Annotated in this window: 50 protein-coding genes and 1 riboswitch; of the genes, 29 read left to right on the top strand and 21 right to left on the bottom strand. The window is 61.6% G+C overall.

The features are described 5' to 3' along the window. Positions 1–63: 63 nt before the first annotated feature. On the bottom strand, positions 64–960 hold the full coding sequence (gene yedA, locus AC07O2_RS15620) for a drug/metabolite exporter YedA (RefSeq protein ID WP_495076665.1): 897 nt from the start codon (positions 958–960) through the stop codon (positions 64–66). Positions 961–1,049: 89 nt separating this feature from the next. Between yedA and AC07O2_RS15615 the strand changes: the two genes are divergently transcribed. After that, on the top strand, positions 1,050–1,544 hold the full coding sequence (locus AC07O2_RS15615) for an Lrp/AsnC family transcriptional regulator (RefSeq protein WP_495076664.1): 495 nt from the start codon (positions 1,050–1,052) through the stop codon (positions 1,542–1,544). Then, complete coding sequence (gene rraA / locus AC07O2_RS15610; RefSeq protein ID WP_495076663.1) at positions 1,541–2,038, top strand: ribonuclease E activity regulator RraA; 498 nt, start codon at positions 1,541–1,543, stop codon at positions 2,036–2,038. Before AC07O2_RS15615 ends, rraA begins: the two co-directional genes overlap by 4 nt. Here rraA and AC07O2_RS15605 read toward each other — a convergent pair. Further along, a complete protein-coding gene (locus tag AC07O2_RS15605) occupies positions 2,035–2,949 on the bottom strand; it encodes a LysR family transcriptional regulator (protein WP_495076662.1) in 915 nt (304 codons plus the stop codon). The genes rraA and AC07O2_RS15605 overlap by 4 nt on opposite strands. A 114-nt stretch (positions 2,950–3,063) precedes the next feature. Between AC07O2_RS15605 and AC07O2_RS15600 the strand changes: the two genes are divergently transcribed. Beyond that, complete coding sequence (locus AC07O2_RS15600; protein ID WP_495076661.1) at positions 3,064–3,714, top strand: glutathione S-transferase family protein; 651 nt, start codon at positions 3,064–3,066, stop codon at positions 3,712–3,714. Continuing rightward, positions 3,711–4,667 (top strand): pyridoxamine 5'-phosphate oxidase family protein, encoded by a 957-nt coding sequence (locus AC07O2_RS15595; protein ID WP_495076660.1) that lies wholly within the window; start codon positions 3,711–3,713, stop codon positions 4,665–4,667. Before AC07O2_RS15600 ends, AC07O2_RS15595 begins: the two co-directional genes overlap by 4 nt. 6 nt (positions 4,668–4,673) lie before the next feature. On the opposite strand, the gene AC07O2_RS15590 is transcribed toward AC07O2_RS15595, so the two are convergent. Both AC07O2_RS15590 and AC07O2_RS15585 read right to left on the bottom strand, forming a co-directional pair. Further along, on the bottom strand, positions 4,674–5,405 hold the full coding sequence (locus tag AC07O2_RS15590; protein ID WP_495076659.1) for an aspartate/glutamate racemase family protein: 732 nt from the start codon (positions 5,403–5,405) through the stop codon (positions 4,674–4,676). Between the two features lie 2 nt (positions 5,406–5,407). Next, positions 5,408–6,298 carry a transporter substrate-binding domain-containing protein gene (locus AC07O2_RS15585; protein WP_495076658.1) on the bottom strand — a complete coding sequence of 297 codons (891 nt, stop codon included), beginning with the start codon at positions 6,296–6,298 and terminating at the stop codon, positions 5,408–5,410. 215 nt (positions 6,299–6,513) lie between these two features. Between AC07O2_RS15585 and AC07O2_RS15580 the strand changes: the two genes are divergently transcribed. After that, positions 6,514–7,728 carry a D-amino acid dehydrogenase gene (locus tag AC07O2_RS15580; RefSeq protein WP_495076657.1) on the top strand — a complete coding sequence of 405 codons (1,215 nt, stop codon included), beginning with the start codon at positions 6,514–6,516 and terminating at the stop codon, positions 7,726–7,728. On the opposite strand, the gene AC07O2_RS15575 is transcribed toward AC07O2_RS15580, so the two are convergent. Continuing rightward, the gene (locus AC07O2_RS15575; protein ID WP_495076656.1) at positions 7,729–8,640 is read right to left on the bottom strand and encodes a LysR family transcriptional regulator; all 912 of its coding nucleotides are present in this window, start codon (positions 8,638–8,640) and stop codon (positions 7,729–7,731) included. It abuts the gene before it with no gap. A 12-nt stretch (positions 8,641–8,652) separates the two neighbouring features. Continuing rightward, positions 8,653–9,570 carry a DMT family transporter gene (locus AC07O2_RS15570; RefSeq protein WP_495076655.1) on the bottom strand — a complete coding sequence of 306 codons (918 nt, stop codon included), beginning with the start codon at positions 9,568–9,570 and terminating at the stop codon, positions 8,653–8,655. A gap of 171 nt (positions 9,571–9,741) precedes the next feature. Here AC07O2_RS15570 and speB point away from each other — a divergent pair, with 171 nt between their 5' ends. After that, complete coding sequence (gene speB / locus AC07O2_RS15565; RefSeq protein ID WP_495076654.1) at positions 9,742–10,677, top strand: agmatinase; 936 nt, start codon at positions 9,742–9,744, stop codon at positions 10,675–10,677. Continuing rightward, on the top strand, positions 10,667–11,980 hold the full coding sequence (locus AC07O2_RS15560; protein ID WP_495076653.1) for an NAD(P)/FAD-dependent oxidoreductase: 1,314 nt from the start codon (positions 10,667–10,669) through the stop codon (positions 11,978–11,980). The genes speB and AC07O2_RS15560 overlap by 11 nt, the downstream gene beginning before the upstream one ends. Here AC07O2_RS15560 and pdxR read toward each other — a convergent pair. Next, positions 11,977–13,479 (bottom strand): MocR-like pyridoxine biosynthesis transcription factor PdxR, encoded by a 1,503-nt coding sequence (pdxR, locus tag AC07O2_RS15555; protein WP_495076652.1) that lies wholly within the window; start codon positions 13,477–13,479, stop codon positions 11,977–11,979. The two genes, AC07O2_RS15560 and pdxR, sit on opposite strands and share 4 nt — an antisense overlap. Positions 13,480–13,603: 124 nt before the next feature. Here pdxR and AC07O2_RS15550 point away from each other — a divergent pair, with 124 nt between their 5' ends. From AC07O2_RS15550 to glnT, 10 genes are all read left to right on the top strand, one after another. Beyond that, positions 13,604–14,392 carry a gamma-glutamyl-gamma-aminobutyrate hydrolase family protein gene (locus AC07O2_RS15550; RefSeq protein WP_495076651.1) on the top strand — a complete coding sequence of 263 codons (789 nt, stop codon included), beginning with the start codon at positions 13,604–13,606 and terminating at the stop codon, positions 14,390–14,392. Positions 14,393–14,406: 14 nt separating this feature from the next. Continuing rightward, the gene (locus AC07O2_RS15545; RefSeq protein ID WP_495076650.1) at positions 14,407–15,774 is read left to right on the top strand and encodes a glutamine synthetase family protein; all 1,368 of its coding nucleotides are present in this window, start codon (positions 14,407–14,409) and stop codon (positions 15,772–15,774) included. Between the two features lie 86 nt (positions 15,775–15,860). After that, positions 15,861–17,291, top strand: coding sequence for an aspartate aminotransferase family protein (locus AC07O2_RS15540; protein ID WP_495076649.1), 1,431 nt, complete (start codon positions 15,861–15,863; stop codon positions 17,289–17,291). 134 nt (positions 17,292–17,425) lie between these two features. Further along, entirely contained in the window at positions 17,426–18,556 is a 1,131-nt protein-coding gene (locus AC07O2_RS15535; RefSeq protein WP_495076648.1) for an extracellular solute-binding protein, read from the top strand. Positions 18,557–18,625: 69 nt separating this feature from the next. Beyond that, positions 18,626–19,747, top strand: coding sequence for an ABC transporter ATP-binding protein (locus tag AC07O2_RS15530; protein ID WP_495076647.1), 1,122 nt, complete (start codon positions 18,626–18,628; stop codon positions 19,745–19,747). Between the two features lie 18 nt (positions 19,748–19,765). Beyond that, complete coding sequence (locus tag AC07O2_RS15525) at positions 19,766–20,686, top strand: ABC transporter permease subunit (RefSeq protein WP_495076646.1); 921 nt, start codon at positions 19,766–19,768, stop codon at positions 20,684–20,686. A gap of 2 nt (positions 20,687–20,688) precedes the next feature. Continuing rightward, complete coding sequence (locus AC07O2_RS15520) at positions 20,689–21,531, top strand: ABC transporter permease (protein WP_495076645.1); 843 nt, start codon at positions 20,689–20,691, stop codon at positions 21,529–21,531. A gap of 43 nt (positions 21,532–21,574) precedes the next feature. Continuing rightward, complete coding sequence (locus AC07O2_RS15515) at positions 21,575–23,023, top strand: DUF3138 family protein (RefSeq protein ID WP_495076644.1); 1,449 nt, start codon at positions 21,575–21,577, stop codon at positions 23,021–23,023. Between the two features lie 113 nt (positions 23,024–23,136). Continuing rightward, positions 23,137–24,615 (top strand): aldehyde dehydrogenase, encoded by a 1,479-nt coding sequence (locus tag AC07O2_RS15510; protein ID WP_495076643.1) that lies wholly within the window; start codon positions 23,137–23,139, stop codon positions 24,613–24,615. 4 nt (positions 24,616–24,619) lie between these two features. Next, a complete protein-coding gene (gene glnT, locus AC07O2_RS15505) occupies positions 24,620–25,966 on the top strand; it encodes a type III glutamate--ammonia ligase (RefSeq protein WP_495076642.1) in 1,347 nt (448 codons plus the stop codon). A gap of 75 nt (positions 25,967–26,041) precedes the next feature. On the opposite strand, the gene AC07O2_RS15500 is transcribed toward glnT, so the two are convergent. After that, positions 26,042–26,305 (bottom strand): hypothetical protein, encoded by a 264-nt coding sequence (locus tag AC07O2_RS15500; protein ID WP_495076641.1) that lies wholly within the window; start codon positions 26,303–26,305, stop codon positions 26,042–26,044. 76 nt (positions 26,306–26,381) lie between these two features. Between AC07O2_RS15500 and AC07O2_RS15495 the strand changes: the two genes are divergently transcribed. The 10 genes from AC07O2_RS15495 (at position 26,382) to atzF (ending at position 39,643) form a co-directional block, all read left to right on the top strand. Further along, the gene (locus AC07O2_RS15495) at positions 26,382–27,542 is read left to right on the top strand and encodes a branched-chain amino acid ABC transporter substrate-binding protein (protein ID WP_495076640.1); all 1,161 of its coding nucleotides are present in this window, start codon (positions 26,382–26,384) and stop codon (positions 27,540–27,542) included. A gap of 306 nt (positions 27,543–27,848) precedes the next feature. After that, a complete protein-coding gene (locus AC07O2_RS15490) occupies positions 27,849–28,610 on the top strand; it encodes a hypothetical protein (RefSeq protein WP_495076639.1) in 762 nt (253 codons plus the stop codon). Beyond that, complete coding sequence (locus AC07O2_RS15485; protein WP_495076638.1) at positions 28,607–29,470, top strand: ATP-grasp domain-containing protein; 864 nt, start codon at positions 28,607–28,609, stop codon at positions 29,468–29,470. The genes AC07O2_RS15490 and AC07O2_RS15485 overlap by 4 nt, the downstream gene beginning before the upstream one ends. 284 nt (positions 29,471–29,754) lie before the next feature. Further along, a riboswitch (guanidine-I (ykkC/yxkD leader) is annotated at positions 29,755–29,873 on the top strand. 54 nt (positions 29,874–29,927) lie between these two features. After that, positions 29,928–30,935, top strand: a complete 1,008-nt coding sequence (locus AC07O2_RS15480) for an ABC transporter substrate-binding protein (protein ID WP_495076637.1) — start codon at positions 29,928–29,930, stop codon at positions 30,933–30,935. 10 nt (positions 30,936–30,945) lie between these two features. Next, complete coding sequence (locus AC07O2_RS15475; protein WP_495076636.1) at positions 30,946–31,725, top strand: ABC transporter permease; 780 nt, start codon at positions 30,946–30,948, stop codon at positions 31,723–31,725. A gap of 146 nt (positions 31,726–31,871) precedes the next feature. After that, the gene (locus AC07O2_RS15470; protein ID WP_495076635.1) at positions 31,872–32,702 is read left to right on the top strand and encodes an ABC transporter ATP-binding protein; all 831 of its coding nucleotides are present in this window, start codon (positions 31,872–31,874) and stop codon (positions 32,700–32,702) included. After that, positions 32,699–33,433: an urea amidolyase associated protein UAAP1 gene (locus AC07O2_RS15465; RefSeq protein ID WP_495076634.1), complete on the top strand. Its 735-nt coding sequence runs from the start codon at positions 32,699–32,701 to the stop codon at positions 33,431–33,433. The genes AC07O2_RS15470 and AC07O2_RS15465 overlap by 4 nt, the downstream gene beginning before the upstream one ends. Then, entirely contained in the window at positions 33,430–34,083 is a 654-nt protein-coding gene (locus AC07O2_RS15460) for an urea amidolyase associated protein UAAP2 (RefSeq protein WP_495076633.1), read from the top strand. Before AC07O2_RS15465 ends, AC07O2_RS15460 begins: the two co-directional genes overlap by 4 nt. Positions 34,084–34,217: 134 nt before the next feature. Next, positions 34,218–37,841: an urea carboxylase gene (gene uca, locus AC07O2_RS15455; RefSeq protein WP_495076632.1), complete on the top strand. Its 3,624-nt coding sequence runs from the start codon at positions 34,218–34,220 to the stop codon at positions 37,839–37,841. Further along, entirely contained in the window at positions 37,838–39,643 is a 1,806-nt protein-coding gene (gene atzF, locus AC07O2_RS15450; protein WP_495076631.1) for an allophanate hydrolase, read from the top strand. The genes uca and atzF overlap by 4 nt, the downstream gene beginning before the upstream one ends. A 57-nt stretch (positions 39,644–39,700) precedes the next feature. Here the strand turns inward: atzF and AC07O2_RS15445 are convergent, their stop codons facing one another. Further along, positions 39,701–40,288 carry a hypothetical protein gene (locus AC07O2_RS15445; RefSeq protein ID WP_495076630.1) on the bottom strand — a complete coding sequence of 196 codons (588 nt, stop codon included), beginning with the start codon at positions 40,286–40,288 and terminating at the stop codon, positions 39,701–39,703. A 10-nt stretch (positions 40,289–40,298) separates the two neighbouring features. Next, entirely contained in the window at positions 40,299–40,874 is a 576-nt protein-coding gene (locus tag AC07O2_RS15440; protein ID WP_495076629.1) for a hypothetical protein, read from the bottom strand. A 226-nt stretch (positions 40,875–41,100) separates the two neighbouring features. Here AC07O2_RS15440 and AC07O2_RS15435 point away from each other — a divergent pair, with 226 nt between their 5' ends. Together AC07O2_RS15435 and AC07O2_RS15430 are read left to right on the top strand one after the other, a co-directional pair. Next, positions 41,101–42,384, top strand: coding sequence for a DUF445 domain-containing protein (locus AC07O2_RS15435; protein ID WP_495076628.1), 1,284 nt, complete (start codon positions 41,101–41,103; stop codon positions 42,382–42,384). Between the two features lie 157 nt (positions 42,385–42,541). Next, complete coding sequence (locus tag AC07O2_RS15430) at positions 42,542–43,624, top strand: PA0069 family radical SAM protein (RefSeq protein WP_495076627.1); 1,083 nt, start codon at positions 42,542–42,544, stop codon at positions 43,622–43,624. 155 nt (positions 43,625–43,779) lie between these two features. On the opposite strand, the gene AC07O2_RS15425 is transcribed toward AC07O2_RS15430, so the two are convergent. From AC07O2_RS15425 to AC07O2_RS15375, 11 genes are all read right to left on the bottom strand, one after another. Next, positions 43,780–45,435 (bottom strand): phosphoethanolamine transferase, encoded by a 1,656-nt coding sequence (locus AC07O2_RS15425; RefSeq protein ID WP_495076626.1) that lies wholly within the window; start codon positions 45,433–45,435, stop codon positions 43,780–43,782. A 13-nt stretch (positions 45,436–45,448) separates the two neighbouring features. Next, on the bottom strand, positions 45,449–46,324 hold the full coding sequence (fghA, locus tag AC07O2_RS15420; RefSeq protein WP_495076625.1) for an S-formylglutathione hydrolase: 876 nt from the start codon (positions 46,322–46,324) through the stop codon (positions 45,449–45,451). Between the two features lie 47 nt (positions 46,325–46,371). Beyond that, positions 46,372–47,478, bottom strand: coding sequence for an S-(hydroxymethyl)glutathione dehydrogenase/class III alcohol dehydrogenase (locus AC07O2_RS15415; RefSeq protein WP_495076624.1), 1,107 nt, complete (start codon positions 47,476–47,478; stop codon positions 46,372–46,374). Between the two features lie 202 nt (positions 47,479–47,680). Continuing rightward, positions 47,681–48,817: a molecular chaperone DnaJ gene (gene dnaJ, locus AC07O2_RS15410; RefSeq protein WP_495076623.1), complete on the bottom strand. Its 1,137-nt coding sequence runs from the start codon at positions 48,815–48,817 to the stop codon at positions 47,681–47,683. Further along, a complete protein-coding gene (locus tag AC07O2_RS15405) occupies positions 48,814–49,389 on the bottom strand; it encodes a TMEM175 family protein (protein WP_495076622.1) in 576 nt (191 codons plus the stop codon). The genes dnaJ and AC07O2_RS15405 overlap by 4 nt, the downstream gene beginning before the upstream one ends. A gap of 122 nt (positions 49,390–49,511) precedes the next feature. Next, positions 49,512–51,464, bottom strand: a complete 1,953-nt coding sequence (gene dnaK / locus AC07O2_RS15400) for a molecular chaperone DnaK (protein WP_495076621.1) — start codon at positions 51,462–51,464, stop codon at positions 49,512–49,514. Between the two features lie 110 nt (positions 51,465–51,574). Continuing rightward, the gene (gene grpE / locus AC07O2_RS15395) at positions 51,575–52,078 is read right to left on the bottom strand and encodes a nucleotide exchange factor GrpE (RefSeq protein ID WP_495076726.1); all 504 of its coding nucleotides are present in this window, start codon (positions 52,076–52,078) and stop codon (positions 51,575–51,577) included. Between the two features lie 136 nt (positions 52,079–52,214). Further along, the gene (locus AC07O2_RS15390; RefSeq protein WP_495076620.1) at positions 52,215–52,574 is read right to left on the bottom strand and encodes an FKBP-type peptidyl-prolyl cis-trans isomerase; all 360 of its coding nucleotides are present in this window, start codon (positions 52,572–52,574) and stop codon (positions 52,215–52,217) included. A 151-nt stretch (positions 52,575–52,725) separates the two neighbouring features. Continuing rightward, positions 52,726–53,904, bottom strand: a complete 1,179-nt coding sequence (locus AC07O2_RS15385) for a fumarylacetoacetate hydrolase family protein (RefSeq protein ID WP_495076619.1) — start codon at positions 53,902–53,904, stop codon at positions 52,726–52,728. 9 nt (positions 53,905–53,913) lie between these two features. Further along, positions 53,914–55,434 (bottom strand): ShlB/FhaC/HecB family hemolysin secretion/activation protein, encoded by a 1,521-nt coding sequence (locus tag AC07O2_RS15380; RefSeq protein ID WP_495076618.1) that lies wholly within the window; start codon positions 55,432–55,434, stop codon positions 53,914–53,916. 56 nt (positions 55,435–55,490) lie between these two features. Further along, positions 55,491–56,301, bottom strand: an 811-nt coding sequence (locus AC07O2_RS15375; protein WP_495076617.1) for an MBG domain-containing protein, incomplete at its 5' end; no start/stop codon positions are given.

Here is a 56,301-nt window from a genome sequence, read left to right as displayed (position 1 = left end):
CGCATATTTTTAGCTCTGAAGACCCGTGTTTTTCCGTGTAAAGCCTCTCTGGGGTATGCGTTTTCAGTGTTTCGGCGACTTTTGACCCGCTACGAGGATGAAAACCACCCCCAAAAGGATGATGCCGCAGGCCAGCCATTCCTTGGCCATGACCACTTCACCGGCCAGCACCACACCCAGAAACAGCGCGATCAAGGGGTTCACGAACGCATAGCTGGTGGCCACGGCAGAACTGGCGTGGGCCAGCAGGTACATATAGGCGCTGAAGGCCACCAGCGAACCGGCCAGCACCAGGTACAGCCAGGCGGCGCTGGCTTCCAGCGTGGGCGGCCATACCATGTGCTCGCCCAGCGCCAGAGATACCAGCAGCAGGGCGGCCCCACCGCACAGCATCTGGCTGGCAAAGCCCATCGGTCCCTTGGTCAGGGGCAGGCGGGTGGTGGACAGTACCGAGCCCAGCGACCAGGTCAGCGTGGCGCCGATGATGCACAGCAGACCCACGGGCGCCGCGGAAAAGCTGGCACCCTGCACCAGCACGCACACGCCTACCAGTCCGGTCAGCATGCCCGCCAGTTCCAGCCGCGACGGGCGTTGCCCGAACAACAAGCCCCAGCCACTGGTCATCATGGGCACGATGGCGATAAAGGTGGCGATCAGGCCGGAGCCTATGTGCAGCGAGGCCTGGGCTGTCAGCCCCATGCCGCCGCCCAGCATCAGAATACCAATCAGCAGGGCGTTGCGCCATTCAGCGCGTGTGGGCCGGGCATGACCGCGCAGGCACAGCCATGCCATCAGCAGGCCGCCGGCCGCCAGAAAGCGGGTCGCCATCTGGAAGAACGGCGGAAAGCTGGGCAGGGCAATATGGATGGCGAGGTAGGTCGAGCCCCAGATGAAATAGCAAGCCAGTAATGCGGGCAGCACGAGGCGGTTGTGGGTAGAGTTGTGGCGCGGGTTTTGCATGCCATGATGTTAGGCAGTCAAACCCGTCTGCGCCATGCAATATTCTTGGTAATAACGGATATTGGCCTCAATTTTCTTGCTGGAGCACTATGCTGACCGAAGTTTCTGAATTTGACGCGTGCGACGATCGTATCCTGGCGGAGCTGCAGCGCGACGCGCGCATCACCATGGCCGAGCTGGGGCGACGCGTACACCTGAGCCAGCCGGCGGTGACCGAGCGGGTGCGCAAGCTGGAGACCAGTGGCGTCATCAAGGGCTACCGCGCCGAAGTGGATCTGACCCGGCTGGGCTACGGTATCCGCGCCATCATCCGCGTGGCCCGGGCCGAGTACGCGCGGGTGGTGAAGCTGATTGGCCAGACCCCGGAGGTGCTGAATGCCTACAACGTAACCGGCGAAGACAGTTGGGTGCTGGAGATCGCCGTTATCGATGTGCAGCACCTGGATGCGGTGGTCAGCAAGTTCTGTCTGCTCAGTACCACCTCGACCTCGATCGTGTTGAACGCTCCGCGCGAAAACGCCCAGGTGCTGCCCGCGCGGCGTGAGAACATCAAGCCTTCTGCCCAGAAAGTGAGCCCTCCATGACGACTGTGTTTGCGACCTGTGACCTGTGCGATGTGCACAAGAACGATGTGTCTGGCGCCTTCCGTGTATTGCCGCCGGTGTTCCGCGACTTTGGCGGCACGCGCACCTTCAGCGGCCCGGTGTGGACCGTGCAATGCTTTGAAGACAACTCCCTGGTCAAGGCTGCGCTGGACATGCCCGGCGAGGGCCGGGTGCTGGTGGTGGATGGCGGCGGCTCTTTGCGCCGTGCCTTGTTGGGCGGCAATCTGGGGGCGGCTGCCCATCGCAATGGCTGGGCTGGCGTGGTCATCGACGGCTGTGTGCGGGACGTGGCCGAGCTGGCTGCCTTGCCGATAGGCATACGTGCACTAGCGTCCATGCCCCTGCCCACCGAAAAGCGCAACCAGGGCCAGAGCAATGTGGCGGTGCATGTGCAAGGCGCGTGGGTCATGCCCGGCGACTGGTTGTATGCCGACGAGGACGGCATCGTGCTGGGAGCAGCCGCGCTGGTCTAGCGTCGCTCGCCTTGGTCAGCTGGATTGGCAAAGCCTTTCAATTCCTCACGCATCCAGTCCACCAGTACCCGCGTTCGGGTGGGCAGCAAGCGTGCATGCGGGTATACCACGCTCAGCGGACGGGGTGGTGATTCGAAGCTTTCCAGTACCACCTGCAGCTGCTTCTGCGCCAGATAGGGGGCCACCTGGTAAGACAGAAACATGCCCAAACCCAGGCCTGCTACGCAGGCTTGCACCGCGGGCGCGATCTGGTTGAACTCCAGGTTGCCGCTGACGGCAATGCTGAAAGACCGGCCCTTGTCGATGAAGGGCCCCCAGCTGGGGTTGTTGCCGGTGTTACGTATGCAGTTGGCCTGCAGCAGGTCCTTGGGGTGGCGGGGGAGCCCTACGCGCTTCAGGTAGCCGGGGCTGGCAACCACCACGCGGCGGATACGGCCTATGGTTTGCGCCACCAGAGAAGAGTCCTCCAACGGGCCTATGCGTATGCCCAGGTCTATGCCTTCTTCCAGCAAATTCACCACCCGGTCGTACAGCAGCACGCTGCAGCGCATCTGCGGATAGCGCTGTACAAAACGGGTGACGGCCGGGGCCACATGGAGCTGGCCAAACTGCACTGGCGCGGTGATGGTGAGGTGGCCTGCGGGCTCGCTGGATTCGGCCTTCAGGGCCGCCTCGGCCTCCTGCAATGTGGCCAGCACCTGGCGGCAGCTGTCCAGGTGGCGGCGGCCCTCGTCGGTGAGCGAGATGCGCCGCGTGGTGCGGTTGAATAGGCGCACCCCCAGCTCTGCCTCGAACGCGGCCAGGCTGCGCACCACGGCAGGCAGCGACGCGTCCATCGCTTGGGCGGCGGCGGTCAGGCTGCCCTGGTCAGCAATCTGCACAAAGGTGTGCATGGCTTTGAGTTTGTCCATGCGGTCATATTAAACCGATATATGAAGTAGTTAAATGCCTGGGGTGTCATTTATCTTGTGAAGTGGATTAAACACAATCACTGCTTCTTTCACCACTTTGCACCTAGGAACAACATGTCCATATCAACGTCCCCCCGCCCCGCGCAGCCGATCAAGTTGTACCGCCATGCCATCTCGGGCCACGCGCACCGCGTGCAGCTGATGTTGTCACTGCTGGATCTGCCGTTCGATCTGATTGATGTGGACCTGCTGGTCAAGGCCCAAAAAACGCCGGAATTTTTGGCGCTGAATGCCTTTGGCCAGGTGCCGGTGATCCAGGACGGCGACGTCACGCTGGCCGACTCCAACGCCATCCTGGTGTATCTGGCGACGCGTTATGGCGCGCCTGGCGCCTGGCTACCTACCGAAGCACTGGGGGCGGCCCAGGTGCAGCGCTGGTTGTCAGTGGCGGCCGGGCAGATCGCCTTTGGCCCGGCGGTGGCGCGGGTGATCCAGCTGTTCAAGCTGCCCACCGATCCCAAAGATGCGATCCAGCGGGCGAACCAGCTGTTCCAGGTGATGGACGCGCACCTGCAGCAGTCCGACTACCTGGTCGGCAGCGCGCCAACCATTGCCGATATTGCCAACTACAGCTATATCGCCCATGCGCCCGAGGGCAATGTGGCGCTGGAGCCGTATCCGCATCTGCGCGCCTGGCTGGCCCGCATCGAGGCATTGCCCGGCTTTGTGCCCATGGTGCGCAGCCGTATCGGGTTGGCCGCATGAACGCCACCTTCCATGCCGGTGAGCGCGCGGTGCAGCAACGCGCCGGTGTGGCCGAGCGCATGGCCGAGGTCGGGCCGCGGGTGATCCGCGATTACATGCCCGACCAGCACCGCGATTTCTTCGCACAGTTGCCCTTTGTGGTGCTGGGCAGCCTGGACGCGCAGGGTCAGCCCTGGGCCTCGGTGTTGGCACAGCCGCCGGGCTTCATTCGCTCACCGGATGCCACGCTGCTGCGGCTGCAGGCGTTGCCGGATGCCGCCGACCCATTGGCGCAAACGCTGCAACCAGACGCGGCCATTGGCCTGCTGGGTATTGAGCCGCATACCCGCAGGCGCAACCGCGCCAACGGCCGGGTGATGGCGCTGGATGGTGCCGGCTTTGGCTTGCGCATAGAGCAGAGTTTTGGCAACTGCCCCAAGTACATCCAGGCGCGCGAGCCGGTGTATTTGGCCCCGATCGAAGTGCCGGCGGCGGCGATTGCCAGCAGCCAGCTTGACGCGGCCGCGCTGCGGCTGGTGCGTGGGGCGGACACTTTCTTCATCGCCTCCGCGCACCCGCAGGCCTTGCAGCCCGAGGGGCGTGCCGATGGGGTGGACGTATCGCACCGTGGCGGCAAGCCGGGCTTTGTGCGGGTCGAGGTGGATGCCGCTGGCCAGCAGTGGCTGACGGCGCCAGACTTTTTAGGCAACTTCTTTTTCAACACCCTGGGCAATCTGGCGGTGAACCCGCAGGCCGGACTGCTGTTCATTGACTACGCCACCGGCGATCTGCTGCAGGTGGCGGTGCGTGCAGAGATTCTGTGGGACGGCCCGGATCTGGCTGGCTTTGCCGGCGCCCAGCGTCTGTTGCGGATGCAGGTGCTGGGCGCTTTGCGCCGGCCCGGTGCATTGGCCTTGCGTTGGGGCGAGGCCCAGCTGTCGCCGGTGCTGGAGGCTACCGGCGTTTGGGCCTGAAGCTCTTTAAGCTGCTGCGTACGCGCGCTGCGCCAAGGTTTTTGCCAGCACCTGTGCTGGGTTGAAACTGCGCAAACCGGTCATCTGTGCCGCGCCGTCCAGTGCCAGCGGAATTTCGGTGCAGCCCAGTATCAGCGGCGCACCGCCGTGGCGTTCGGCCAGGGCCTGGGCAACCTCGCCAAAGCAGCGCTGCGCCAGCGGCATATTGCCGGCTTTTACACCGTCGTAAATGCCTTGCATGATGCGCGCGCGCTCAGCGGCAGTTGGCAAATGGCATTGCACTCCGGCGCGCTGCAGCGCCTGCTCGTACACGCCGCTGCGGTAGGTGCCATCGGTGGCCATCAGCGCGGCTGCCGGTATGCGCTGCAAGGCCAACTGCTGCGCCATCTCGTTGGCGATATGCAGCACGTCGAGCTGTGGAAAGCGCGCCTGCATACGGCTATGCCAGGCGTGGGCGGTGTTGCAGGGCATGGCCACGCAGCGCGCACCCAAGGCTGCCAGACGGCCCAGCGCCTGCAACATGGGCTCCAGTGGCTGCTGTGCGCCACTGGTATCGTCTTCCAGCGCCTGCGTACGATCCGGTACCGGCACCTGGGCCAGCCAATGCTCGGGGAAGCGTTGGTCGCTCACCGTCACACCGATGGCCTGCATATGCTCGATACAGGACTGCACGAACAAACGCACGAAGTCCGCGCCGGCGGCGGGCCCCATGCCGCCCAGGATGCCTACGACTTGCATGGTTAGACCGCCGGCTTGTCGCTTAGCGCCTTGAGGTTGTCGCGCAGCTCTTTGCTCATGGGCAGGTTCAGGTTCTGGCCCTTGGGGGGGATGGGCGACATGAACCACTTGGTGTAGAGCTTCTCGAACTGGCCGGACTTCATCATGCCGGCGATGACTCCATCGACCAACTGCTTGAATTGCGGGTCGTCCTTGCGCAGCATGCAGGCATAGGGCTCGACTTGCAGCGAGTCGCCTACGACTTCCCATTCCGCCGGGTTCTTGGCATTGCCGATCAGGCCGAACAGCAGGATGTCGTCCATCGCAAAGGCCACGGCGCGGCCGCTGTCCACCAGCAGCATGGAGTCGTCGTGGTCCTTGCCCAGTTTGATGTCCATGCCCAGGCTCTTGTCCTGGTTGTATTTGCGGATGACCTGGGCGTTGGTGGTGCCCGAGGTGCTGGCGACCGGCTTGTTGGCCAGGTCGGCGTAGTTTTTGATGCCAGACGACTTCTTCGCTAGCAACCGGGTGCCGGTGTAGAAATGGTTGATGGCGAACTGCACGTCTCTGCCGCGCACTGTGTTGTTGGTGGTGGAGCCGCACTCCAGGTCCACCGTGCCGTTGACCAGCAGCGGGATGCGGTTTTGCGATGTCACGGCCTGTAGCGCAACCTTGAGCTCAGGCTTCTTCAGTTGCTTCTTCACCGCGTCGGCTACGGCGTTGGCGATGTCTACCGAGAAGCCTTCGGGCGTGCTGCCACCGGCCAGGTAGCTGAAGGGCACGGATGACTCGCGGTAGGCCAGGGTGATCTGCCCGGATTCGGCGATTTTTTGCAGAGTGTCCGCATGGGCTATGGCGGTGGCAGCCAGGCCTGCGGCCAGAAACATCGTGGACAGTACGGAGGAGGCTTGCATGATGACCCTTTGAAGTAGAGGTGATGGAGGAGCTGTGGGGCAGTTTAGAAAGGGCTGACCGCAGTGCATAGTGCCTTTTTCGGGGCGCACCATAACCTGAAGTTATGGGCTGGCGGCGGCGCCTGGGCATAACTTTTGCTGATGGCTAGGCCTGTGTTTGGCATTGGCGCCATGCAGATCGCGTGCCTACAGTGTTGCCCAAAGGGTGGATACACATGCATGTCGTTGTTTTAGGAGCGGGAATCGTTGGGCTGGCCACGGCTTACGCATTGCGTTTGCAGGGTAAGGAGGTGACGGTGGTCGACCGAGCCACTCCCGGTGCGGGTGCCAGCGGTGGCAACGGTGCCCAGCTGAGCTACAGCTATGTGCAACCCCTGGCCGACCCCGGCATCTGGACCCAGCTACCCAAGTTGCTGTTGGCGGCCGACTCACCGTTGAAATTTCAGCTGCAATGGGACCCGCAGCAGTGGCGCTGGGGGCTGGAGTTTCTGCGCGCCTGCAATGCCGATACCTCTGCCCGCAGCACGGCCCAGTTGCTGCAGCTGGCCCTGCGCAGCCGCCAGGGTTTTGAAGCCATGCTGCAGGACTTGGCACTGGACTGCGATTTTGCGCGCAGCGGCAAGCTGGTGGTCTACAGCAGTGCCGCCGGGCTGGAGTCCGCACGCAGACAGGTGGCGCTGCAGCAGGGCTTGGGCAGTGTGCAAGAGGTGGTGTCGGCCCAGCGTTGCGTGGAGCTGGAGCCGGCTTTGCAGTATTACCAGGCCCACATGGCCGGCGCGGTTTATACGCCCAGCGAATGTGCTGCTGATTGCGCCAAGGTCTGTGATGACCTATACGCGGCACTGCAAGCGCGTGGCGTGCGTTTTGTGCTGGGCCAGGAGGCGCTGGGCGTGGTGCAGCAGGGAAGGCGGTTGCAGGCGGTGCGAACGGCTGCGGGCGATGTTGCGGCAGACCAGTTTGTGCTGGCCCTGGGTAGCGCCAGCGCGGGGTTTGCCCGCCCGCTGGGCTTGCGCCTACCGGTTTACCCGCTGAAGGGCTACAGCATCACGCTAGACCTGGCCGATGGATCGGATGCGGCACCGAAGGTGAGTGTGACCGATGCCGCGCGCAAAGTGGTTTTCGCCCGCATCGGCCAGCGGCTGCGTGTCGCGGGCATGGCGGAGTTGGTGGGGCACGATAGCCGCATTGCTCCTCAGCGCATCCAGCAACTCAGCGAGGCAACCCGCGCTGTGTTCCCTGGGCTGGACCAGGGACTGGAACTGCACCCTTGGACCGGCATGCGCCCGGCCACGCCGACCGGCCTGCCTCTGGTGGGACGGCACCCGCAGGGGCCGGAAAACTTGCTGCTCAATACCGGCCACGGGGCCCTGGGGTTCACCCTCGCGTTCGGTACAGCCCAGGCGGTGGCCGACGCACTCGCAGCCGCTTAGCTATGCGGCGGGCTGCAGCGCCTGCTCGATCACCTGCTGCACGCATTGCGTCATGGCGCTGGCCAGCAGCGAGCCGGGCCGGTTCACCGCGCGCAGGGCCTTGATGGGCACGGCGATGTGCGGCTCCAGGGTCAGCACATCCACCTTGCCCAGATCGGCGGACAGGGCGGTGCAGCTGTCAATCAACGCCACCGCCAGGCCATGGTGCGCCAGCGCCAGTGCCGCGTGGTAGGTCTGCACGGTAATGCTGGATGACAGGCCCACACCCGCCTCGCGGCAGGCATGGCTCAGGGTGGAGCCCACCGGGTCGCGCACATCGATATTCACTACCGGCACCTGGGCCAGGTCGGCCAGGTTCACCAGGCCCTGTTTGACTTGCCTGGCACTGAGAACGCCCTTGGGCGCTACGCAGACCATGCGGCCATCGGCCAGGTGCTTTTGCTCTAGCGAGGGGTGGGCGATGGCGCTGAAGACCAGGCCCACATCGGCCTCCTGCAGCACCAGGGACGAGATGATCTGCGGCGAGTGCAGCGCGTCCATCGTCACCACCACATTGGGATGCTGCTGGCGGAACAGCTTGAGCGCCCGGGGCAGCACCTCGTAGCTCAGCGCCAGCACGGTCAGGATGTGCAGCTCACCGTCCTGGTGGCCCTGGCGCAGGCTGTTGGCCAGGCGTTGCACATCGTCCAGCTGGGCAAACAGGCGCTCGATATGGGGGTACAGGGTTTGCGCTTCGTTGGTGGGCGTGAGCCGGCCCTTGGTGCGCTGGAACAGCGGAAAGCCCAGCTGCAGCTCGGCATGCGCCAGCACCCGGCTGACGGCAGGCTGGGTGACGTTGATCAGCCGCGCTGCAGCGCTGACGCTGCCGGTGAGCATGATGGCGTTGAAGACTTCGATGTGGCGTAGACGCATGGGCTTCCTTCTTTAGGGCAGTGTTGCAAGTAACACGCCCAGCAGCGCCACGCCGAAGGCCAACAGCTGCATGGCACCCAAAGGTTCGCCCAGCACCAGTACGCCGGTCAGTGCCGTGGCGATGGGCAGCAGCACGCTGTACACGCCGGCCTGCGCAGCCGGTACTACGCGCAGGCCGGTCATCCACAGCCAAACTGTGCCCACGCTGGCGGCCATGGCGTAGAACACCAGCAGCAACCAAATGCCCGGATGCACCGTGCCGAAGTTGAACGACGTGGCCATGTACAGGCCGGCGGGTGTCATCAGCACCAGACCCCACAAATTGATGAGGGCGCTGATGCGCTTGGGGCTGATGCTGCCAGTGAGCTTTTTGCCGATCACCGCATATGCGGCCTCGCACAGCACGGCCCCAAACACCAGCAGATTGCCCCAGAGGTGATTTGAAGCCAAATCGGCCTCTGGCGCAGAAGATATCTGCACAAGGTGCTCTGATTTTGATAGTGCAAGCAGGCCGATACCGAGCACGCCGCAAGCCACCGCAGCCCATACCCGCAGGCCGATGCGTTCGCGCAGGATCAGCCAGCTCAGCACGGCCACCGTAGCCGGGATGGCCGCCAGGATCACCCCGGCAGAGACCGCGCTGGTCATGCTTACGCCGTACAGCATGCAGATGGAAAACAGGAAGTTGCCGAGAAAGGACTCCAGAAACACCAGCCAGCGCATGCGGGTGGACATCGGCCCTTCGGACGCCGGCTTTTTCAGCCAGGGCAGCATGGCTACTGCTGCAATGCCAAAGCGCAGCCAGGCCAGCAGGAACACGGGCAGGGCGGCGACCAGTGGCTTGGATATGGCGACGTACACGCCAACCAGGGCCATGCCAGAGGCTAGACAGAGGCGCGCGGTCAAAGGGCCAAGGGGGGCAGGGTTCATACAGGCGAGGGAATCTGGGGTCAGGCCCGCAGGCCCGTTTTCGTTTTGCTGGAGGGCGCAGTGTAGGGCTGGGCGCGTTGTGAGTGGCCCCCTATAGCCGCTTCAAAGTGGCACCGGGCTAGGTGCCAATTTGCCCTATCGTGCGGTCTTTGCATGAAGGCATTGAAATCTATGGGACTCGGAAATTTTGCATACGCCAATAACAACAACCATTTTTTAGCCACCCAGGCGCTGGCCGCGCAGCCGTTTGCACTGGCTGGTGTGCCGTTTGACGGCGCTGTGACGAATCGCCCAGGCGCGCGCTTTGGCCCGCAGGAGATTCGCCGCGCCAGCCTGATGCTGTGCGACGGTCTTCACCCTCATTTCGGCGTCTCGCCTTTGGACTATCTGGGCGATGCGCTGGACATGCGCCTGCCCAATGCCTCGCCCCTGACCGAGGTACGCGCGCATATCCAGCAACAGGCGGCGGAGCTGATGGAGCGCCACCACTGCGTGTTTTTGGGCGGCGACCATTCCGTCACCCTGGCGTTGCTGCGGGCCGCCCACGCCCAGCATGGACCTTTGGCATTGGTGCATTTCGACGCGCACTGCGATACCTGGGTAGACCATTTTGGCGAGCCGTCCGGCCACGGCACCTGGACCTACGAGGCGCTGCAGGAAGGCCTGGTCAGCCCCGCGCATTGCGTGCAGATCGGCTTGCGCTCCAGCGGCGAGCGGGCGGCGCGTGAGTACGTGCAAGACCAGGGTGGCCTGATATTCACCGCGCGCCAGCTGCGCGGTCTGGACGGTGCCGGTCTGAACCCGGTGCTGGACACCATACGCCAGCGCCTGGGCGACCGGCCCTGCTACCTGACGCTGGACATCGACTGCCTGGACCCGGCGTTTGCACCCGGCACCGGCACGCCCGAGCCCGCCGGCTTGACCAGCTCGCAGCTGATGACCTTCTTGGAGCAACTGGCAGGCCTGAACATGGTGGGTATGGATTGTGTGGAGGTGGCGCCCGCGTACGACCATGCCGAGCTGACCACGCTGGCGGCCGCCACTTGCGTGTGGACTTATCTGTGCGGGCAGGTCGCCAAGCTGCAAGGGGTACCGCATGCTGCGTAAATCTCTGGTGGCGTCCGACACCCAGCTGAACCAGAAAAGCTATTACGAAGCCAGCGTCCAGCGCGGCGTACCCGATCCGGTGTTGCGCGGTGCCGAGACGGCTGATGTGGTGGTTGTGGGCGCGGGGTTTTCCGGCCTGTCTGCCGCCATCGAGCTGGCACAGCGTGGCATGCGGGTGGTGGTGCTGGAGGCAGACCAGGTGTGCAGTGGTGCCTCCGGGCGCAACGGCGGCCAGACTATCGTGGGCTTTGCCAGTGGCCAAGACGTGTTTGAAAACCAGCTGGGCGCCGCGGATGCCCGCAGGGCCTGGCAGATGTCGCTGGAGGCGATTGCGCTGGTGGACCAGCGCATTGCCCAGTTCAACATTGCATGCGAGCGGGTCAACGGTTATCTGTACGTGGCGGATTCGCCCCGCAAGGCGCGTGCGCTGGAGGCCGAAATGCGCACGGCCCAGTCGCAGTACGGGCTGCCGGTGGACTTTGTTGAAGGCAGCGCGGTGCAGCGGCATATCGCCAGCCCGCGCTACTGCGCGGTAGCCTATGAACCGTTGTCAGGTCATTTGCATCCGCTGAAATTCGGGCTGGGCCTGGCTGCAGCGGCTCGGGCACTGGGCGTGCGCATCTACACCGGGTCGGCGGTCACACAGCTGGATCGTGGCGCCAAGGTTTGTGCACACACCGCGCAGGGCCAGGTGCGAGCCAACTACGCGGTGCTGGCCGGCAATTGCATGCTGGCCGAATACGGCGCCGCGGTGGCCCCCGAAATTACCCCCCGCATCATGCCGGTGGGCACCTATATCGTGGCGACGCCGCCGCTGGGCGAAGCGATGTGCCGCCAGCTCATACCCAGTAACGCTGCGGTATGCGACAACAATTTTGTGTTGGACTACTTCCGCTTCAGCGAGGACCACCGGTTGCTGTTTGGCGGTCGGGTGAGTTACAGCACTTCGACGCCAGCCAATCTGGCGCAGCGCATGCAGGCCCGTATTGCCAAAGTGTTTCCGGGGCTGCAAGGTGTGCCGCTGGACTATGTGTGGGGCGGCTTTGTGGACATCAGCATGAACCGCGCACCCGACTTTGGCCGGCTGGGCACGAATGTGTATTACCTGCAGGGCTTCAGCGGCCACGGCGTGGCGCTTACGGGGCTGGCAGGGCAACTGGTAGCCGAGTCGATTGCGGGCCAGGCTGAGCGCTTCGATGTGTTTGCGCGGCTGCGGCACCAGAGCTTCCCTGGCGGCGCCTTGCTGCGCACGCCCAGCCTAGTGCTGGGCATGCTGTACCACCGCTTGCGCGATCTGGTTTAATTTTTGCGGCTGGTCTTTTTGGGCGCGGCTGCAGCCGTGACGCCAGCCACCATGTCGGCGATGCGTTTGCCGCTGGCGGCAATATCGGCCTGTATGGTATAGCCGTAACCAATCACCAGGCCGCGGATGTCGCGCCGGGCCAGGCAGTAGGCAGATAGCGGGCGCACGGTCAACCCGTAACCGCCCAGGGCCTTGGCCAACGCAGCGTCGTCCACTTGCGGCGGTAGCTTGAGGCACAGGTGCAGTCCTTGTTCGGCGCCGGTGATGCTGGCGTGTTCGCCCAGGCAGGGCGCCAGGGCTTCCAGCAGGCATTGGCGGCGTTGCGCGTGGCTTTGCTTGGCACGGCGCAAGGTACTGGCAAAGTGCCCCATTTCAATGAATTCGGCCAGGGCTGCCTGCAGGTGCATCTGGCCCGGTCGGTTCAGGTCGTAGTGGGCTTGCTTGAAGGACGTGATCAGGGCTTTGGGTACGACCAGGTAACCCAGCTTCAGGCCCGGGTACATCACCTTGGAAAAGCTGCCCATGTAGAGCACCCGGCCGTCCTGGTCCAGCCCTTCTAGTGACGAGAGTGGGGGGCCGGTGAAGCGGAACTCGCTGTCGTAGTCGTCTTCCAGTATCCAGGCGTCGTGTTTGCGTGCGGCGGCCAGCAGCAAGTGCCGCCGCGCCAGCGACATCACTGCGCCCGTGGGGTACTGGTGTGATGGCGTGACGTAGACCAGGCGCGGCGCGTGGGCGTTGTCGGCTGCGTCGGGCGCAATGCCTTCCTGGTCCACAGAGATGGGGTGCAGCTTCAGCCCAGTGGCCATGAAGGCCTTGGCGGCGCCCCAGTAGGCTGGGTCTTCCAGCCACACGGTATCGCCATGGTCGGCCAGCAGCTGCGCGCACAGTTCCAGCGACTGCTGGGTGCCGCTGGTGATCAGCACCTGGCTGGGGTCCAGGATGACGCTGCGGAACATACGCAAATGGTTGGCAATGGCACGGCGCAACGGGGCGTAGCCACCCGAGCTGCTGTAGTCCAGCATGTCAGGGTATGTCATGCGCCAGTATTTGTTCTGCAGGCGCTGCCATAGCTGTACCGGAAAGGCGCTGAAGTCGGCAATGCCCGGGGTGAATGGCTGCACCTCCAGCTCACTGGCGCAAAAGGTTTCGGCCAGCGCCCGGCCGCGTTTGGACAGCTGGGTGCAGTGCCCGGCTTCTGCGCGCGTGCTGTGCTTGCGCGCCAGAGTGACTTTGCTCAGGTTGTCGCTGACGAAGGTGCCACTTCCTACATGGCTCACCAGATAGCCTTCAACCGTAAGCTGGTTGATAGCTGCCACCACGGTGTTGCGCGACACATCCAGGTCTTCCGACAGCTTGCGGCTGGACGGCAGGCGCTCGCCTGCAGCAATCTTGCCGCCCAGGATGGCCCGGCGCAGCGACTCATAGAGCAGGCGGTGTAGAGGCAGCGCATCCTGGGCCCCCACTTTGTTGATTTCGGTAACGAGGAATTCGCTCAGCATGCAGGCTCCGGGGCTAAAGTGGCTGCAAAGTGGCACCATCGACCTTTGCAAACTGGATCTATTATTAAACCAATAGCCCGGCACAATTGTCAGCAATATGCAATTATTTATTCACATATAAGCCATGCAAAAAGCACAAACCGCTTGTCTTGTATGGCTGCCGGCGGACCATCGCGGCCGTGATAGTGGCTCTGCCGATCTGCCCTATTTGATGTTGGGCGAGAAGTACGCAACCGCCTGCAAATTTGGTGCCCATGCCCAGCCCGTGATCTTCCCCCTGGTGCAGAGCAGCCAGATTGCCAGCCTGCTGGAATGGGTGGACGGCGTGATGTTGACCGGCTCGCCGTCCAATGTGCATCCCTCGCATTTCGACGAATCTGTGTTGGACCCCAGCTTGCCGCTGGATGTAGAACGCGACAGCTTGACGCTACCCTTGATCCAGGCGTGTATCCAGCAAGGCGTGCCCTTGTTGGGCATTTGCAGGGGCTTTCAGGAAATCAACGTGGCGCTGGGCGGCTCGCTGCACCAAAAGGTACATGGTGTCGCAGGCTTGATGGACCACACCGAGCCCGAGGAAGATCCGCTGGATTTGCAGTACGCGCCCAGACATGTGGTGCGCTTTGCCCCCGGCAGTGCATTCACCGAATGGGCCGGTGGAGACACCGCCATGGTGAACTCCTTGCATGGCCAGGGCATTCACAAACTGGCGCCAGGTCTGGAGCCGCTGGGCTGGGCTGAAGACGGGCTGGTGGAGGCGTTTGGTGTGCAAGGTGCGCCGGCTTTTGCCTACGCCGTGCAGTGGCATCCCGAGTGGAAGTTTGCCGAGAACCCGTTTTACACCGCCATATTGAATGCATTCGGTGAGGCCTGCCAGGCCCGCCACACCGCGCGCTTGGCTGGCGCGTCGAACTAAAAGAGGAGATAGATATGGACCAACGCAAAGCAATGAGCTTCAACGATCTGGAGCTGTGGCTGAACGAGCGCAGAGTCACCGAGGTGGAATGTCTGGTACCCGACTTGACCGGGGTGGCCCGCGGCAAGATTTTGCCGCGCGAGAAGTTCACCGAAGACCGCGGCATGCGCATTCCCCAGGCGATTGTGGCCATGGGTGTGACGGGCGAATTTCCCGAGCAAGGCCCCTACTACGACGTGATTGATCCGACGGACCGGGACATGCATTTGCAGCCGGACGAAGCCACGGTGCGCATCGTGCCCTGGGCTACGGACCCCACGGCGCAGGTAATCCATGACTGCTATGACCGCGACGGCAAGCTGGTGCCATTTGCACCGCGCAGTGTGTTGCGCCGCATTTGCGACCTGTATGCCGCCGAGGGGCTGGACCCGGTGGTGGCACCGGAGTTGGAGTTTTATCTGGTGGCCCGCAATACCGATCCGAATACTGTCTTGCGCCCCCCGATTGGCCGCAGCGGCCGGGCAGAAACCTCGCGCCAGTCTTACAGCATCGATGCGGTGAACGAGTTCGACCCGCTGTTTGAAGAAATGTACGACTACTGCGAGAAGATGGAGCTGAACGTAGACACCTTGATCCATGAGGCGGGTGCCGGGCAGATGGAGATCAATTTCTTCCACGCCCATCCGTTGGGATTGGCGGACGAGGTTTTCTTCTTCAAGCGCATGGCCCGCGAGGTGGCCTTGCGCCACGACATGTACTGCACCTTTATGGCCAAGCCGATTGCCGGCGAGCCGGGTAGTGCCATGCACGTGCACCAGAGCATTCTCAATGTCGCTACTGGCAAGAATATCTTTAGTAACGAAGACGGCACGCCGTCGGAAGCTTTCTTCCATTACATCGGCGGCTTGCAGCGCTACATACCTGCAGCCATGGCCCTGGTGGCGCCCTATGTGAACAGCTACCGCCGTCTGTCGCGCAATACGGCTGCACCCATCAACATCGAGTGGGGCTTTGATAACCGTACCGTTGGCATCCGCTCCCCCATTTCGACGCCGGCTGCACGGCGCGTGGAAAACCGGGTGATCGGCGTGGACGCGAACCCGTATGTGGCCATGGCCATGACTTTGGCCTGCGGCTATCTGGGCATGAAGAAGAAGATCAAACCCAAGGCCGAGATGAAGGGCGACGCCTATCTGGCGCCGTATTCATTGCCCCGCAGCCTGGGCGAGGCGCTGGACTTGCTGCGCAATGAGCCAGACCTGCACGAGGTGCTGGGCAAGGAGTTCATCACCGTCTACACCGAGGTCAAAGACCTGGAATTCGAAGAGTTCATGAAAGTGATTTCTCCCTGGGAGCGAGAGCACCTGCTGTTGCACGTTTGATGTGCATGGCTGGTATGGCTGTGTCAGGCCAGCCGAAATTGGTTAACGCATTGATTTGATTTGGAGTTACGCAAATGAATTCACCCATGAACTTCATGTCCCCGCCCGCGATTGTTCGCCGTGAAAGCGTGTTGGATACCAAGGCCATACAGGCCATGGACAGCGCGCATTACATGCACCCCTTTACCGACCACCAGGACCTGGCTACCCGTGGCTCACGTGTGATCACCAAGGCCGATGGTATTTACGTGTGGGACTCCGAGGGAAACAAGATACTGGATGCCATGAGCGGACTGTGGTGCGTCAGCGCCGGCTACGGACGCACCGAGTTGGCCCAGGCTGCCTTCCAGCAGATGATGGAGCTGCCGTTCTACAACAGCTTCTTCCAGACCACCAATGTGCCGGCGACCCAGCTGGCCGCCAAGTTGTCCACCCTGGCCAAGCCTGTGGGTGACCGGCGGTTTGACCACGTGTTTTTCTCCAGCAGCGGTAGCGAAAGCAATGACACCAATGTGCGCATGGTGCGACGCTACTGGGATCTGCTGGACCAACCCCAGCGCAAGGTGATCATCAGCCGCAAGAATGCTTACCACGGCAGCACCATGGCGGGGGCGTCGCTCGGCGGCATGTCTGGCATGCATGCACAGGGGGACTTGCCGATTCCAAACATCACCCATATCGAGCAGCCTTACTTTTTTGAGAATGCGCTGCCCGGTGAAACCCAAGAGGCTTTTGGTCTACGCGCGGCCGGCTGGCTGGAGGAAAAAATATTAGAAGTAGGACCGGACAAGGTGGCGGCCTTCATTGGTGAGCCGGTGCAGGGTGCTGGCGGCGTGATCATTCCGCCAGACAGTTACTGGCCCGAAATCCAGCGCATTGTCGATAAATACGGCATCTTGCTGGTCAGCGACGAGGTGATTTGCGCTTTTGGCCGTCTGGGCTACTGGTTTGCTTACGAAAAGTTTGGCTACAAGCCTGATCTGGTGACGTTCGCCAAGGGTGTGACCAGCGGCTACATCCCGCTGGGAGGCGTGATGGTGGGGAACCGCGTTGCCAAGGTGCTGATTGAAAAGGGTGGTGAGTTCAACCATGGCTACACCTATAGCGGCCACCCCGTGGCTTGTGCGGTGGCCTTGGCCAATATTGCCTTGATGGAACGCGAGAACCTGGTGGGCCGCGTCCGGACGGATGTTGGCCCATATCTTGCAGAAAAATTCAAAGCCTTGGGCGGGCATCCCTTGGTTGGCGTAGCGGAAACCTGCGGCTTTACCGCCGGTTTGATTCTGGTCAAGAACAAGGCAACGCAGGAGCTGTTTGCGGAAGATTTGGCGGTAGGCATGGTGTGCCGCCGCCACTGTTTCGCCAATGGCTTGATCATGCGGGCAGTCGGCGACCGGATGATCATTGCACCACCGCTAACCATGACCCACGCCCAGATAGACGAGATGGTGGAGTTGATTACGCGGTGCCTGGATTTGACCTACGCGGAGTTGAAAGACAAGAAGCTATTGGGCTAGCGAGCTGTAGGCCAGTTGCTTTCGTTGACAGACTGTTACTGTTGCGTAAAGTTTCTCGTTTTCTTGCCGGTGTCATTCATCATCATGATTTGTTTCATGCTTTTACATTGTTCTTTTGTCATCAGGAGATAAATATGCAATTGGGTTTGAAAAAACGGGGGGTTAGCCGACTCATGTATGGCCTGTTTGCAGTGGGGGCCTTGCTGGGTGCTGCCGCAAACGTGCATGCAGCAGATGAGAAGGTGCTCAATATCTACAACTGGTCTGACTACATTGGCGACGACACCATCGCCAATTTTGAAAAGGAGACCGGTATCAAGGTGCGCTACGACACCTTTGACAGCAACGAAACCCTGCATGCCAAGATGGTGGCTGGTAAAACTGGCTATGACATCGTGGTGCCCTCATCCCATTGGGCCAAGATCCAGGCCCAGGGCGGTCTTTTGACCAAGCTCGACAAAAGCAAGATCACCACTTACGCCAATCTTGACCCCTATGTGATGAAGCAGTTGGCTGAAATGGACCCCGGCAACCAATACACGGTTCCGTGGGCCTGGGGCATCACCACGATTGGCGTCAATGAAATCAAGCTTAAAGCAGCGTTAGGCAATTTGCCCTGGCCCGACAATGCCTGGGACTTGCTCTTCAAGCCGGAGTACGCAGCCAAGGCCAAATCTTGCGGCGTGTCCGTGTTGGATTCGGGTGACGAACTGTTCCCTGCGGCCCTGCATTATTTGGGCAAGCCACCGTTCAGCAAGAATTCTGCGGACTACCAGGAAGCTGCGGAGCTGTTGAAGAAAATTCGCCCCAGCATCACACTGTTCTCTTCTTCGGGTTACATCAATGACCTAGCAGGTGGCTCCTTGTGTCTGGTGATGGGTTGGAACGGCGACATCAGCATCGCCCAGGCCCGTGCAAACGAAGCCAAGAATGGCAATGTCATCAAGTCCTTGGTGCCCAAATCTGGCGCTGTTCTGTTCTTTGACACCATGGCCATTCCTGCCGATGCGCCGCACGCTGAGAATGCCTACAAATGGATCAGCTATATCTATCGACCTGAAGTCAACGCCGGCATCGTCAACAAGGTGCTGTATGCCAACCCCGTGCCCAGCGCACTCAAGTTCGTCAAGCCAGAGGTTGCCAGCAACAAGTCGGTTTTCATGGCGCAGGATGACTTGGCACGGATGGTGCCGCCGGATGCAGTCAACAGCGACATACGTAGACTACGTACGCGTTTGTACACCTCCATAAAAACCGGGTTGTAGGCGCGAGCGAAAACCATTGGAGCACGCCAGCTCCAATGGTTCAAAACAATAATTGACAGAGGCTTTCATATGTCGAATCCAGAGTTGGGTGCCGTTGGCGCAGCCCACGATAAGAGTTTCTTGCGCATCGATCGCTTGACCAAGCGCTTCGATGAAGCAACTGCCGTAGACAATGTTTCACTGGACATCGAGAAGGGCGAAATTTTTGCCTTGTTGGGTTCATCTGGCTGCGGCAAGTCCACGCTGTTGCGCATGCTGGCAGGGTTTGAGACGCCCTCGTCGGGTCATATCTTGTTGGCGGGTTCCGACATCGTCTCCATGCCGGCCTATGAGCGGCCCATCAACATGATGTTCCAATCCTATGCCTTGTTTCCCCACTTGACAGTGTGGGACAACATTGCCTTTGGTCTGAAGCGTGACAGCTTGCCAAAGAGCGAAATCAATGAGCGTGTGGATGCCATGCTTAATATCGTCAAGCTCAAGCCCTACGCCAAACGTAAGCCGCACCAGCTTTCTGGCGGCCAGCAGCAGCGGGTGGCATTGGCCCGTTGCCTGGCCAAGAGCCCGAAGCTATTGCTGTTGGACGAACCCTTGGGTGCGCTGGACCGCAAGCTGCGTGAACAAACCCAGTTTGAGCTGCACAGCATCATCAAACGCGTGGGCGTGACCTGCGTGCTGGTCACCCATGACCAGGAAGAAGCCATGACCATGGCCGACCGCATTGCCGTCATGAGCGAGGGCCAGTTCAAGCAAGTGGGGCGGCCTAGTGAAATTTACGAAACCCCTAGCTGCCGCTTCGTGGCTGACTTCATAGGCAACGTGAACTTGTTCGATGGCAAGTTGGAGATTGATGAGCCAGACCACTGCGTGGTGGGCTCCGAGCATGGTAGCTTCTACGTGAACCACGGGGTGACGGGTACGCTGGGTATGCCGGCTACCGTGGCTGTGCGTCCGGAAAAAGTCAGCCTGCAGCGAGACCCGCCAGCCGATGCGCAACACAACTGCCTGCGCGGCGAAATTGCCGACAACGGGTATTTCGGCAGCTTCTCTCTCTATCGCATGAACTTGGCGGGTGGCAAGAAGTTGCAGATCCAGATCACCCATGGTCAGCGTCATGGTGAGCTGTTCCAGCGTGGCGAGACGGTGTACGCCACGTTTGCGCCAGATGCACTTGTGGTGCTGACCAGCTGATCACAGACGGACACCACCATGAGCAGCCTATCCAATAACCGTTACCTGCGCGCTTTGTCGCAGGGCTGGGGCAAGCGCAGTGTGATTGGCGTGCCTTACAGCTTTTTGATACTGTTTTTCACCGTGCCATTCTTTGTGGTGTTGAAGATCAGTGTCTCTGACTCCGATGGCGTGCACTACGCGGATCTAACGAGCTATGTGGACGGGATGTTGACGCTGCGTATCAAGCTGTCGAACTACGTGTTTTTGACTACGGACTCGCTCTATGTTCAAACCTATCTGTCTTCGATCCGGTTTGCTCTGATCAACACCTTTTGGTGTTTGCTGGTGGGATACCCGTTTGCCTACTTCATGGTGCGTTCGCCGGTCGGCCTGCGGCCTGCGCTGCTGATGCTGGTGTCGCTACCCTTTTGGACGTCTTACCTGCTGCGGGTGTATGCCTGGAAGGGCTTGCTGGATGACCATGGTGTCTTCAATAACATACTTCTGGCCATGCATGTGATCGACGAGCCGATCAAGATGATGCACACCGGCTTCTCCATGACCATTGGCATGGTCTACACCTACCTGCCTTTCATGATTCTTCCGCTGTATTCCACGCTGGTAAAGATGGACCTGCGTTTTCTGGAGGCTGCCAAAGATCTGGGCGCGACACCGTGGAAGGCGTTCTGGCTCATCACTGTGCCTTTGTCCAAAAACGGAATCATCGCTGGCGCTATGTTGGTGTTCATCCCCAGTGTGGGCGAATACGTGATCCCGGAGCTGCTGGGCGGGCCTTCGACCTTGATGATTGGCCGCGTTCTGTGGGACGAGTTCTTCAGCAACAACGACTGGGCAATGGCCTCTGCCGTAGCCGTCACCATGGTGGTGCTGATCCTGATTCCACTCGCAATTCTCAACAAATACCAGGCCGATTCCGGCGGTGTAAGAGGAAACTGAACATGGACTCGCGCATTGGAAGATTCTGGCTGGGGGCAGGGTATTTGTTTCTGTACCTACCTATCGTCACGCTGATCGTTTTCTCGTTCAATGATTCGAAGATGGTTACCCTGTGGGGTGGCTTTACTTTCAAGTGGTACGGCGTGATCACGCACGATACCGAGGTCATTGACGGCTTCTTGCTGTCACTCAAGATCGGGCTTTTGACCGCTACCGCGTCGGTGGTATTTGGTACCTTGGCCGCATTCACCATGGTGCGCTACAGGTCGTTTTTTGGCCGCACGGCTTTCAATGCCCATATCAATGCGCCTCTGGTGGTGCCAGAAGTCATTACCGGTTTGTCATTGCTGCTGTTTTTTGTGATGTGCGAGCGCATGTTTGGCATGCCAGAGCGCGGCATCTTCACCATCTGGGTGGGTCACACTGCGATTGGCTTGTCTTACGCGGCAGTGATGATCCAGTCACGCCTGCTGGAAATGGATATGTCTTTGGAAGAAGCCGCCGTGGATCTGGGCTGCAAGCCCTTCCAGGTGTTTTACCTGATCACCTTGCCCACGATTGCGCCATCGCTGATGTCCGCCTGGTTGCTGACTTTCACTATTTCTCTGGACGACGTGGTTTCCACCGCCTTCTTGTCCGGCCCGGGATCGACGACCTTGCCCATTGTGATTTTGTCCCGGGCGCGCCTGGGCCTGAATCCTACGGTGAACGCGATTGCCACCATCACCGTTGCCGTGGTGTCGGTGGGGGTTTTGGCAGGCAGCTTGTGGATGAGCCGCAAGGAGCGTCAACGCGCTGCAGAGCAAGCCGCGGCGTATCGAGAGGGCCAGGCCGTCGCTGCTTGAGGATTGATTGTTTGATGTAACCCATGGAGATGGAGATCCGATGATGAAACTGAAACAAACTGCGTTAGCTGTATCTCTGGTTTTTCCCATACTGGCCAGCGCCCAGTCGAATGCTGATCTGCAACGCCAAATTGATGCACTTCAGCTGCAGATTAAGCAATTGACCGAGGCGTTGAAAGGTGCCGTGCCGGCGCCGGCTCCCGTGCAAGCCGCGCAGACACCTGCGGTAGACCCGGAGGAGTTCAATCGCATCAAGACTAAGGTGGAAGCAATGGACGACCAGACTGAAGTGGCTGGTTTCAAAGGGTTGCGCATCAGCGGTGGGATTGATCCCACTTATATCTACAACCGCAACAAGCGATCCAGCTCATTCGCTTTCCTGAATAACTTCAGCGGAAGTGATGCGAACGGTAACTCGCAGGTCTATTCCTACGACAACTCTTACTTTGGCTTGGCGTATTTGGATGTACAAAAGGAAATAGACGACGGGGGAACCAGATTCCGGTTGACCTTGGCTCCCAGCAAATCTGCGGGTTCTAGTTTCAACATTGGCAACATCGTGCATGAGGCATCGGCATCCATCCCGATTGATGGCCCATCAACACGTTTGCTGGTAGGGCAGATGCCGGATGTTTCAGGTTATCAACCTTTCTTTAATAGCTTCGTGGGCGCCAACAGCCTGTCGTCTAACTTGCTGTACCCGGGCTATTCAGAATATTTTGTAACCAAGAATCTGTTATTTGACTTTACAGCAGCCACTGCCTATACCGGCGTGGGACTTGATTTGACGCGAGGCCCTTGGGATACAAAGCTGTTCCTTGCAAATTTCAACTCTGCTCGTAACGATGTTAGTGGAAGCAGTCTTGCTTCTACCCGTAGCCCTGTATTTGTCTATAACGCGACCTACGCCAAGGATGAATTTTGGGGTATCGAATTCACGGGTTATGAAGGCAAGGTCCCCAATCCTATGGCGTCTACTCCGACCTCGACACGCTTAGATCAATTTGAGATTGATGGGTGGTGGACGCGTGGAGACCTCAATACCAACCTGCAGTTGACTTTGGGGCGCCAAAAGGATGGGGCCTTCAATGGAGGAGACTCCCAGTGGTATGGCTTGTCTTATCTGCTCTCCCAGAAGGTCAATTCTGCTTGGACAGTGGCTGGTCGTCTTGATTACCTGAATAACCAGAAGAATGGCGGCGGAACATTCAATACATTTGCCAATGATCCTTCGGGTGCTGGTGTCGCTATTGGCGACTTCTACAACGGCTTTGGCCCAGGTGATCCCAATGACCCCGGCTACGACCCGAGCAAGGGTTCAAACCGTTTCTCTGTGACCGGTGCCGCTACTTACCGGTTGACTCGCAATGTGGCCTTCCGTGGCGAACTGCGATTTGATCATGCGACCAAGCCATCTTTTTACCAATGGTCGGACGGCACCTACCGCAAGAGCAACACCACGATCGGCTTGCAAACTATCGTGAACTTCTGACCGCGCGCCTTTGGGGCGGGGTAAAGCTTTGATCCGGATTTGATCGAATACGGGAATCGCTCATGGCTTGAGAATATTTGATTCCCGTATTTTTCAGTCCAGGAAATGAGGCTATGCAGACTTTGACCCGACCCGCCTTTGACGGCCGTGCGCTTATCAACGGCCAACGCGTAGCGTCCCGCAGCGGCGCGACCTTTGCTTGCATCTCACCGGTAGATGGTGCGGTGCTGACCGAGGTGGCCCGCTGTGAGGCTGCCGACATCGACGCCGCCGTGGCAGCCGCACGCACCGCGTTCGAAGATCGCCGCTGGTCCGGCATGGCACCGGCCAAGCGCAAGAAGGTGATGACACGCTTCGCCGACCTGGTGCTGGCCAATGCCCAGGAGCTGGCACTGACCGAGACCCTGGACATGGGCAAGCCGCTGCGCTATGCCCGGGCCGTGGACGTCAACAGCGCGGCCAACTGTCTGCGCTGGTATGGCGAGGCGGTGGATAAGGTGTATGACGAAATTGCCCCCACGGCCGAAACGGCGCTGGCCCTCATCACGCGTGAGCCGGTCGGCGTGGTCGGGGTTATCGTGCCCTGGAACTACCCCATGATCATGGCCGCCTGGAAGATTGCTCCGGCCCTGGCCGCGGGCAACTCCGTGGTGCTCAAGCCCAGCGAGAAATCCCCCTTGACTGCGCTGCGCCTGGGCGACCTGGCGCTGGAGGCCGGCATACCCGCCGGCGTGTTCAACGTGGTGCCTGGCTACGGGCCGGAAGCCGGTTCGCCGCTGGCCCTGCACATGGACGTGGACTGCATCGCCTTCACTGGCTCCACCGCCGTGGGCAAGAAGATCCACGTGATGGCCGGCCAAAGCAATTTGAAGCGCGCCTGGACCGAGCTGGGCGGCAAGTCGCCCAATATCGTGTTCGCCGATTGTCCGAATCTGGACCGCGCGGTGGAAGCCGCCGTGGGCAGCATCTTCTTCAACCAGGGCCAGAGCTGCAACGCACCTTCGCGCTTGTTTGTGGAAGCCGGCATCAAGGATGCTTTCCTGGAAAAGGCGTTGGCCCTGCTGCCCCAGTACGCCCCCCGCAACCCCTTGGAGCCGGACACCATCATGGGTGCCCTGGTGGACACCGTGCAGATGAACAATGTGCTGCGGTATATCGAGCTGGGCAAGTCCGAAGGTGCCAAGCTGCTGGCCGGTGGCGAGCAGGTTCTGGCAGACACCGGTGGCTGCTACGTGCAGGCCACGGTATTTGACGGCGTGCGCAACGATATGACGATTGCACGCGAAGAAATCTTCGGCCCGGTGCTGTCTGTGCTGTCTTTCACCGATACCGCCGAAGTGGTGCGCCAGGCCAACCAGACCATCTACGGCCTGCAGGCCGGCGTGTGGACCAGTGACCTGAACAAGGCCCACGGCTTGGCACGCGCTCTGCGCGCCGGCACGGTGCACGTCAACCAGTATGACGAGGACGACATCACCGTGCCGTTTGGTGGCTTCAAGCAAAGCGGGGTGGGGCGTGACAAGTCGCTGCACGCCTTTGACAAATACACGGAGTGCAAGACAACGTGGATCCGTATCGATAGCCCGGTCTGATCCCATGGGTGATACGACAGCGACGGTAGAGGATGTGCAGCAAGCCTTGCAGGCCCAGGGCATACACAGCATTCTGGTGCAGTTTGCCGACATCCACGGTGTGGCCAAGGGCAAGCTGGTGCCAGTGGAGCATCTGCGTCAATGGGTGGAGGTTGGGGCGGGCTTTGCAGGCCCCAGCATCTGGGGCACGGGCTTGCCGCGTCTGGGGCCACGCAGCGAGTACTACGCACGCATCGGCCTGGAGCATGTACGGGCCTTGCCTTTCATGCCTGGCGTGGCCCATGCAGTGGCCGATGGTTTTGCGGGCGGTGAGCCGCTCGACACCTGTTCCCGGCAACTGCTGAAGCGGCAGCTGGCACGTTTGAAAGAGCGAGGCTGGACGCTCTGGGTGGGCATAGAGCCCGAGTTCTTCTTGCTGCGCAAGGACGCACAGGGGGCGTGGTGCGTAGGCGATGCGCTCGACACCTTGGACAAGCCTTCGTACGACCTGAAGGCGCTGCAGCGCAACCAGGCCTATCTGGACGATATGCGCCAAACCCTGGTGGCGTTGGGCTTCCAGCTGGAGCAGATAGACCACGAAGACGCGACCGGGCAGTACGAGATCAACTACCGGTTCGACGACGCCCTGGCCGCTGCAGACCGCTACATGCTGTTCAAGCTGGCAGCCCATGCGGTGGCGCAAAAACACGGGCTGCATTTCAGCTGTATGCCCAAGCCGTTGGCGCATGCGCCCGGCAGCGGCTTGCATATGCATCTGAGCATCACCGATGCCCAGGGCCAGCCGGTGTTTGCCCAGGGCGCCGACCCGCTGGGGCTGAGCGCCGGGGGCTACAGTTTTATTGCCGGTCTGTTGCACCATGCGGACGCGCTGGCGGCGCTGTGCGCACCCACCGTGAACAGCTACAAGCGTTTGGCTGCCAGCCACAGTGCATCGGGCACCACCTGGGCGCCGGTGTGGAAGGCCTATGGCGAGAACAACCGTACCTGCCTGGCGCGCACAGTGGCCGGGCGCATTGAGTGGCGCTTGCCAGACCCGTCCTGCAATGTGTATGCGGCAGTGGCCGCGACCTTGGCGGCTGGTCTGGATGGCCTGGACCAGCAGATGCGGGCGCCCAAGCCTTGTTCTGTCGATTTGTATGCCCAGCAGGTCCAACATCCGGACGCCATGCCTGCCCGTTTGCCGCGCGACCTGTGCTCGGCATTGGCCGCGCTGGAGGCAGACGCGGTGTTGCGCCAAAGCCTGGGCGACTCGTTCTGTCGGCAGTTTCTGGCACTCAAAACCGCTGAATGGGACGCGTATGCCGGTCATGTCAGCGCCTGGGAGCTGGAGCGTTACGCTGATGGATTCTGATCTACAGGATTTTAAATAAAAAGAGCTTCTAGCGCAGGTACTATCAGCGCTAGAAGCTCTTTTTTTGATAGCAAATCAGTGCGCGCTCAATCCACCTAAAAATGCTTCGAACACGTCCAGCCAAGCGTTGAACGTCGCAATGGCCTGGGAATGGCCCAATATGGCGCCGGTATCACCCAAACAAAAGTCGCTGCAGGCCAGGCTATCTGCACAGATCAGGTGCACATCCTGGGTCCGTTGTGTATCTAGTGCAGCGGTACGCTGAATAAAAGAAAGGCGCAGGCGTTCCGATGCAAGCAGGGAAAAGGCGGCAAGAGAGGGGCGGTTAGGGTCTGGCATTTTCGCCCTTGGCCCAAAGAATGCATACTAGATACGCTTTGTTTCAATTAGAACCATTTTTTTACTGGAAATGCCCATGCCTCTGCGATCTTCCGTTCGGTACACCCGTGGCTTGCATTTAGCTCTGTTGGGCGCTTGCCTGGCGCTGCTTCAGGGTTGTGACAGTCCTCCATCGACCATCAAAATTGGCGTAGCCCAGCCCTTGACCGGCAATTTAGCGCCGTTGGGGCAAGACATGCTCAATGGGGTCACGTTGGCGGTAGAAGAGCTCAACAAGCAAGGGTTTCAGGTCAATGGCAAACCTGTGACCTTGGAGGTGGTGGCCGTGGACGACCGCGCTGATGCCAAGACAGGCGTGGAGGTAGCCCACCAACTGGTGGATGCCGGCGTAGTGGCCGTCGTGGGCGATTTGAATTCTGGTGTCAGCATCGCGGCGGCGCCTGTTTATGCCGAAAAGAGCATCGCACAGCTGGCTATTTCCACCAACCCCAAATTTACCGAGCTGGGCCTCAACACAACCTTCAGGCTTGTCGCCAATGACACGTTGCAGGCGAAGGCCATTGGCAGCTTTGCGGCATCACAAATCAAGGGCAGCAAATACGCGTTGCTGGACGATGGAACGCCTTACGGGAAGGGGCTGGCCGCTGGCGCTGGAGCACAGCTCAAGGCGGCTCAAAAGAACATCGTTTTGGTGCAGTCGTTTGACGATAAAACGACTGCGTTCGATGAGCTGGCTCAGAAGATGAAGGCCGAGGGCGTGGAAGTGATCGTTTCTACGCTGAACGACTTCCAGGTGCTGGCCCTGTTTGAGGCGCTGAAAAAGGTTGACCATGCCGATGTGACCCTGCTCGGCGGCGACACCATCAAGACTACGTTGATGCGCAAGGGAGTCTCTGCTGGACAGCGTGTATTCGCCACGTCGCCAAGTTTGGATGTGGGGGAATTCCCCGCCGGCCAGGCCTTCCTGGACAAATATCGCGCCAAGTTCAAGATCGACCCCGCTTATGCAGGGCACTACAGTTACGACGCCACCTATGTGCTGGCCGCAGCCATCCGTCGTACGCCTTCGGCCAAGCCTGCGGCCATCGTGGAGGCGCTGCGCAAGCTGGATGGCTATGCACCCGTGACCGGCTCCATGAAGTGGGATGCCAAGGGTGAACAACGCTATGGCGTAATCGGTGTTTACCGCGTGCGCGACGGTGCATGGGAATCCCAGGTGCGCTCCGACGTCTGGTAGGCAGGCAACTCCGGCGCGGGTTGCGGAGCTTTACACGCGCTATATCTTGTGCTGGGTTTTTCCCTCAAAAAGGTGGAAGACGTGGGTGACGTAGCCCCTGTGCGCGCCTATCGTTCAGGGGTCGCCCAAATGGGTGAATGCTGTACCGCTTTACCCGCTGTTGCACTCTCGTAGCTGCAGCGTGTCACGCTGCAGATCTACTAGAGGAGAGCCCCTGATGAACTGTCGCAACGCCCATTTTTGCCCCATACGCCCCAGCCTGCCCAAGACCTATGGCCGGCCCGTGCTCGTGCGAGGTGCAGTGCTATGAGCGAGGTCGTTTTGGTGCTGGCCCATGCGGCTGATGCGGGTGCTGCGTCGGTTGCGGCATCCTTGCATTCCATGCTGCGCGAAGACTGCACCTGCGCTGCGGTGGAGGTCTGGACCGTGCGGCCCGCCATGCTCAGTCAGGCCATCTGGTCGCATCATGTGGATGACCATGGCCATGCTGAAACGCAGTTCACGCTGCCGGGCCGACCCGCGCTGCTCAGCAGCCAGGTGCGCGCTGTTTTCAACCGTATCCAGCACCTGCCCATGCCCAGTTTTTTGCACGGCAGCGCCCAGGACCGCGACTACGCGGCGGCCGAGTTCCATGCCTTGATGCAAAGCTGGCTGGCATCCTTCGGCGACCGCGTTCTGCATTCGCTGCGCAACCAGCCCTTGTTGTCACCACAGTTACCCATGCTGCGCTGGGCCCAGGCGGCGGCCCAGTGCGGCCTGCCCGTGGCGCAGCGCGATGCTGGCATGCCGGCGCTGGAATGGGATGCCACCGTACTGGTGGCGGGCACGCAGACCACGGGCGTGCTGGCGGGTCGCTTTGGCCGGGCTTGCGTGGCGGCGAGCCAGGCCTTGGGGTTCTCTGTGTTGGAGTTCCGCTTCGTGCGCAGAGACCAGGTTTTTGTGCTGGTCGGCGTAAGCCCGTACCCGGCCCTGACCGACCTGGAGGACATAGACGCTGTGGCCACCTGCATCTGTGATCTGGTGCACAGCCAGGCTGCTGTCGAGCTGGAGCGCGACGGCGTCGCATGATCCTCGTTTACGGCCAGGCGGACGACCCACCCATCAGCTGCCTGGTGCGGGCCTTGCAGGCCGTAGACGCAGCCTATCTGCATCTGGACACGGCCGCGCTGGACCAGGCTTCGCTGGACATCACGGTCGGCCCGCCGGGCGTGTCGGGCGAACTGGTGGTGCTCAGGCAGGCACTGCTCCTGCAAGACATTCGTGCCGTTTACGCGCGCCCCTCTCCACCCATGCTGCTGGATGGCGCTTCGGCGGCCAATGCCCATGCGCAAACCCTGCACCAGCAGCTGCTGGACTGGTTTGACATCGCCCCGGCACTGGTGGTCAGCCGGCCCGCTGCCATACAGGCCAATGCCTCCAAACCCCTGCAGACCCAGCGCATGGGCGAAGCGGGCTTTCTGGTGCCGGCCACCCTGGTCAGCTCCGACCCCGAGGCGGTGCGCAGCTTTCGCAACCAGCACGGGCGTGTGATGTTCAGCTCCATCAGCGACGCAGATGTGGGTGTGGCCGAGCTGGATGACGCCAGCCTGTCGCGCATGCACCGCCTGGCGCAGCTGCCCACCCAGTTCCAGGCCCATGTGCCCGGGGTGGACATCTGCGTCCATGTGGTGGGCGAGCAGGTGTTTGCCGCTGAGGCCAGCAGCGATGCTGGCTGGAGCGCCACCAGCCTGCCAGATGCCGTAGCCGCCCAATGCGTGAGCATGTCGCAGGCCATGGACCTACCGCTGGCCAGCATAGACCTGCGCTTGCGCCCGGACGGCACCTATGTCTGCTTTGAAGTCCACTCCTTGCCTGCCTATAGCGCGTTCGAGGCGCAAAGCGGCCTGCCCCTTGCGGCCGCGCTAGCCGACTTTCTGCATGCGGCCTGATGTGCGGCTGGCGCATGTAAGTACTGCGCATGGTGCTGTGAAAAATATAGCGTTTGTAGGGCTTGAGAACCGGGACTGCTGAACCCGGCATGGGTGCACCGCAGTCGTGCATAGGCACCATCTGTGTGCCGAGAAATGCGCTTTTGTATGCCTTGCTGATCTAGAACTTTGGGTTGAGCTAGCGTGTGTACAGAGGTGGGCGCGCAGTTTTACCACCCAGCTTCTTCGTTGGCATCGAATTTGCATGCTTGATCAACGCGGGGCGGCCACTCTGGATCGCTTCTTCAAATGACAGCTAGGGTTCCGGCCGCTTGAGCATCAAGCGGTGTCTGGTCCGAGAGCAGTCGGCCAGCAGCGGCCCATACCGCTGCCGGCTCCACGGCGGGACAAAAGCCCGGGAGGTTCACTTCGTTGTCGAGGTGGTCTCCCGCATTTGTTCTTCAACCTTGGAGCTGTTATGTCTTTCCATTTTTCTCCGATTTCTTTTGCGTTCAAACGTTGTGCCGTCAGCGTCTGTATGGTGCTGGTCGGCCTGGGGGCGGTCAGCCTGCCCCGGCCGGCTGCCGCCGAGGTCAAGGTTGGCCTGTCCGACTGGCCGGGCTGGGTCGCCTGGTATGTGGCCGAGCAAAAAGGCTTCTTCAAGAAATATGGCGCCGACGTCAAGCTGGTCTGGTTCGCCAACTACACCGACTCTATCGGCGCGCTGTCGTCCGGCCAGCTGGATGCGAACTCGCAAACCTGGTCCGACACCCTGGGCCCGTTGGCCAAGGGCCTGCCGCTGAAGGCGATTCTGGTCAACGACAACTCGGCCGGCAACGACGCGCTGATGGTCGGCCCCAAGATCACCTCCTTCACCCAGCTCAAGGGCAAGAAGGTGGCGCTGGAGCAGTACAGCATTTCGCACTTTGTGCTGGCCACGGCGCTGGCCAAGAACGGCATGAAGCTGGGCGACGTGAAGATCGTCAACCTCTCCGCTGGCGATGCCGCCGCCGCCTTCATCAGCGGCAAGGTGGATGCCGCCGTTCTGTGGAACCCCTGGGTGCACCAGATCGAAGCCAGCGGCAAGGGCAAACCACTGTTCACTTCCAAAGACATGCCCGGCCTGGTGCCCGACCTGCTGGTGGCGCAAGACAAAGCCATCCAGACCAAGCGCAAGGAGCTGGTCGGCATGATCAAGGCCTGGTTCGATACCGAGAAGTTCATCCGCGAGCAACCGGCCGAAGCCGCCAAGATCATGTCCAAGGTGGTCAGCATGTCGCCCGAGGAATACACCGTGTTCCTGCCCGGCACCAAGTTCTTCGACGCCGCCGCCAACACCCAGGCGTTTGATGCCAAGAATGCCTTGTCGCTGTCCAGCACCGCGCCGACCATTGCCGCATTTTTGACGCAGTACAAGCTGATCGACGGCAAGCCCGATGCCGCCAAGGGCATAGACGGCACCCTGGTCCAAGACGCGCTGAAGTAAGGCCTGCGCCATGTGGTCGATAAGACTGGCGATCTCGCGTCGCAGTTACGGCTTGCTTGCGCTCATCGGCCTGGTAGTTCCACTGCTGGGCTGGGTGCTGCTGAGTGCGTTTGCGGGCGTCAGCCCGGTGTTTCTGCCGGGTCCGCAGAAGGTGGTGGCGCGCATCCTCACCTGGGCCATGGAAGACGATTTGCTGGGCGACGCCGCCATCAGCACCTTGCGCGTGGTCGCCGGCTGGGCGCTGTCCGCGTTGTTGGCGCTACCGCTGGGCCTGCTGATCGGCAGCTGGCGCGCGGTGCAGGCGTTGCTGGAGCCGCTGACCGACTTCATCCGCTACATGCCCGCCGTGGCCTTCATCCCGCTGGTGATGCTGTGGGTCGGCATCGACGAGGGCGCCAAGGTGGCCATCATCTTCATCGGCACTTTCTTCCAGATGGTGCTGATGGTGGCCGAGGACGTACGCCGCGTGCCGATGGCGCAGATCGAGGCCGCGCAGACCATGGGCGCCACCCGGCGCGAGGTGCTGGAGAAGGTGATCCTGCCATCGGCCAAACCAGCGCTGCTGGACACCTTGCGCATCACGATGGGCTGGGCCTGGACCTACCTGGTGGTGGCCGAGCTGGTGGCCGCCAACTCGGGCTTGGGCTTTGCGATTCTGAAGGCCCAGCGTTTTCTGCAGACCGACAAGATATTTGCCGGCATCCTGCTGATCGGCTGCATCGGCCTGGCCATCGACCAGCTGTTCCGCCTGCTGCACCGCAAGGCATTCCCCTGGATGCACGGACGTTGATATGCACTCCCATAAATCCATTTTTCGGGCGAATTGCGTCGTTGCGCGGTGCTCGGAATCCTCATGCACCAAAGTGCATTCCGGTGTCCTGCGCTCCGTGCGCCTAGCACTTCATCCCGAAAACCTGAATTTCTAGAAGTGCATATATGAAAATCGAATGCAAAAACGTCTGGAAATACTTCGGCCAGACCACGGCCCTGAACGACGTGAACTTAGGCATTGCCGACAACGAGTTCGTCACTCTGGTCGGTGCCTCCGGCTGCGGCAAGTCCACCTTGCTGCGGACTTTGGCCGGGCTGGAAACCCACAGCCAGGGCGATGTGCTGGTGGATGGCCAAGCCATCACCGGGCCGGGGCAAGACCGTGCCATGGTGTTCCAGCACTACAGCCTCTACCCTTGGCTGCGCGTGTCGGAAAACATCCGCTTCTGCCGCCAGCTCAGCGCCCAGACCCGCAACCGCAGCAGCGCCGACGTCGAGGCCGCCTCGGGCCGCGCCGACGCGCTGCTGCAACTGATGGGTTTGACGGCCTCGGCCAGCGCGTACCCGAACCAGCTGTCTGGCGGCATGCAGCAGCGCGTGGCGATTGCCCGCGCGCTGATGGGCAAGCCGCAGATCCTGTTGATGGACGAGCCCTTTGGCGCGCTGGACGCGCAGACCCGCGAGGTGATGCACGACCTGATCCTGCACGTGCACCGCCTGGAGCGCACCACCATCGTCTTTGTGACCCACGACGTGGAAGAGGCCATCTACCTCGGCCACCGCGTGGTGCTGATGGCGCCGCGCCCCGGCCGCATCGACTCGATCTACGACGTGCCATTGCCGGCCAAGCGCGAGCAGGACATGAAGCTCGCCCCCGAGTTTCTGCGCCTCAAACGCCAGCTGCTGGACCGCATCCGCGAAACCTCGGGCATGAAAACCGACCTGGACCAATTGCAAAAACTCACGCAAATGGCCGAAGAAAGGAATCCTGTATGAACCCCATCCCCGCCAACAAGCTGCTGTGGGAGGAACACCTCCCCGGCGGCAACCACTGGTCCGGCCGTCTGCGCCGCGGCACCGCCTTGCGCCTCACCGACCTGCAAGGTGGCGCCAATGTGTCCGCGCTGTTCTTCAACGCCGAGCAGCCGCTGGAGCGCTACAACATGCCCGACACCTTGAAGTCGCAGCACACCGCCTTCCTCACCGCCGGCTATGTGTGCCAGTCGGACATGGGCCGGGTGCTGTGTTCCATCACGGCCGACAGTCTGGGCTGGCACGACACCTGGTGCGGCGTGAGCGATGCAGCCATGGTGTTGGCCCAGTACGGTGAAAAGCGCTACCAGCAGCACCGCAACGCCATGCACCGCAATGGCCGCGACAACCTGTTGATCGAGCTGGCCAAGTGGGGCCTGGGCGCGCGCGACCTGGTGCCTAGCGTCAACTTCTTCAGCAAGGTGGTGCCTGATGCCGACGGCGCACTCAGCCATGTGAGCGGCCACAGCACTGCCGGCAGCTATGTCGATCTGCGCTTCGAGATGGACACCCTGGTGGTGCTCAGCAGCGCGCCGCATCCATTGGATGCGAACCCCGTTTACGCACCCGCCGATGTGCAGCTCAGCGCTTACCGTGCCGACCCTGTCGCTGCCGAAGACGCCTGCCGTACCCAGTGCGCACAAAACGGCCGCGCCTTCACTAACACCGAACGCTACGTGGGAGTCGCTGCATGAGCAAACTACTCGAAAGTCAACTGAATCCGGTGGATGCCGTGCTCGACCAGACATGCATGGCCGGCGACCCGTGGATGGCCACGGTGCGCGCCGGGCAAACCTTGCGCATCCTCGACCTCGAAGGCAACCAGGCGGTAGACACGCTGTTCTACAGCGCCGCCAACGCCGAGGAACGCTACAGCGCAGCCGACACCATCGCCCGTAATGGCCAGCTGTATCTGGGTCTGGGGTCGCGCCTGTACTCCAGCGAAGGCCGTGTCATGCTGACCATCACCGCAGACACCTGCGGCCGCCACGACACCTTGGGCGGCGCCTGCTCCAGCGAGAGCAACACCGTGCGCTACGCGCTGGATAAGCGCCCCATGCACAGCTGCCGCGACAGCTTCATGCACGCGCTCTGCCACTGCCGTGAGGCGGGAGCGCTGGGCCTGGGCAAGCGCGACATCGCACCGAATATCAACTTCTTCATGAACGTGCCGGTGACGCCGGAAGGCCACCTCAGCTTTGAAGACGGCATCTCTGGCGCTGGCAAGTACGTGGAGCTGCGGGCCGAGATGGATGTGGTGGTGCTGATCTCGAATTGTCCGCAGCTGAATAACCCCTGCAATGGCTACAGCCCGACGCCTATCCGCTTGCTGGTATGGGATTGAGTTGCTATTGAATTCGTAGCAGTTGGCGCAGGTACTACCTGCGCCATAGGCCGATTTTCTTTGAATTTTGCCCGCGAGACGACTCGTGGCGCGCTATCCACTTGGTGGGACGACCCACCCATGAGGACATCCTTATGTTCGATACCGTTTTGATCGCCAACCGCGGCGCCATCGCCTGCCGCGTGATCCGCAGCCTAAAGGCGCTGGGCCTGCGCTCGGTGGCCGTGTATTCCGAGGCCGATGCCGATTCGCTGCACGTGGCGATGGCCGATACCAGCGTCTGCATCGGCCCGGCACCGGCAGCGCAAAGCTACCTCGACCCGCAGCGCATTCTCGACGCAGCGCGGGCCACGGGAGCCGGCGCCATCCACCCCGGCTACGGCTTTCTGTCCGAGAACCCGGACTTCGCCCAGGCCTGTGAAGACGCCGGCATCGCCTTCGTCGGCCCCACGCCCGCGCAGATGCGTGCCTTCGGCCTGAAGCACACGGCCCGCGCGCTGGCCGAGGCCCAGGGCGTGCCCTTGCTGCCCGGCAGCGGCCTGCTGCTGGATCTGGCCCAGGCGCAGAGCGAGGCCGCGCGGATTGGCTACCCGGTGATGCTGAAAAGCACGGCGGGTGGCGGTGGCATCGGCATGCGGCTGATACGCAGCGAGGCCGAAATGGGGCCGGCGTTTGAGACCGTGCAGCGCCTGGCCCAGGCCAATTTCAAGGACGCCGGCCTGTTCTTGGAAAAGTTCGTCGAGCGCGCCCGGCACATCGAGGTGCAGCTGTTCGGCGATGGCAAAGGTCGGGTGGTGGCACTGGGCGAACGCGACTGCTCGGCCCAGCGGCGCAACCAGAAGGTGATCGAAGAAACCCCGGCACCCGGCCTGTCCGACGCTACCCGCGCCGCCCTGCAGCAAACCGCCGTGCGCCTGGCCGAAGCCGTGAACTACCGCAGCGCCGGCACGGTGGAATACGTGCTGGACGCCGACACCGGCGCCTTCTACTTTCTGGAGGTCAACACCCGTCTGCAGGTAGAGCACGGTGTGACCGAGCAGGTGACCGGCGTGGACCTGGTGGCCTGGATGCTGCAACTGGCGCGCGGCGACGACTTCGCGTTGACCGTGCCTGCGCCCCAGGGTGCATCGATCCAGGTACGGCTCTACGCCGAAGACCCTGCGCGCAACTTCCAGCCCTGCGCGGGCGGCTTGACCGAGGTTGTCTTTCCGGCCGATGCACGCATCGAAACCTGGGTTGCCACCGGCAGCGAAGTGCCGCCCAACTACGACCCGATGATCGCCAAGCTCATCGTCACCGGCAGCGATCGTGCCGATGCCGTCGCCAAGCTGCAGGCCGCGCTGGCCGCGACCCGGCTGGCGGGCATAGAAACCAATCTGCGCTACCTGCGCACCGTCGCCGCCGACCCGGTGTTTGTCGAGGGCCGCATGGTCACGCGCAGCCTGGCCGATCTGCACTACCAACCGCAGGCGCTGGAGGTGCTGGACGCCGGGGTGCAGACCACCGTGCAAGACCATCCGGGCCGCGTTGGCTACTGGGCGGTGGGCGTTCCGCCGAGTGGCCCGATGGACGATCTGGCGATGCGTCTGGCGAACCGGCTGGTCGGCAACGTGCCGGATGCTGCTGCGCTGGAATGCACGCTCAGTGGCCCGAGTCTGCGCTTGCATGCCGATACGCTGGTGGCGGTCTGCGGCGCGGCGATGGCGGTCAGCGTCGACGGTGTGGTGCTGCCCCTGTGGCAGTCGCATTGGGTCAAGGCCGGCAGCGTGCTGAAGCTCGGCGCGGTGCAGGGTGCAGGGGCGCGCACCTACCTGGCGCTGCGCGGCGGGCTGGATGTGCCGCTGTACCTGGGCAGCCGCTCCACCTTCACCCTGGGCCAGTTCGGTGGCCATGCGGGCCGTACCCTGCGGGTGGGCGACATGTTGCACATAGGCGCGGGCGCTATCGCCGAGCCGCTGGCCGCCTTGCCGGCCGAGGTGGTGCCGGTGTACCAGAACCACTGGGACATCGCCGTGCTCTACGGTCCGCACGGTGCGCCGGACTTTTTCACCGATGGTGACGTACAGATGTTCTTCGGCACCGACTGGCAGGTGCACTACAACTCCAGCCGCACGGGTGTGCGCCTTATCGGCCCCAAGCCCGAGTGGGCGCGGCGCGACGGCGGTGAGGCCGGGCTGCACCCGTCCAACATCCACGACAACGCCTATGCGATCGGCGCCATCGACTTCACCGGCGACATGCCGGTCATCCTCGGGCCTGATGGCCCCAGCCTGGGTGGCTTTGTCTGCCCGGCCGTGGTGCTGGCCAGCGAGCGCTGGAAGCTGGGCCAGCTGCGCCCTGGCGACAGCGTGCGCTTCCGCTGCGTGACCGCAGACGAGGCCCTGGCTCTGCATGCCGCGCAGGAGCGACGCATTGCCGAACTGGAATGGAGCCCACCCGAGATTCCGCAGCGTGTTGAAGCCGTGGGCTCACCCATCCTTGCCCAGCGCGCCGCCCAAGGCGAGCGCCCGGCGCTGGTGCTGCGCCAGGCCGGCGACCGCTATGTGCTGGTCGAGCTGGGCGATGCGGTGCTGGACATCGCGCTGCGCCTGCGCGTGCATGGCCTGATGCAGTCCCTGCAGGCGCAAAAGCTGCCGGGCATCGTCGATCTGACCCCCGGCATCCGTTCGCTGCAAATACATTTCGAGCCGCTGGCGCTCAGCGTATCTGCGCTGATAGCTGCGATTTTTGTAGCAGACGATGCACTTGGCGATACCGACGACCTGGTCGTGCCATCGCGCACCGTCTACCTGCCGCTGAGCTGGGACGACAGCGCGACCCGGCTGGCGATCGAGAAATACATGCAGTCTGTGCGGCCCGACGCGCCTTGGTGCCCCAGCAACATCGAGTTCATCCGCCGCATCAACGGCCTGGACAGCATTGCCGAAGTCCGGCGCACGGTGTTCGACGCGCGCTACCTGGTGCTGGGCCTGGGCGATGTCTACCTGGGCGCGCCCGTGGCGACGCCGCTGGACCCGCGCCACCGCCTGGTGACCACCAAGTACAACCCCGCGCGCACCTGGACGCCGGAGAACGCCGTCGGCATCGGCGGCGCCTACATGTGCGTCTACGGCATGGAAGGCCCGGGCGGCTACCAGTTCGTGGGCCGCACCTTGCAGATGTGGAACCGTTGGCGCGATGCCAATAGCGGTGCCCCGGCTTTCGCGCCTGGAAAGCCCTGGCTGCTGCGCTTCTTCGACCAGATCCGCTTTTACCCGGTGGGCGAGGACGAGCTACTGCAGATCCGCCGCGACTTCCCGGCCGGCCGCTACCCGCTGCGGGTGGAGGAGGGCACGTTCAGCCTGCACGACTACCGCGGCTTCCTGGCCAACAACGCCAACGACATCGCCGCCTTCCGCGCGCTGCAAGGCAATGCGTTTGAGGACGAGCGCGAGCGCTGGCGCGTGGCCGGCCAGGCGGAATACGTGGGCGAGCCCGAAGCCATCGACGCCGCCGTGTCGCAAGACGACTTGCCCCCTGGCGCGCGCAGTGTGGCCAGTGCTGTGCCCGGTAGCGTGTGGAAGCTGTTGGTGGCCGAAGGGGACGCGGTGGTGGAGGGCCAGCCGCTGCTGGTCATCGAGTCGATGAAGATGGAATTCACCGTCGCTGCGCCCTGCGCCGGCAAGGTGTGGCGCATGGCCTGCCGCGAAGGCAGCGCCGTGGCGGCAGGGCAAGACGTGGTGGTCATTGTGGGCATGGCGCAAGGAGAACAAGCATGAGCAAGACAGATATTTCCCTGAGCCTGGGCGCACTGCAGCAGGCCTACCGCGACGGCAGCCTGACGCCGCTGCAGATGGTGGAGCAGGTCGTCACCGCGATTGGCGACGACCCGCACACCGCCTGGATACACCGCATCGACGTCACCACGCTGCGCGCCCGTGCCCAGGCCTTGATGGACCGTGGCCCCGAGAGCCTGCCGCTGTGGGGCGTGCCGTTCGCCATCAAGGACAACATTGACCTGGCCGGTGTGCCGACCACCGCCGCTTGCCCTGCCTACGCCTACACGCCCACGGCCAGCGCCTTCGTGGTGCAGCGCCTGCTGGACGCGGGCGCCATCGCCATCGGCAAGACCAACCTGGACCAGTTCGCCACCGGCCTGAACGGCACGCGGTCGCCGTATGGGGTCTGCCGTAACTCTTTCAATCCGGACTATGTGTCGGGCGGCTCCAGCGCTGGCTCGGCCGTGTCGGTGGCGCTCGGCCATGTGAGCTTTTCGCTGGGCACGGACACCGCCGGTTCGGGCCGGGTGCCGGCGGGGTTCAATAATCTGGTGGGCCTGAAACCCAGCCTGGGCCTGCTGTCCACCACCGGCGTGGTGCCGGCCTGCCGCTCGCTGGATGCAGTGTCCATCTTCGCGCTGACGGCCGACGATGCGCAGCAGGTGTTCGCCGTCGCCCATGGCTATGACGCACAGGACGCCTATGCGCGGCCGGCCCAGCCGCACGGCCACGACTTCGGCCGTGCCGCCCGGCCGCGCCTGGGCGTGCCGCGTGCGGACCAGCTGCAGTTTCTGGGCGATAGCGGCTATGCCCAGTGCTTTGAAGAGGCTCGCGCCCATGCATTGGCGCTGGGCGCCGAGCTGGTCGAGATCGACTTTGCACCCTTCTTCGAAACTGCGCGCCTGCTCTACGAAGGCCCGTGGGTGGCCGAGCGCTACCAGGCGATCCGCGCTTTCATCGATGCGCAGCCAGACGCCGTTTTCCCCGTCACGCGCGAGATCACGCTGGGCGGCGCCAAGCCGCTGGCGGCCGACGCGTTCGCCGCCCAGTACCGGCTGCGCGCGCTGGCGAAGCGTTGTGCCGCCGTCTGGGCCAGCATTGACTGTATGTTGTTGCCGACCTCGCCCACCATACACCGCATAGATACCATGCTGGCCGAGCCGATTGCCCGCAACAGCGACTTCGGCATTTACACCAATTTCGTCAACCTGCTGGACTACGCGGCCATCGCCGTGCCCGCTGGTTTCCGCGCCGATGGCCTGCCGTTTGGCATCACCTTGGTGGCGCCGGCGCACCAGGACCAGCCGCTGCTGCACCTGGCACAGCGCTGGCAGACAAGCCTGCAGGGCAGGGCGGCTACGCTCGGCGCTACGGGCCATGCCTTCGTCCCATTCAAGGCAGTGAATGCCGTCCCTTCAGGCCAAATCCAGGTGGCAGTCTGCGGCGCCCATCTGCAAGGCCAGCCGCTGAATCCGCAGCTTACTAGCCGCGGCGGGCGCCTGGTGCAGCGCACCACGACGGCACCGGAATACCGTCTCTATGCCTTGCCCGATGGCAAGCGCCCCGGGTTGGTCCGGGTGGCCGAGGGCGGGGCTGCTATCGAGGTGGAAGTCTGGGAGCTGCCCGGCGCCCAGTTCGGCAGCTTCGTCGATGGCATTCCCGCGCCGCTGGGTATAGGCCGGACCTGGCTGGCCGATGGCTCGTCGGTGGCGGGCTTCATCTGCGAGCCCTCGGGGCTGGACGGCGCGCGTGACATCACCGCGTTCGGTGGCTGGCGCGCATATTTGGCGGCATCCAAATAAAAAAAGCGCTGGTAAACCAATTGCCAGCGCTTTAAAAACGTCTTTGACGTCGGGCTATTACTTGCGCAACTCGGGTGCTTCTTGCAAGGCAACAATCAATTTGGACAGTGCGTCGTTGGTCGCACGTTCAGAGGCTAGTGAGAAATTTTTCTTGAACTCGTCAAATTCTGCATTGCCATTGCCTGTCACGCTGAATGTGCGTATGGACTGTCCAGTTGCATCCGTGATCGAGCAGGAGAGCGTGACTGAGAACAAGGTTGGTGGCCATGTAAACGGGCTGGGTGAGGACGATGTCGTGGTGATCTCAGGCACGATCAGCAACGAGATGCCACTTTTGCTAACTTCGTCCAAGTCTTTGGCGTTTTTGATCTTGCTGACATTCGAAAACACTTCGGACAGAGCTTTATAGAAGCCAGGTTCAATGTCTCGGTAGGGGAAGTAACGAACTTTGTCGCCGCCGCCTCCCGGAGTGGTTACTTCTAAAGCCTTGCTGGTATCTGCCATGTAGTAGCCAACTTGCTTTTCTATGGGACTACCTTGGGATTTCAGACTGGTCAGGTCGGGCTTCATTGAGATGGGATGGGCGCATCCGAACAATACGGCGCTGGTCAGACTGGCTAGTAGGAGTTTGATGATTCGGTTCATTTGGCAGAGATCAGTTGTGTAGGGATTGGATGAATTCAGGGTCGGTGACAAGCGCAGTGATGAGCTTCTGCACCATCACTGGGTAGTTATTTGCCGCCAATGGAATGGCAACGGCGCCGGCAAATGAGCTTTCCCATTGGTGGTCAATGCGCTTTGTCTTGTCAAAACGTATTTGCCCAGAACGTTTAACAATAAAGCGTGCTTCGATTTGCCCTTCGTTGGTAGAAATACCTCCGGCATCAATGTTGTTGCGCAGCAAAAATCCAGAAATCTCAAAGTCAGACTTCGGGTTGTATAACTTGGCTAGTTCCAGCTCCTGGCGTAAAGCTTGAGTAACGTAGTCGCCAAAATTGGCGCCTACCGGAGACAGCATTTTGCTGGCGCGCAGACCCATGGACCGTCCGCCTGATAGGTCTGCGGCTACCGCAATACTGCCAACATTGGAGGCTTCAATCCCCGAGGTTTTGAGCGTTTGTACATTGTCTATAGACGGCGCATAGTTGGGAGCTGGGCCCGCACAGCCCACCAGTATTGCGGCTGCTGCAACCGTGACGGCAGCCGAAACGTAACGAAAGATCTTGAGCATTTATTGGAATTTCCCTCACACTTTTCATGAATAGATGTAACTAAAAGCGCGGTAGTGTAAGCGTGACTTTACATGTTGCTACGAAGAATCATCCTTCTATTTGTGGAGAAGGTGTGCATGGGGAGTCAATGGTTTGTTGCTTTCCCGTTTGCGTAGAACCGATGGCGACGGACTGGTATTGCGCCATGGCTGTAGTTTGCAGATGGTGAGCGCATATGCTGCATACATGACTTCTTCATCCATCTCCCGTTCAGACTTGTTGCGCCGCATGAAGGTCATCGCCGCCGTCCTGCTGCTGGCCTCGCTGTGCGGCCTGCTGGCCGGCCACTGGATGGGCGGGCAGGGGGCTTGGGGCTGGTTGCGGGCGTTTTGCGAGGCCTCGGCCGTCGGCGCGCTGGCCGACTGGTTTGCGGTGGTGGCGCTGTTCCGCCATCCGCTGGGGATTCCGCTGCCGCACACGGCCATCATTCCGCAGAGCAAGGAGCGCATCGCCGACAGCCTGGCCGACTTTGTGCGCGACCATTTTCTGGACCCGGCTATGCTATTGGCCAAGTTGGCGGTGCTGGACCCGGCGCAACGCCTGGGAGAGTGGCTGCGCGACCCGGCGCGCGTCGGCTTCTGGGTGGCCGAGGCGCGCGGCTGGGCGCTGGGCACTTTGAACATGTTTGACGACGAACGCATGCAGCGCGCCACGCTGGAGCTGGTGGTGGCACAGGCGCGGCGCTGGGACGCAGCGGCGACTGCCGGCGAGGTGCTGGGCCTGCTGACGCAGGGCGGGCGGCACAACGCGCTGCTGGATGCCGGGCTGGTCAAGGTGGACGAATACCTGGCGCAGGACGAGGTGAAGGCTACCGTGGCGCAGCTGCTGCTCAAGCATGTGCGCAAGGAGTGGCCCAAGGTGGTGGGCATGGTGGACGCGGTGGCCTCTACCTCCAAGCTGGCGGACAGCATGGCCGAGAAGCTCAGCGCCTCGGCCCTGGAGGAGCTGCGCGAGGTATTGGCCCAGCCCGAACACCCGGTGCGCCTGCGCTACGAGGCCTGGCTGGCCTCCTACGTGGAGCGCCTGCGCAGTGACCCGGCGTTGCGCGATGCCTGCAACGCCATCAAGGAGCGCGCACTGACCGACCCGGCCGTGCGCGGCTTTGTGGCATCGCTGTGGACCGACATCAAGGCCTTGCTGCAAAAGGATCTGGCCGATCCGCAGTCCGCCATTGCCCGCAACCTGGAGGCCGCGCTGGCTGCCATCGGCGAACGCATTGCTGGCGATGCCAGCCTGCGCGAGGCCATCAACGAACACGTGCTGGCGGCCGCGGGCCAACTGGCGGGCAGCTTACGTACGGGCGTCACCAGCCATATTGCGCAGACCATCAAAGCCTGGGACGACCGCCAGCTGGTGCAGGAGCTGGAACTCAGCGTCGGCCGCGATCTGCAGTTCATCCGCATCAGCGGGACCTTGGTGGGCGGGCTGGCGGGCCTGGTGCTACATGCCGTGCTACTGTATACTGTATAAATAATCAGTATTTGTGCTTGGCGACGCCAAGCCAGCCCGTGGAATGTTCTCTACCCATGCTTCATTTTTAATAGCTGCTTGCGCAGATGCTATCTGCGCTGGCCGGCGTTTTGGCTTGAAGCCTGTGGCGTGGCCACAGCCCGCCAGGGGATGAGCCGTGGCCGACGCACATATCCCCGTGCACGCCATCAAAGGCCGGGGCACGGCCACGCACCTGGCGCACCGCTTCTCGTCGGTAGACCGGGCCGCGTTTGACGATGGCTGGGGCACGCTGGAGGGCGCCGAGCCTACAGCTCCGCTGGCCACCCAGGTGATTTTTGAAGACGCGCGCAGCGCCATCACCCACAACGATTCGCCCGACATTTACTTTGACTACGGGCTCAATCCCTACCGTGGCTGTGAGCATGGTTGCATCTATTGCTATGCCCGGCCCACGCACAGCTACCTGAACCTGTCGCCGGGGCTGGACTTTGAAACCAAGATCATCGCCAAGCGCAACCTGGCCGAGGTGCTGGCGCGCGAGCTGGCGGCCAAGAGCTATGTGCCGCGCATGATCGCCCTGGGTACGGTGACCGATGGTTACCAGCCGATTGAGCGCGAGCTGCGCCTGACCCGCAGCGCCATTGCCTTGGCCCACAGTTGTCACCATCCGCTGGCCCTGGTGACCAAGGGCAGTGGCGTGGAGCGCGACCTGGATCTGCTGGCGTCTATGGCCGAGCGCAAGCTGGCGGCCGTCTATGTCACCCTCACTACGCTGGACGGCGCCCTGGCCCGCACGCTGGAGCCGCGCGCCGCCGCGCCGCACCGGCGCCTGCGCACCATCCGCGCATTGGCCGAGGCGGGCGTACCGGTGGGCGTGAGTGTGGGGCCGCAGATTCCGTTCATCAACGACGATATGGAGCAGGTGCTGGCCGCTGCTTATGAGGCCGGCGCGCGCACCGCCTTCTACACCGTGCTGCGCATGCCCTGGGAGCTGCAGCCGCTGTTCCGTGAATGGCTGGCGCTGCACTACCCGCAGCGCGCAGACCGGGTGATGGCCCGCATCCAGGAGATGCGCGGCGGCAAGGACTACGACGCCGACTTCAGAACCCGCATGAAGGGCAGCGGCCTGTGGGCCGATTTGATACGCCAGCGCTTCCACAAAACCTGCGTCAAGCTGGGCTTGAACCGGGAGCGCGTGGAGCTGGACATCAGCCAGTTTCGGCCGGGCTTGTTGTCGGGGCAGGGGAGTTTGTTTTAGGAAGCAAACTTGTTTGTAGTGGCTGCTTAGCTTTCATTTGTGCTGGGGCCATTTTTTATATTGGGTGGCGCCACCAAGCCCCAAAGCAACCACAAATCAAATCGCTCACCAGCGCAGGTAATACCTGCGCAACATGCTATCAATAAAAGAGCAATCTACCCCGGTTTCACGCAGGGCGCGAACATGTCCAGGGCCGGCTGGTACAGGCTGGTCTTCACGTTCAGCAGGCCTAGTACCGAGTGGAAGTAGTTGTCGTGGGTGACGCGTTCGTCCTTGCGCTTTTGCAGGCACTCGGTGGTGACGTGGGTGCGTTGCTCGTAGGCGGGCGACAACCAGGTGACCCAGGGCACGTGCTTTTGCAGGTCGGGGGCAATGTCATAGGGCAGGCCGTGCAGGTAGATGTTGTTTTCACCCAGCGACTCGCCGTGGTCGGCCACATAGACCATGGCGGTGGTGTTGGTAGCCTGCTTGGTCTTCAGCCAGTGGACGGCGGTGGCCAGTACGTGGTCGGTGTACAGAATGGTGTTGTCGTAGGAGTTGACCAGCTGCGCCTGGCTGCAGTCCTGCAGATTGTTGCTGGTGCATTCGGGCTGGAATTTCTTGAAGGCCGCGGGCACGCGCTTGTAGTAGGCGGGGCCGTGGCTGCCCATCTGGTGCAACACGATGACCACGCCTTTGGCGCGGCGTTCGGCGGGGAGTTCGTCGATACGGGCCTGGGCCTTGCGCAGCATGATTTCATCAAAGCATTCGCCGTCCACGCACAGCTCGGGGTCGGTCAGCTGGGTGGTGCTGGTGTTGGGCACGCGGTCGCACACGCCTTTGCAGCCGGACTGGTTGTCTATCCACACCACGCCCAGGCCGCTGCGCTGCAGTATGTCCAGCAGGCCTTCGTAGTTGGCGTCGCGGCTTTCGTAGGCCTTTTTGCCCAGGTGCGAGAACATGCAGGGCACCGAGGCAGCGGTGTTGGTGCCGCAGGACCAGGCGTTCTGGTAGGTGACTATGTGTTCCTTGGCCAGCTCGGGCGTGGTGGCGCGCGCGTAGCCGTTGATGCCGAAGTTGCCCATGCGCCCGGTTTCGCCTACCACTAGCAGCAGCAGCGGGGGCTTGCCGGCGGGGCCGGGTGGGATGGCCAGTTGTGCATCCTGGCCTACCGGCAGAATTTTGCTTTCGTCGCGCTTGAAGGGCTTGGCGGCGATGTCGCCCAGGGCGTAGAACGAGTTCAGCGGGTTGATCAGATAGCGTATCTCGGTGCGGTTGCGCATCAGCGATGAAAAGTCCTGGTACACCAGGAACAGTGTGGCCACCAGCACGACGCAGGACACGACAACGCCCAGCAGGTTGCCGCCGATCTGGCGCAACACGCTGCGGCGACGCAGGCGCTGGCGCCACAGCCACAGGCAGGGCAGCACGGCCATGCCCAGCACCGTCAGCAGCATGCGCATATTCATGAGGTCACGGGTTTCGCGCATATCGGTCTGCAGCGCATTCACCAGCATGGTGGTGTCAATCACCACGCCATAGGACAACATGAAGTGCGCACCAAAGGCCGCCGCAAATAGACTCAGCGTGATGGCGGGAATCAGCACCCAGCGCCAGGCCAGCAGGTTGAGTAGCAGCGCCATGGTGGCCGCGATGATGACGCCAAAGCCTGCGGCAAAGGCTAGGCCGCGCAGGCTGTGCAGCTCGGGCAGGCGGTTCAGCTCACGCCATAGCGGCACATTGCACACTGTGGCGATCCAGAGGCTGGAGATGAGAATGAGCCAGGCGGGGTGTTTGCCGGTTTGCAAAGTCCGGTTGTTGAAGAGCTGCATGGGGGGAGGGCTTTCAGGCCTGTGCGGTCAAGGGGGCGTGCAAGGCCTTGCTGTGGTGGGCCATGTGGTCGGCCATGAAGGTCGAGATGAAGTAGTAGCCGTGGTCGTAGCCCATCTGGCGGCGCAGCAGCAGCGGCTGGCCCACGGCTTTGCAGGCGGCCTCGAAGATATGCGGATTCAGCTGCTCGGCCAGGAATTTGTCGGCCATGCCCTGGTCGATCAGGATGCCGTCTGGGTAGGGCGGCGTGGTCTGTTCGGCCATCAGGAACACGGCATCGTGCGCGGGCCAACTGCTGTTGTCCGCACCCAGGTAGCCGGTGAAGGCTTTTTGCCCCCAAGCGCATTGCGTGGGCGCGCAGATGGGCGCGAATGCGGATACCGAGCGGAACAGACCGGGGTGCTTGAGCGCCAGCGTCAGCGCGCCGTGCCCGCCCATGGAGTGGCCGAAGATGCCGATGCGCTCCGGGTCTATGGGCAGGTTGCGTACCGCGATGTGTAGCAGTTCATGGACGATATAGCTCTCCATGCGGTAGTGTTTGGACCAGGGTTCTTCGGTGGCGTCGATATAGAAGCTGGCCGCCAGGCCGAAATCCCAGCTGTCGGTTTCGCCGGGCACATTGGCACCGCGTGGACTGGTGTCGGGCGCTATCAGCGCCATGCCGTGTTGTGCTGCGTACTGTTGGGCGCCGGCCTTGGTCATGAAGGTTTCGTCCGTGCAGGTCAGGCCCGCCAGATACACCAGGGCCGGCACCCGGCCCAACGTGGCGTGCGCAGGCAGAAACACCGAGAACTTCATGGGCAAACCGATTTCCATCGAGTCGTGCTGGTAGAAGGTCTGCACACCGCCAAAGCAGCCGTGCTCGGAAAGGGTTTTCAAGGAATCAGTCATACAGCCTTAGAAGTAAGAGGGCAGTGAATCGGGGACGCTTGCAGGGGTCAATACAAGACAACCCCGCGGATGGACTCCCCGCGCTTCATCAAGTCAAAGCCCTTGTTGATGTCCTCCAGCGGCATGGTGTGGGTGATCAGCGGGTCGATGCTGATCTTGCCCTCCATGTACCAGTCCACGATCTTGGGCACGTCGGTGCGGCCACGGGCGCCGCCAAAGGCCGAGCCTTCCCATTTGCGGCCGGTGACCAGTTGGAACGGGCGGGTGCTGATCTCGGCACCGGCCTCGGCCACGCCGATGATGATGCTGCGGCCCCAGCCCTTGTGGGTGCATTCCAGCGCCTGGCGCATGACCTGGGTGTTGCCTATGCACTCGAAGCTGTAGTCGGCACCGCCGTCGGTGAGCTGCACGATGGCGTCTACGACGTTCGGTACCTCTTTGGGGTTGATGAAGTGGGTCATGCCGAACTGGCGGGCCATGGCCTGGCGCTCGGGGTTGATGTCCACGCCGATGATCTTGTCGGCACCCACCATCTTGGCGCCCTGGATCACGTTCAGGCCGATACCGCCCAGGCCGAAGACCACCACATTGGCGCCGGCTTCCACCTTGGCGGTGAACAGCACGGCACCGATGCCGGTGGTGACGCCGCAGCCTATGTAGCAGACCTTGTCAAAGGGTGCGTCCTTGCGGATCTTGGCCAGGCTGATCTCGGGGGCCACGGTGTAGTTGCTGAAGGTGCTGGTGCCCATGTAGTGAAAGATGGGTTGGCCGTCCAGGCTGAAGCGGCTGGTGGCGTCGGGCATCAGGCCTTTGCCCTGGGTGCCACGGATGAGCTGGCACAGATTGGTCTTGCGGCTGAGGCAGAACTTGCACTGGCGGCATTCCGGGGTGTAGAGGGGGATGACGTGGTCGCCCTTTTGCAGCGTGGTGACACCGGGGCCGACATCGACCACGATGCCGGCGCCTTCATGGCCCAGGATGGCGGGGAAGATGCCTTCGGGGTCGGCACCGCTCAGGGTGTAGTAGTCGGTGTGGCAGATGCCGGTGGCTTTGATCTCGACCAGCACTTCGCCGAACTTGGGGCCTTGCAGGTCCACGGTTTCTATGGTCAGGGGGGCGCCTGCTTTCCAGGCGACTGCGGCTTTGGTTTTCATGGGCGAAGCTCTCAGAATCAAAGGCTTGAACTATAAGCGGCGACCCTTGCACCGGTATATCTCTGCACGCTTGCTATTCTTATGGATAAAAAGGCCTGTAGCGCATATAAACCGTGCGCAATGTGCTACCAAGTTAATAGCAAGTAAAGATCTGTGGTCAGACATAAAAAAAGCCCTCGAAGTTCAAGTCGAGGGCTTTGTTTTATGCGCTGAAGAATTTCTTCAAACGGTCGGTCCAACTGTCGCCCGTGGGCGAGTGCTTGCCACCGCCCTTTTTCAGCGAGTCTTCCAGTTCCCGCAACAGCTTGCGCTGGTATTCGGTGAGCTTGACCGGCGTTTCCACAGTGATGTGGCAATACAGGTCGCCGGGCGCGCTATCACGCACTCCCTTGATGCCCTTGCCGCGCAGGCGGAACTGCTTGCCGGCCTGGGTGCCTTCGGGGATATCGATGGCTGCCTTGCCAGCCAGCGTGGGCACTTCGATCTCGCCGCCCAGGGCTGCGGTGATGAAGCTTACCGGTACCGAGCAGTGCAGGTCGCCGCCGTCGCGCTCGAAGATGTCGTGCTTCCTCAGGCGTATCTCGATGTACAGGTCGCCCGGCGGGCCGCCGTTGGAGCCTGGCTCGCCATTGCCCACGCTGCGGATACGCATGCCATCGTCGATGCCGGCCGGGATTTTGACTTCCAGCGTCTTTTGCTTTTTCAGCTTGCCCTGGCCCTGGCACACGGTGCAAGGCTCGGGAATCACCTTGCCGCTACCGCGGCAGGTGGGGCAGGTTTGCTGCACGCTGAAGAAGCCTTGGCGCATCTGTACCGTGCCCTGGCCTGCGCAGGTGCCGCAGGTCTTGGCCTGGGTACCGGGCTTGGCGCCGCTGCCGTGGCAGGTGTCGCAGGCTTCCCAGGTGGGGATACGGATCTGCGCTTCCTTGCCGCGGGCGGCTTCTTCCAGGCTGACTTCCATGGCGTAGCTGAGGTCGCTGCCGCGGAATACCTGGCGGCCACCGCCACGTCCACCCCGGCTTTGGCCGAACATGTCGCCAAAGATGTCGCCAAAGGCTTCAGCGAAACCGCCAAAGCCTTCTGCGCCAGCACCGCCGCGCATATTCGGGTCCACGCCGGCGAAGCCATGCTGGTCGTAGGCGGCGCGTTTTTGCGCGTCGCTCAGCATCTCATAGGCTTCTTTGACTTCCTTGAACTTCTCTTCGGCCACCTTGCCAGCATCACCCTGGTTGCGGTCAGGGTGGTACTTCATCGCCAGCTTGCGATAAGCCTTTTTGATTTCGTCCTCGGACGCGTTCTTGGGAACGCCGAGGGATTCGTAATAATCTTTTTTGCTCATTCTGCAATCACTTTCTCAATACGGCGATCGGGGATGAGCCACATCAGCGCCACTGCCACAATAATTCCAGCCGCCAGCGCCGTGCTCACAAAGCACAGCGGGATAGCCAGCGCATAAGCCACCGTGGCCAACTTGCCCTTAGCGTCCGACCCTACGGCCCGCGCCAACACCGAATCCGTGCCATGCAGGCAGACGATGCTGCGTTTCAGCGTGGCATAGGCAATGCTGCACATCAGCAATACGCCGCCGAACAAGGCCATGGGCAAGGCCGCGAAATGGTTTTCCCCCATCCAGGCCGTGGTGAACGGCATCAGCGACAACCAGAACAGCAGGTGCAGATTGGCCCACAGGGTGCGGCCATCGACCTTCTTCACGGTGTGCAGCATGTGGTGGTGGTTGTTCCAGTAGATGCCTACATTCACAAAGCTCAGCACATAGCTCAAGAACACCGGCAACAAGGGCAACAGGTCCGCGAATTCGGTTCCGTGGGGCACCTTCAGCTCCAGCACCATGATGGTGATGATGATGGCAATAACGCCATCGCTGAAGGCTTCCAGTCGCGTCTTGTTCATGGTCGGGTGTGGTGAAGCAGGGGCTGCATGGGAGGCAAAAAGCCGCGTCGAAAGACCATGAACTGGGGAGTTCCGGCCATTCGACGCGGCGGCGAATCCACGCGATCAATCAGACGTGTGGATCAGCCCTTTTTGACTTCTTTCACCTCGGCGTCGACCACGTTGTCGTCCGCAGCCTTGGCACCCGCGGCTTGCTCGCCAGCAGGTGCCGCGCCTGCGCCGGCAGCGGCTTCTTCAGCGGCTTGCTTGGCTTGCATGTCGGCGTACATCTTTTCGCCCAGCTTTTGGCTGACGGTCATCAACGCGGTGTTCTTCTCGTCGATAGCGGCCTTGTCTTCACCCTTCAGGGCTTCTTCCAGGGCCTTAATGGCGGCTTCGATGCTTTCCTTTTCAGACGCTTCGATCTTGTCGCCGTACTCGGTCAGGCTCTTCTTCACGCTGTGCACGCTGGCTTCGCCTTGGTTACGGGCTTGCACCAGTTCCAGCTTCTTCTTGTCGTCTGCGGCGTTCAGCTCGGCGTCTTTCACCATTTGCTGGATTTCGGCTTCCGACAGACCGGAGTTGGCCTTGATGGTGACCTTGTTTTCCTTGCCGGTGCCCTTGTCCTTGGCGCCCACGTGCAAGATGCCGTTGGCGTCGATGTCGAACGACACTTCAATTTGCGGCGTACCACGCGCTGCTGGTGGGATGCCTTCCAGGTTGAACTCGCCCAGCAGCTTGTTGACGCTGGCGATTTCGCGTTCGCCTTGGAACACCTTGATGGTCACGGCGGGCTGGTTGTCGTCCGCAGTGGAGAAGGTTTGCGCAAACTTGGTGGGGATGGTCGTGTTCTTGGCGATCATCTTGGTCATCACGCCGCCCAGGGTTTCGATACCCAGGGACAGAGGCGTCACGTCCAGCAGCAGCACGTCCTTGCGGTCGCCAGACAACACCTGGCCTTGGATGGCAGCGCCAACCGCCACGGCTTCGTCGGGGTTCACGTCCTTGCGGGGATCGCGGCCGAAGAATTCCTTGACCTTTTCTTGCACCTTGGGCATGCGGGTCATACCGCCGACCAGGATCACGTCATGGATGTCACCCACGCTCACGCCTGCATCCTTGATGGCGATCTTGCAAGGAGCGATGGTGCGCTCGATCAGCTCTTCCACCAGGGCTTCCAGCTTGGAACGGCTGAGCTTGATGTTCAAGTGCTTGGGGCCGGAGGCATCGGCTGTCACGTAGGGCAGGTTGATGTCGGTCGATGCGCTGTTGGACAGCTCGATCTTGGCCTTTTCAGCGGCTTCCTTCAGGCGTTGCAGAGCCAGCACGTCCTTGGACAGGTCGACTCCGGATTCCTTCTTGAATTCGCTGATGATGAAGTCGATGATGCGTTGGTCGAAGTCTTCGCCGCCCAGGAAGGTGTCGCCGTTGGTGGACAGCACTTCGAATTGCTTTTCGCCATCGACATCGGCGATTTCGATGATGGACACGTCGAACGTGCCGCCACCCAGGTCATACACGGCGATCTTGCGGTCGCCCTTTTCCTGCTTGTCCAGGCCGAAAGCCAGGGCAGCTGCGGTAGGTTCGTTGATGATGCGCTTCACGTCCAGACCGGCAATACGGCCAGCGTCCTTGGTGGCTTGGCGCTGTGCATCGTTGAAGTACGCGGGCACGGTGATCACGGCTTCGGTGACGGCTTCGCCCAGGTAGTCTTCGGCGGTCTTCTTCATCTTGCGCAGAATGTCGGCGCTGACCTGTTGGGCCGACAGCTTGTTGCCGCGCACTTGCACCCAGGCGTCGCCGTTGTCGGCTGCCACGATGGAGTAGGGCATCAAGTCGATGTCTTTTTGGACTTCTTTTTCGGTGAACTTGCGGCCGATCAGGCGCTTCACCGCGTACAAGGTGTTCTTGGGGTTGGTGACAGCCTGGCGCTTGGCGGATGCGCCGACCAGCACTTCACCGTCTTCTTGGTAGGCCACGATGGACGGCGTGGTGCGAGCGCCTTCGGCGTTTTCGATCACGCGGGGGGTGTTGCCTTCCATGACGGACACGCAGCTGTTGGTGGTGCCCAAGTCAATACCGATAATTCTTCCCATGTTTTTCTCCTGCAATCTAAATAAAGGGTGGGAGCTGGGTTCAGCGCCCGGATGGATCTAATGTGTGGATAACTTTTCCCACTTCAAGTGTGGGGTTACCAAATGTGTACTTATTTGGGTGCGGTAACGGTTACCAGGGCCGGGCGCAGCACGCGGTCGGCAATCAGATAGCCTTTTTGCAACACGGTCACCACGGTGTTGGCTTCCTGCTCGGCAGGCACCACGCTGATGGCCTGGTGTTGGTGCGGGTCGAACTTGGTGCCGGCGGCGGGGGCAATTTCAATGACCTTATTGCGTTCCAGTGCGCTTTTCAGTTGGCGCAGGGTGGCTTCGGCGCCTTCGCGGATCTGAGCGGTGGTGGCGTCTTTGATGGCCAGGCCGGCTTCCAGGCTGTCGGTTACGGGCAGCAGGCTTTCGGCAAAGCTTTCCACAGCGAACTTGCGGGCCTTGCTGATGTCTTCTTCGGCGCGGCGGCGGGCGTTTTCGGCGTCGGCCTTGGCGCGCAGAAACTGGTCAGCCAGATCGGCGCTTTTGGCTTTCAGTGCAGCCAACTCAGCCTGGGCGATGGCCAGGGCTTCCACGTCGCTGGTGGCCAGCTCTTCAGCGGGGGCCATGCCGTCCAGAGGTTGGTGGTCGGGGTTGGAGGTGTTTTCAGACATGTTCTGTGGGGGAATCGAGTGAACCAGCGTTCAAGCTTGGGGGCTACCCCCTGGATTTCAAGGGGGCAGCGGGCAAAAAATCGGGCGGAGATCAGCCCTTGATGGCCAACAGTTCGACGTCGAACTTCAGCGTGGCGTTCGGGGGGATCACGCCGCCAGCGCCACGGGCGCCATAGCCCAGGTCTGCGGGGATGATCAGCGTGCGTTGGCCACCGACTTGCATGCCGGCCACGCCTTCGTCCCAACCCTTGATAACCATACCGGCGCCCAGGGAAAACACAAACGGGTCCTTGCGGTCCTTGCTGGAGTCGAACTTGGCGCCTTGCACGCCGTCGTTGTACAGCCAACCGGTGTAATGTACGGTGACGCTTTTGCCCTTGGTGGCCACGTCGCCGGCACCCAGAACGGTGTCTTCATACTGCAGGCCGGAAGCGGTGGTGGTGATTGCCATGAGAGTTCCTTGAAGTTGCAGCCAAATGACTGGCGCAACGCAGAGCCGCAGGCTTGTGGGCCAGGGCTAAGCGTTGCGCAAGCAGATTGCTATTGAAAATATAGCTTCTAGCGCAGTAAGAATCTGCGTAGAGGCCGTAAAAGACGCTGGATTATGCCAGCAGCCGGCGCCGCGCCAGGTCGCGCATCAGGGCGCTGATGCCATAGGTCCAGGGCGCTACTTGGTCGCAGGTGTTGACGCGGTTCACCAGCTGGCCCAACTGGGCCGTGCGCACGGTCACCGTATCGCCAATCACATGCGTGAAGCCCTGGCCAGGACCATGGCGGTCTTGGGTGGGGGCGAACATGGTGCCCAGGAACAGCATGAAGCCGTCCGGGTACTGGTGGTTGGGGCCTATGGCCTGCTCCACCAGGTCCACCGGGTCGCGGCTGATCTTGCTGAGGCTGCTGGCACCCTGCATGACAAAGCCGTCGTCATGGCCGGCGACTTCCATGGCCAGGTCGCAGCGGCGTACGTCGTCCATACAGAAATGCGCGTCGAACAGGCGGATGAACGGACCGATGGCGCAGGACGCGTTGTTGTCCTTGGCCTTGCCCAGCAGCAGGGCGCTGCGGCCTTCGAAGTCGCGCAGGTTCACGTCATTGCCCAGGGCTGCGCCGACCACCGAACCGCGGCTGTTGACGGCCAGCACCACCTCGGGCTCGGGGTTGTTCCAGGCGCTGCCGGGGTGGATGCCGACCTCGGTGCCCAGGCCCACGGCGCTCATCACCTGCGATTTGGTGAATAGCTCGGCGTCCGGCCCTATGCCTACCTCCAGGTACTGTGACCACATGCCCTGGGTCAGCAGTACTTTTTTTAGTTCGGCCGCAGCGGCCGAGCCGGGTTGGATATTGCCGAGGTTGTCGCCAATCACCGCCACCACGGCCGCGCGCACCGCAGCCGCCTTGCTGGCGTCGCCGCGCGCCTGTTCCTCGATCACCCGCTCCAGCATGCTGGCCACAAAGGTGACGCCGGCCGCTTTCAGGGCCTGCAGATCGCAGGGCGCCAGCAGCCAGGGCTGCGACGGATTGCGGGCGTTGTGCGCCGAGTTGGCCAGCACTGCGGCGGTATCCGCCAGGCGCAGGCCGGGCTGGGCACGCACCATGGCCGCCGGGTCTGCCAGCTCCAGCAGCTGGCTGCAGGTGAGGGCCAGATGTTCCAGGCTGTAGATGCCGTCGGCCTTCACCTGGACCAGCACCGGGCCTCGGCCTTCCATCCAGATGCGGCCAACCAGCAATGCGTCTGGGTGGTCCGCAGGCAGTATGTTGGAGAGGGTCAAATGCTGTTGCATATTAGTTCTTTAAAAAGCCCAACTGCCTTGAATCCATGCGCGGGGGGACATATCTTTTTCGGATTGGGCGGGATTGGTTCGCCGCCAAGCCAGCCATGCTTGCCAGTCAAAATTCTGGTAACTACCGCGAATTCCTAGCCCCGCACCTTCCAGGTGACGGTGATTGTCGCCAGACAAAAACGGATTCTTATTGATAAGCACGGCGCCAGTATCCCAAAAGACGGACGGAATGAGCATGGGAGATGCTGTGTAGCGTATTTCTACTTGGGAGAGCCAGCCCTGGTCACCGGTGGCTTCTCCAGACGGGTAGGCGCGCACTCCGTTGGGGCCGCCGAGTCCCAGCTTGTCATAAGAATCCAGGTTTTTGGATGCGGCTTGGCCATGCCATCGTACATATGCCTCCCATTTTCCGAGCAACGGCTGGGTTCGCTGCAGCTCTAGGTCTAGGGTGTTGTAGCGCCCCGCCGTCTGGGCGCTAGCAGCGTCGATTGCGCGCGTGACCTCGTTGTCCAGCGCCAGGTGTCCCGTGCCGAATCGCAGAATAGCCAGATTGTTGCTTCCACCCTCGCTGCGATGGCTGAAGGTCAAGTCCAGGCTGGCATGCTGGGCGTGCTTGTCGATCACGGTCTCCGTTGCGTTGACTTTGTCTTGTAACGCGCGGGTTTCCACGCTGATTTGGCTGCTTAAATTGGTATTTAGGCTGCGAATCCATGCGTAATTGATGTTGATCGCGGCGGCTCTGACGCTGCCTGTCGCATCAAGCTGGGCGAAGTCGGAGCCTAGTCGGTACTGCGTGCGGGTGACGCTGGCCCCTAGGCCTAGGCCGTTGAAACCCAAAGGGACTTGTGCGGAGATATTTCCGAAAAAGAGAGATGAATGGCCTCCCAGCACATGCAGGCCAAATTGCTCACCGTAGCCCAATGGATTGTTTAACGCGAATTTGCCACCTGTCCGTACGCGGCCCAGGTATTGCGATCCATAGTTGTCTACTTCCAGACGCCCAGCGAGCAGTGGTGATGTTTGGGCGCTAAGGCGCAAATCGGTCAGCCCTGTGGACGCACCAGGTGCCAAGTCGGCACTGAACTGGGTACCGGATACATCCGAAAGTAACAGCAAGGTGCGGTCAAGCTGATGCTGGTTGAGCGGAGCACCACGTGGGATGGGGGCCAAGCGAGCTTCCAACACGCTGGTTCGTAGCCGACTCTGGTTGTCGATATGTACTTCAGACAGGGCGCCTTCCAAGACGCGGATTTCAATCTCTCCATTGTGTACCGTTTGGGCGGGCAAATAGGCACGTGCCAGGGTCCATCCATCCGCACGGTAGAAGGCATTGATGCGTTCTACTCCAAGCTGCAGTTCTGCAAGGGTATGTTCCCCATGGTTCAATGAATTGACCAAGGCCTCGAGTGTGGCTGCGGAGTAAATCGTTGCACCTGTCACGCGGATTTTTTGGATGGAAATCTTTTCTTCCGCACCCTGGGTAGAGGCGGAAGAGGGCGTGCCAGTTGCATCTGGAAACGTCTGTGCCATTGCTGGCAGTAGCATGCTGCATAGCATTAGCGACACGACATGCGGTAGTGTGGCTATCACTTGGTGCGGCACACGACCCTTACTCTTAAACTGGCTTTGGTTGAACTCCAGCCGCAGTCAGCATGACCGGCTGAAACTGTTTGAGTCAGTCGGTTGCTGCTGGGTTCTAAATTGGACAGCCCGTGCAGTGCTGCTGTATAGCCAGCTTCATTGGTTGATGAGCCTAGTGCGACGGTTACCAAGTTGGCGGGGTCGACAAGCAAGGTGCCTGCTTCATAGTGCAATTGGTAGTTATTGCTGTTCAACCCACTCGGAACGATGGGGTACCGTCCTGGCGCGGAGTTACTGGCTGCAGTGGTGCCAAAAACCAAACTGCCTGACAAGTCAGAATTGCTGACACTTTCACCAGGTACAAAACCATTAAATGTTGCACCGAACGCGGGGTTGTTTTGTCCCACTAAGCGGTTGGCACTATTCGCTGCGATCGTTAGTTGCGCAGGAGTGATGGAGAAGGTATTGCCTGTGAATGCAATGCTGTAGTTCGCGTTGGCCAGGCTGCCTTGATTTATCGCATAGCTACCTGCATTTTGACCGCTGACCCGGCTCAATGTGCCCTCCAAACCATCGCCGCCGATGAGGCCGTTCGCCACATAAATGAGAGCCGGATCGGTTGCGGCGTTATTGTCATAGACCTTGCTTGCACCTTGCGCGGAAACTGTGATCGCTTTGGGGGTGATATCGGCAGTGGTGGTGGCGGTGGAATTGGCCAGCACATAGTTGCCGGCGGCGCTGCCGCTGATGCCGAAGGTTTCGGTGACGGTCTTGGCGGTGCCCACGTTCTTGGTATCGAAGCTGCCGCTCTGGCTC

The sequence above is a fragment of the Rhodoferax sp. GW821-FHT10B06 genome, assembly GCF_059415605.1.
Note: the sequence above shows the minus strand (reverse complement) of the source record. Positions and strands in the feature narration are given on the sequence as shown.

Excerpts from the sequence above, each read along its gene's own strand:
- yedA (WP_495076665.1), bottom strand. The coding sequence starts at position 960 with ATGCAAAACCCGCGCCACAACTCTACCCACAACCGCCTCGTGCTGCCC.
- AC07O2_RS15615 (WP_495076664.1), top strand. The coding sequence starts at position 1,050 with ATGCTGACCGAAGTTTCTGAATTTGACGCGTGCGACGATCGTATCCTG.
- rraA (WP_495076663.1), top strand. The coding sequence starts at position 1,541 with ATGACGACTGTGTTTGCGACCTGTGACCTGTGCGATGTGCACAAGAAC.
- AC07O2_RS15605 (WP_495076662.1), bottom strand. The coding sequence starts at position 2,949 with ATGGACAAACTCAAAGCCATGCACACCTTTGTGCAGATTGCTGACCAG.
- AC07O2_RS15600 (WP_495076661.1), top strand. The coding sequence starts at position 3,064 with ATGTCCATATCAACGTCCCCCCGCCCCGCGCAGCCGATCAAGTTGTAC.
- AC07O2_RS15595 (WP_495076660.1), top strand. The coding sequence starts at position 3,711 with ATGAACGCCACCTTCCATGCCGGTGAGCGCGCGGTGCAGCAACGCGCC.
- AC07O2_RS15590 (WP_495076659.1), bottom strand. The coding sequence starts at position 5,405 with ATGCAAGTCGTAGGCATCCTGGGCGGCATGGGGCCCGCCGCCGGCGCG.
- AC07O2_RS15585 (WP_495076658.1), bottom strand. The coding sequence starts at position 6,298 with ATGCAAGCCTCCTCCGTACTGTCCACGATGTTTCTGGCCGCAGGCCTG.
- AC07O2_RS15580 (WP_495076657.1), top strand. The coding sequence starts at position 6,514 with ATGCATGTCGTTGTTTTAGGAGCGGGAATCGTTGGGCTGGCCACGGCT.
- AC07O2_RS15575 (WP_495076656.1), bottom strand. The coding sequence starts at position 8,640 with ATGCGTCTACGCCACATCGAAGTCTTCAACGCCATCATGCTCACCGGC.
- AC07O2_RS15570 (WP_495076655.1), bottom strand. The coding sequence starts at position 9,570 with ATGAACCCTGCCCCCCTTGGCCCTTTGACCGCGCGCCTCTGTCTAGCC.
- speB (WP_495076654.1), top strand. The coding sequence starts at position 9,742 with ATGGGACTCGGAAATTTTGCATACGCCAATAACAACAACCATTTTTTA.
- AC07O2_RS15560 (WP_495076653.1), top strand. The coding sequence starts at position 10,667 with ATGCTGCGTAAATCTCTGGTGGCGTCCGACACCCAGCTGAACCAGAAA.
- pdxR (WP_495076652.1), bottom strand. The coding sequence starts at position 13,479 with ATGCTGAGCGAATTCCTCGTTACCGAAATCAACAAAGTGGGGGCCCAG.
- AC07O2_RS15550 (WP_495076651.1), top strand. The coding sequence starts at position 13,604 with ATGCAAAAAGCACAAACCGCTTGTCTTGTATGGCTGCCGGCGGACCAT.
- AC07O2_RS15545 (WP_495076650.1), top strand. The coding sequence starts at position 14,407 with ATGGACCAACGCAAAGCAATGAGCTTCAACGATCTGGAGCTGTGGCTG.
- AC07O2_RS15540 (WP_495076649.1), top strand. The coding sequence starts at position 15,861 with ATGAACTTCATGTCCCCGCCCGCGATTGTTCGCCGTGAAAGCGTGTTG.
- AC07O2_RS15535 (WP_495076648.1), top strand. The coding sequence starts at position 17,426 with ATGCAATTGGGTTTGAAAAAACGGGGGGTTAGCCGACTCATGTATGGC.
- AC07O2_RS15530 (WP_495076647.1), top strand. The coding sequence starts at position 18,626 with ATGTCGAATCCAGAGTTGGGTGCCGTTGGCGCAGCCCACGATAAGAGT.
- AC07O2_RS15525 (WP_495076646.1), top strand. The coding sequence starts at position 19,766 with ATGAGCAGCCTATCCAATAACCGTTACCTGCGCGCTTTGTCGCAGGGC.
- AC07O2_RS15520 (WP_495076645.1), top strand. The coding sequence starts at position 20,689 with ATGGACTCGCGCATTGGAAGATTCTGGCTGGGGGCAGGGTATTTGTTT.
- AC07O2_RS15515 (WP_495076644.1), top strand. The coding sequence starts at position 21,575 with ATGAAACTGAAACAAACTGCGTTAGCTGTATCTCTGGTTTTTCCCATA.
- AC07O2_RS15510 (WP_495076643.1), top strand. The coding sequence starts at position 23,137 with ATGCAGACTTTGACCCGACCCGCCTTTGACGGCCGTGCGCTTATCAAC.
- glnT (WP_495076642.1), top strand. The coding sequence starts at position 24,620 with ATGGGTGATACGACAGCGACGGTAGAGGATGTGCAGCAAGCCTTGCAG.
- AC07O2_RS15500 (WP_495076641.1), bottom strand. The coding sequence starts at position 26,305 with ATGCCAGACCCTAACCGCCCCTCTCTTGCCGCCTTTTCCCTGCTTGCA.
- AC07O2_RS15495 (WP_495076640.1), top strand. The coding sequence starts at position 26,382 with ATGCCTCTGCGATCTTCCGTTCGGTACACCCGTGGCTTGCATTTAGCT.
- AC07O2_RS15490 (WP_495076639.1), top strand. The coding sequence starts at position 27,849 with ATGAGCGAGGTCGTTTTGGTGCTGGCCCATGCGGCTGATGCGGGTGCT.
- AC07O2_RS15485 (WP_495076638.1), top strand. The coding sequence starts at position 28,607 with ATGATCCTCGTTTACGGCCAGGCGGACGACCCACCCATCAGCTGCCTG.
- AC07O2_RS15480 (WP_495076637.1), top strand. The coding sequence starts at position 29,928 with ATGTCTTTCCATTTTTCTCCGATTTCTTTTGCGTTCAAACGTTGTGCC.
- AC07O2_RS15475 (WP_495076636.1), top strand. The coding sequence starts at position 30,946 with ATGTGGTCGATAAGACTGGCGATCTCGCGTCGCAGTTACGGCTTGCTT.
- AC07O2_RS15470 (WP_495076635.1), top strand. The coding sequence starts at position 31,872 with ATGAAAATCGAATGCAAAAACGTCTGGAAATACTTCGGCCAGACCACG.
- AC07O2_RS15465 (WP_495076634.1), top strand. The coding sequence starts at position 32,699 with ATGAACCCCATCCCCGCCAACAAGCTGCTGTGGGAGGAACACCTCCCC.
- AC07O2_RS15460 (WP_495076633.1), top strand. The coding sequence starts at position 33,430 with ATGAGCAAACTACTCGAAAGTCAACTGAATCCGGTGGATGCCGTGCTC.
- uca (WP_495076632.1), top strand. The coding sequence starts at position 34,218 with ATGTTCGATACCGTTTTGATCGCCAACCGCGGCGCCATCGCCTGCCGC.
- atzF (WP_495076631.1), top strand. The coding sequence starts at position 37,838 with ATGAGCAAGACAGATATTTCCCTGAGCCTGGGCGCACTGCAGCAGGCC.
- AC07O2_RS15445 (WP_495076630.1), bottom strand. The coding sequence starts at position 40,288 with ATGAACCGAATCATCAAACTCCTACTAGCCAGTCTGACCAGCGCCGTA.
- AC07O2_RS15440 (WP_495076629.1), bottom strand. The coding sequence starts at position 40,874 with ATGCTCAAGATCTTTCGTTACGTTTCGGCTGCCGTCACGGTTGCAGCA.
- AC07O2_RS15435 (WP_495076628.1), top strand. The coding sequence starts at position 41,101 with ATGACTTCTTCATCCATCTCCCGTTCAGACTTGTTGCGCCGCATGAAG.
- AC07O2_RS15425 (WP_495076626.1), bottom strand. The coding sequence starts at position 45,435 with ATGCAGCTCTTCAACAACCGGACTTTGCAAACCGGCAAACACCCCGCC.
- fghA (WP_495076625.1), bottom strand. The coding sequence starts at position 46,324 with ATGACTGATTCCTTGAAAACCCTTTCCGAGCACGGCTGCTTTGGCGGT.
- AC07O2_RS15415 (WP_495076624.1), bottom strand. The coding sequence starts at position 47,478 with ATGAAAACCAAAGCCGCAGTCGCCTGGAAAGCAGGCGCCCCCCTGACC.
- dnaJ (WP_495076623.1), bottom strand. The coding sequence starts at position 48,817 with ATGAGCAAAAAAGATTATTACGAATCCCTCGGCGTTCCCAAGAACGCG.
- AC07O2_RS15405 (WP_495076622.1), bottom strand. The coding sequence starts at position 49,389 with ATGAACAAGACGCGACTGGAAGCCTTCAGCGATGGCGTTATTGCCATC.
- dnaK (WP_495076621.1), bottom strand. The coding sequence starts at position 51,464 with ATGGGAAGAATTATCGGTATTGACTTGGGCACCACCAACAGCTGCGTG.
- grpE (WP_495076726.1), bottom strand. The coding sequence starts at position 52,078 with ATGGCCCCCGCTGAAGAGCTGGCCACCAGCGACGTGGAAGCCCTGGCC.
- AC07O2_RS15390 (WP_495076620.1), bottom strand. The coding sequence starts at position 52,574 with ATGGCAATCACCACCACCGCTTCCGGCCTGCAGTATGAAGACACCGTT.
- AC07O2_RS15385 (WP_495076619.1), bottom strand. The coding sequence starts at position 53,904 with ATGCAACAGCATTTGACCCTCTCCAACATACTGCCTGCGGACCACCCA.
- AC07O2_RS15380 (WP_495076618.1), bottom strand. The coding sequence starts at position 55,434 with ATGGCACAGACGTTTCCAGATGCAACTGGCACGCCCTCTTCCGCCTCT.